At 68.6% G+C, this 56,078-nt stretch carries 52 protein-coding genes (2 of these 52 only partly in view); 19 read left to right on the top strand and 33 right to left on the bottom strand.

The window, feature by feature from the left end; genetic code table 11:
* The 12 genes from RCO38_RS10595 to RCO38_RS10540 all read right to left on the bottom strand — a co-directional run.
* On the bottom strand, positions 1–456 hold the 5' portion of the coding sequence (locus RCO38_RS10595) for an L-talarate/galactarate dehydratase (protein WP_308328281.1). The gene continues 681 nt to the left of window position 1, outside the view; 456 of the gene's 1,137 nt are visible here — the first part of the coding sequence; the start codon lies at positions 454–456; its stop codon lies off the left edge, out of view.
* A 19-nt stretch (positions 457–475) separates the two neighbouring features.
* Complete coding sequence (locus RCO38_RS10590; RefSeq protein WP_308328280.1) at positions 476–1,444, bottom strand: Bug family tripartite tricarboxylate transporter substrate binding protein; 969 nt, start codon at positions 1,442–1,444, stop codon at positions 476–478.
* 64 nt (positions 1,445–1,508) lie between these two features.
* On the bottom strand, positions 1,509–3,050 hold the full coding sequence (garD, locus tag RCO38_RS10585; RefSeq protein WP_308328279.1) for a galactarate dehydratase: 1,542 nt from the start codon (positions 3,048–3,050) through the stop codon (positions 1,509–1,511).
* Entirely contained in the window at positions 3,047–4,372 is a 1,326-nt protein-coding gene (gudD, locus tag RCO38_RS10580) for a glucarate dehydratase (protein ID WP_308328278.1), read from the bottom strand. Before gudD ends, garD begins: the two co-directional genes overlap by 4 nt.
* A 7-nt stretch (positions 4,373–4,379) precedes the next feature.
* Positions 4,380–5,339, bottom strand: coding sequence for a Bug family tripartite tricarboxylate transporter substrate binding protein (locus RCO38_RS10575; RefSeq protein ID WP_308328277.1), 960 nt, complete (start codon positions 5,337–5,339; stop codon positions 4,380–4,382).
* A gap of 48 nt (positions 5,340–5,387) precedes the next feature.
* Positions 5,388–6,305, bottom strand: coding sequence for a 5-dehydro-4-deoxyglucarate dehydratase (kdgD, locus tag RCO38_RS10570; protein WP_308328276.1), 918 nt, complete (start codon positions 6,303–6,305; stop codon positions 5,388–5,390).
* Between the two features lie 143 nt (positions 6,306–6,448).
* The gene (locus tag RCO38_RS10565) at positions 6,449–7,744 is read right to left on the bottom strand and encodes a glucarate dehydratase family protein (RefSeq protein WP_308328275.1); all 1,296 of its coding nucleotides are present in this window, start codon (positions 7,742–7,744) and stop codon (positions 6,449–6,451) included.
* A complete protein-coding gene (locus RCO38_RS10560) occupies positions 7,741–9,027 on the bottom strand; it encodes a TRAP transporter large permease (RefSeq protein WP_308328274.1) in 1,287 nt (428 codons plus the stop codon). Before RCO38_RS10560 ends, RCO38_RS10565 begins: the two co-directional genes overlap by 4 nt.
* Positions 9,027–9,569, bottom strand: a complete 543-nt coding sequence (locus RCO38_RS10555) for a TRAP transporter small permease (protein ID WP_308328273.1) — start codon at positions 9,567–9,569, stop codon at positions 9,027–9,029. Before RCO38_RS10555 ends, RCO38_RS10560 begins: the two co-directional genes overlap by 1 nt.
* A 140-nt stretch (positions 9,570–9,709) precedes the next feature.
* On the bottom strand, positions 9,710–10,684 hold the full coding sequence (locus tag RCO38_RS10550) for a TRAP transporter substrate-binding protein (protein WP_308328272.1): 975 nt from the start codon (positions 10,682–10,684) through the stop codon (positions 9,710–9,712).
* A gap of 61 nt (positions 10,685–10,745) precedes the next feature.
* Positions 10,746–11,651 carry an SMP-30/gluconolactonase/LRE family protein gene (locus RCO38_RS10545; protein ID WP_308328271.1) on the bottom strand — a complete coding sequence of 302 codons (906 nt, stop codon included), beginning with the start codon at positions 11,649–11,651 and terminating at the stop codon, positions 10,746–10,748.
* Between the two features lie 9 nt (positions 11,652–11,660).
* The gene (locus tag RCO38_RS10540) at positions 11,661–12,479 is read right to left on the bottom strand and encodes an NAD-dependent epimerase/dehydratase family protein (RefSeq protein WP_308328270.1); all 819 of its coding nucleotides are present in this window, start codon (positions 12,477–12,479) and stop codon (positions 11,661–11,663) included.
* A 144-nt stretch (positions 12,480–12,623) separates the two neighbouring features.
* Between RCO38_RS10540 and RCO38_RS10535 the strand changes: the two genes are divergently transcribed.
* Together RCO38_RS10535 and RCO38_RS10530 are read left to right on the top strand one after the other, a co-directional pair.
* Positions 12,624–13,391: a FadR/GntR family transcriptional regulator gene (locus tag RCO38_RS10535; RefSeq protein WP_308328269.1), complete on the top strand. Its 768-nt coding sequence runs from the start codon at positions 12,624–12,626 to the stop codon at positions 13,389–13,391.
* A 2-nt stretch (positions 13,392–13,393) separates the two neighbouring features.
* Positions 13,394–14,866 carry an aldehyde dehydrogenase (NADP(+)) gene (locus RCO38_RS10530; RefSeq protein WP_308328268.1) on the top strand — a complete coding sequence of 491 codons (1,473 nt, stop codon included), beginning with the start codon at positions 13,394–13,396 and terminating at the stop codon, positions 14,864–14,866.
* A gap of 33 nt (positions 14,867–14,899) precedes the next feature.
* Here the strand turns inward: RCO38_RS10530 and RCO38_RS10525 are convergent, their stop codons facing one another.
* The gene (locus RCO38_RS10525) at positions 14,900–15,112 is read right to left on the bottom strand and encodes a hypothetical protein (RefSeq protein ID WP_308328267.1); all 213 of its coding nucleotides are present in this window, start codon (positions 15,110–15,112) and stop codon (positions 14,900–14,902) included.
* Positions 15,113–15,490: 378 nt separating this feature from the next.
* Between RCO38_RS10525 and urtA the strand changes: the two genes are divergently transcribed.
* The 5 genes from urtA (at position 15,491) to urtE (ending at position 21,173) form a co-directional block, all read left to right on the top strand.
* Complete coding sequence (urtA, locus tag RCO38_RS10520) at positions 15,491–16,756, top strand: urea ABC transporter substrate-binding protein (RefSeq protein ID WP_308328266.1); 1,266 nt, start codon at positions 15,491–15,493, stop codon at positions 16,754–16,756.
* A gap of 12 nt (positions 16,757–16,768) precedes the next feature.
* A complete protein-coding gene (gene urtB / locus RCO38_RS10515) occupies positions 16,769–18,358 on the top strand; it encodes an urea ABC transporter permease subunit UrtB (protein ID WP_308328265.1) in 1,590 nt (529 codons plus the stop codon).
* 124 nt (positions 18,359–18,482) lie between these two features.
* Positions 18,483–19,592 (top strand): urea ABC transporter permease subunit UrtC, encoded by a 1,110-nt coding sequence (gene urtC, locus RCO38_RS10510; protein ID WP_308328264.1) that lies wholly within the window; start codon positions 18,483–18,485, stop codon positions 19,590–19,592.
* On the top strand, positions 19,589–20,464 hold the full coding sequence (gene urtD / locus RCO38_RS10505; protein ID WP_308328263.1) for an urea ABC transporter ATP-binding protein UrtD: 876 nt from the start codon (positions 19,589–19,591) through the stop codon (positions 20,462–20,464). The genes urtC and urtD overlap by 4 nt, the downstream gene beginning before the upstream one ends.
* 10 nt (positions 20,465–20,474) lie before the next feature.
* On the top strand, positions 20,475–21,173 hold the full coding sequence (gene urtE, locus RCO38_RS10500) for an urea ABC transporter ATP-binding subunit UrtE (protein ID WP_308328262.1): 699 nt from the start codon (positions 20,475–20,477) through the stop codon (positions 21,171–21,173).
* Here the strand turns inward: urtE and RCO38_RS10495 are convergent.
* The 12 genes from RCO38_RS10495 to RCO38_RS10440 all read right to left on the bottom strand — a co-directional run bounded on the left by RCO38_RS10495 (position 21,170) and on the right by RCO38_RS10440 (position 36,003).
* Positions 21,170–22,855, bottom strand: coding sequence for a response regulator (locus RCO38_RS10495; protein WP_308328261.1), 1,686 nt, complete (start codon positions 22,853–22,855; stop codon positions 21,170–21,172). The two genes, urtE and RCO38_RS10495, sit on opposite strands and share 4 nt — an antisense overlap.
* 128 nt (positions 22,856–22,983) lie before the next feature.
* Positions 22,984–23,814 carry an urease accessory protein UreD gene (locus tag RCO38_RS10490; protein WP_308328260.1) on the bottom strand — a complete coding sequence of 277 codons (831 nt, stop codon included), beginning with the start codon at positions 23,812–23,814 and terminating at the stop codon, positions 22,984–22,986.
* Positions 23,815–23,931: 117 nt separating this feature from the next.
* Complete coding sequence (locus RCO38_RS10485) at positions 23,932–24,405, bottom strand: nucleoside deaminase (RefSeq protein ID WP_308328259.1); 474 nt, start codon at positions 24,403–24,405, stop codon at positions 23,932–23,934.
* Positions 24,405–25,169: an ABC transporter permease gene (locus RCO38_RS10480; RefSeq protein WP_308328258.1), complete on the bottom strand. Its 765-nt coding sequence runs from the start codon at positions 25,167–25,169 to the stop codon at positions 24,405–24,407. The genes RCO38_RS10485 and RCO38_RS10480 overlap by 1 nt, the downstream gene beginning before the upstream one ends.
* 10 nt (positions 25,170–25,179) lie before the next feature.
* Complete coding sequence (locus RCO38_RS10475) at positions 25,180–26,016, bottom strand: ABC transporter ATP-binding protein (protein ID WP_308328257.1); 837 nt, start codon at positions 26,014–26,016, stop codon at positions 25,180–25,182.
* Positions 26,016–27,047, bottom strand: a complete 1,032-nt coding sequence (locus RCO38_RS10470) for an ABC transporter substrate-binding protein (RefSeq protein WP_308328256.1) — start codon at positions 27,045–27,047, stop codon at positions 26,016–26,018. Before RCO38_RS10470 ends, RCO38_RS10475 begins: the two co-directional genes overlap by 1 nt.
* Positions 27,048–27,273: 226 nt before the next feature.
* On the bottom strand, positions 27,274–28,761 hold the full coding sequence (locus tag RCO38_RS10465) for a nucleobase:cation symporter-2 family protein (protein WP_308328255.1): 1,488 nt from the start codon (positions 28,759–28,761) through the stop codon (positions 27,274–27,276).
* 168 nt (positions 28,762–28,929) lie between these two features.
* Positions 28,930–31,230, bottom strand: coding sequence for an NADP-dependent malic enzyme (locus RCO38_RS10460; RefSeq protein ID WP_308328254.1), 2,301 nt, complete (start codon positions 31,228–31,230; stop codon positions 28,930–28,932).
* Between the two features lie 88 nt (positions 31,231–31,318).
* Positions 31,319–32,572, bottom strand: coding sequence for a M20 family metallopeptidase (locus RCO38_RS10455; protein WP_308328252.1), 1,254 nt, complete (start codon positions 32,570–32,572; stop codon positions 31,319–31,321).
* An 8-nt stretch (positions 32,573–32,580) separates the two neighbouring features.
* Positions 32,581–34,356, bottom strand: a complete 1,776-nt coding sequence (uraD, locus tag RCO38_RS10450) for a 2-oxo-4-hydroxy-4-carboxy-5-ureidoimidazoline decarboxylase (RefSeq protein ID WP_308328251.1) — start codon at positions 34,354–34,356, stop codon at positions 32,581–32,583.
* Positions 34,357–34,372: 16 nt separating this feature from the next.
* Positions 34,373–35,326, bottom strand: a complete 954-nt coding sequence (gene puuE, locus RCO38_RS10445; RefSeq protein WP_308328250.1) for an allantoinase PuuE — start codon at positions 35,324–35,326, stop codon at positions 34,373–34,375.
* Between the two features lie 8 nt (positions 35,327–35,334).
* Positions 35,335–36,003 carry a GntR family transcriptional regulator gene (locus RCO38_RS10440; protein ID WP_308328249.1) on the bottom strand — a complete coding sequence of 223 codons (669 nt, stop codon included), beginning with the start codon at positions 36,001–36,003 and terminating at the stop codon, positions 35,335–35,337.
* Between the two features lie 71 nt (positions 36,004–36,074).
* Between RCO38_RS10440 and uraH the strand changes: the two genes are divergently transcribed.
* Complete coding sequence (gene uraH, locus RCO38_RS10435; RefSeq protein ID WP_308328248.1) at positions 36,075–36,428, top strand: hydroxyisourate hydrolase; 354 nt, start codon at positions 36,075–36,077, stop codon at positions 36,426–36,428.
* A 222-nt stretch (positions 36,429–36,650) separates the two neighbouring features.
* On the opposite strand, the gene RCO38_RS10430 is transcribed toward uraH, so the two are convergent.
* A complete protein-coding gene (locus tag RCO38_RS10430; protein ID WP_308328247.1) occupies positions 36,651–37,175 on the bottom strand; it encodes a hypothetical protein in 525 nt (174 codons plus the stop codon).
* A gap of 163 nt (positions 37,176–37,338) precedes the next feature.
* On the opposite strand from RCO38_RS10430, the gene xdhC reads away from it, so the two are divergent.
* The 5 genes from xdhC (at position 37,339) to fghA (ending at position 42,493) form a co-directional block, all read left to right on the top strand.
* Positions 37,339–38,160, top strand: coding sequence for a xanthine dehydrogenase accessory protein XdhC (gene xdhC / locus RCO38_RS10425; protein ID WP_308328246.1), 822 nt, complete (start codon positions 37,339–37,341; stop codon positions 38,158–38,160).
* A gap of 175 nt (positions 38,161–38,335) precedes the next feature.
* Entirely contained in the window at positions 38,336–39,535 is a 1,200-nt protein-coding gene (locus RCO38_RS10420) for a urate hydroxylase PuuD (RefSeq protein WP_308328245.1), read from the top strand.
* Between the two features lie 48 nt (positions 39,536–39,583).
* Entirely contained in the window at positions 39,584–40,690 is a 1,107-nt protein-coding gene (locus tag RCO38_RS10415; RefSeq protein ID WP_308328244.1) for an S-(hydroxymethyl)glutathione dehydrogenase/class III alcohol dehydrogenase, read from the top strand.
* Between the two features lie 7 nt (positions 40,691–40,697).
* Entirely contained in the window at positions 40,698–41,606 is a 909-nt protein-coding gene (locus RCO38_RS10410) for an alpha/beta fold hydrolase (protein ID WP_308328243.1), read from the top strand.
* Positions 41,607–41,629: 23 nt separating this feature from the next.
* Positions 41,630–42,493 carry an S-formylglutathione hydrolase gene (gene fghA / locus RCO38_RS10405; protein ID WP_308328242.1) on the top strand — a complete coding sequence of 288 codons (864 nt, stop codon included), beginning with the start codon at positions 41,630–41,632 and terminating at the stop codon, positions 42,491–42,493.
* Between the two features lie 15 nt (positions 42,494–42,508).
* Here the strand turns inward: fghA and RCO38_RS10400 are convergent, their stop codons facing one another.
* The 7 genes from RCO38_RS10400 to RCO38_RS10370 form a co-directional block, all read right to left on the bottom strand.
* Positions 42,509–43,291 (bottom strand): anti-sigma factor family protein, encoded by a 783-nt coding sequence (locus tag RCO38_RS10400; RefSeq protein WP_308328241.1) that lies wholly within the window; start codon positions 43,289–43,291, stop codon positions 42,509–42,511.
* On the bottom strand, positions 43,288–43,821 hold the full coding sequence (locus RCO38_RS10395; RefSeq protein ID WP_308328240.1) for an RNA polymerase sigma factor: 534 nt from the start codon (positions 43,819–43,821) through the stop codon (positions 43,288–43,290). The genes RCO38_RS10400 and RCO38_RS10395 overlap by 4 nt, the downstream gene beginning before the upstream one ends.
* 9 nt (positions 43,822–43,830) lie before the next feature.
* Positions 43,831–44,223: a COG4315 family predicted lipoprotein gene (locus RCO38_RS10390; protein ID WP_308328239.1), complete on the bottom strand. Its 393-nt coding sequence runs from the start codon at positions 44,221–44,223 to the stop codon at positions 43,831–43,833.
* 94 nt (positions 44,224–44,317) lie between these two features.
* Positions 44,318–46,006: an AMP-binding protein gene (locus tag RCO38_RS10385; protein WP_308328238.1), complete on the bottom strand. Its 1,689-nt coding sequence runs from the start codon at positions 46,004–46,006 to the stop codon at positions 44,318–44,320.
* Positions 46,007–46,122: 116 nt separating this feature from the next.
* Entirely contained in the window at positions 46,123–47,073 is a 951-nt protein-coding gene (locus RCO38_RS10380) for a homoserine kinase (RefSeq protein WP_308328237.1), read from the bottom strand.
* Entirely contained in the window at positions 47,070–48,353 is a 1,284-nt protein-coding gene (locus tag RCO38_RS10375; protein ID WP_308328236.1) for an aspartate aminotransferase family protein, read from the bottom strand. The genes RCO38_RS10380 and RCO38_RS10375 overlap by 4 nt, the downstream gene beginning before the upstream one ends.
* A gap of 31 nt (positions 48,354–48,384) precedes the next feature.
* Positions 48,385–49,905 (bottom strand): APC family permease, encoded by a 1,521-nt coding sequence (locus RCO38_RS10370; protein WP_308328235.1) that lies wholly within the window; start codon positions 49,903–49,905, stop codon positions 48,385–48,387.
* A gap of 159 nt (positions 49,906–50,064) precedes the next feature.
* Between RCO38_RS10370 and RCO38_RS10365 the strand changes: the two genes are divergently transcribed.
* From RCO38_RS10365 to RCO38_RS10340, 6 genes are all read left to right on the top strand, one after another.
* On the top strand, positions 50,065–51,060 hold the full coding sequence (locus tag RCO38_RS10365) for a helix-turn-helix domain-containing protein (RefSeq protein ID WP_308328234.1): 996 nt from the start codon (positions 50,065–50,067) through the stop codon (positions 51,058–51,060).
* Between the two features lie 119 nt (positions 51,061–51,179).
* Positions 51,180–52,640: an NAD-dependent succinate-semialdehyde dehydrogenase gene (locus RCO38_RS10360; RefSeq protein WP_308328233.1), complete on the top strand. Its 1,461-nt coding sequence runs from the start codon at positions 51,180–51,182 to the stop codon at positions 52,638–52,640.
* A gap of 14 nt (positions 52,641–52,654) precedes the next feature.
* Positions 52,655–54,019 carry an aminotransferase class III-fold pyridoxal phosphate-dependent enzyme gene (locus tag RCO38_RS10355; protein ID WP_308328232.1) on the top strand — a complete coding sequence of 455 codons (1,365 nt, stop codon included), beginning with the start codon at positions 52,655–52,657 and terminating at the stop codon, positions 54,017–54,019.
* Positions 54,016–55,302 (top strand): Tm-1-like ATP-binding domain-containing protein, encoded by a 1,287-nt coding sequence (locus tag RCO38_RS10350; protein WP_308328231.1) that lies wholly within the window; start codon positions 54,016–54,018, stop codon positions 55,300–55,302. The genes RCO38_RS10355 and RCO38_RS10350 overlap by 4 nt, the downstream gene beginning before the upstream one ends.
* Complete coding sequence (locus tag RCO38_RS10345) at positions 55,299–55,952, top strand: HAD-IA family hydrolase (protein WP_308328229.1); 654 nt, start codon at positions 55,299–55,301, stop codon at positions 55,950–55,952. Before RCO38_RS10350 ends, RCO38_RS10345 begins: the two co-directional genes overlap by 4 nt.
* Positions 55,953–55,981: 29 nt before the next feature.
* Positions 55,982–56,078: the beginning of an alpha/beta hydrolase gene (locus RCO38_RS10340; RefSeq protein WP_308328228.1), read on the top strand. Its footprint extends 599 nt past the window's final position; only the first 97 of its 696 coding nucleotides appear in the window; it begins with the start codon at positions 55,982–55,984; its stop codon lies beyond the right edge, outside the window.

Here is a 56,078-nt window from a genome sequence, read left to right as displayed (position 1 = left end):
CAGGAAACCGCCCGAGGTGTTGTAGCAGCGCACCGACTCGCGGTGCGCGCCCAGCAGCTTGGCCAGCGAGAGGTTCGCGCGGCGCGCCTTCACATCCCACAGCGCCACGTCGAAGGCGCCGATGGCCTGGGTGGACAGACCGCTGCGCCCCACCGACGCACCGGCCCAGCACAGCTTGTCCCACAGGCGCGCGATGTCGTTCGGGTCTTCGCCGATCAGGTTCGGTGCGATCTCCTGCGCGTGCGCGAACTGGCCGGGCCCGCCCGCGCGTTTGCTGTAGCTCAGACCCAGGCCTTCATGGCCTTGCTCGGTCTGCAGTTCCACGAACAGCATCGCGATCTCGGTCATGGGCTTCTGGCGCCCGGTCAGCACCTTGGCATCGCTGATCGGGTTGGCCAGGGGCAGATAACAGGAGGAGATGCGCATCCAGGCGATGCGGTCGGCGGTGGTGCTCATGCGGCGTCGGGCTCCTGTGTCACTGCGGCTTGATGCCGGCGGTCTTGATCACCTTGGTCCAGCGCTGCAGTTCGCTGGCGACAAAGTCCGTGTAGGGCTTGGAGCCCTGCGCCGGCACCACGAAGCCGTTGCTCTCCAGCTTCTGCCTGATGGCGGGCGAGGTCATGACCTCCTTGAACGCGGCTTCAAGCTTCGCCACGATGGGCGCGGGCGTGCCCCTGGCCACCGACATGCCCGACCAGGACAGCGCCTCGAAGCCCGGGTAGCCCGATTCGGCGACGGTGGGCACGTCGGGGTAGAGGCTGTTGCGCTGCAGGCTGGAGACCGCCAGCGGGCGCAGCTTGCCGGCCTTGACGTGGGGCAGGGCCACGTCCTGGTTGATGAACATCATCGGGATCTCGTTGCCCAGCAGCGCGGTCATCATCGGGCCGCCGCCGCGGTAGGGGATGCCGGTCATGAAGATGCCGGCGGTCTGCTTGAACAGCTCCATCGCCATGTGGCCCGAAGCCGCATGGGTGTAGCCGTAGTCGAGCTTGCCGGGGCTGGCCTTGGCCGCCTTCACCAGCTCGGCCAGGGTCTTGTAGGGCTGGTTGGCGTTGACCACCAGCACGTTGGGGCCGCTGTGCACGTGGCTGAGGTGGATGAAGTCCTTGACCGAGTCGTACTTGAGGTTGGGGTCCAGGCCGTGGGCCACGGCGTTCTGGCCCACACCGGTCTGGATGATGGTGTAGCCGTCGGCGGGCGCCTTGACGCCGCGCTCGGTGCCGATCACGCCGCCGGCGCCGCCCACGTTCTCGACCACCACCGGCTGGCCCAGCACCTTGGCCAGCGGCTCGGCCACCATGCGGCCCATCACATCGGAGGTGCCCCCGGGCGGGAAGGCCACGATGATCTTGATGGGTTTGTTCGGGTAGTCGCTCTGCGCAAAGGCGCCCAGGGGCAGGGCGGCCAGGGTGGATGCGGCCATCAGGTGTCGGCGCTGGATCATGGTGGTGTCTCCGTGGTGGATGGAAGGAAGTGGCCAGTCGTGGCGCTGGCTTGGGGGAACAGGTTCAGGTCACCGGGGCCGGATTGAATAGAACCAGGTCGTTGTGCAGGCCCCATTTCTCGGCCCAGGTTTTCTCGCCGCTGGCGACGGCCAGCAGGCGGTGGAACAGCTCCCAGCCGAGTTCGTCGATCGACGCTTCGCCGCTGGCGATGCGGCCGGCGTTGACGTCCATCAGGTCGTGCCAGCGGCGCGCCAGGTCGTTGCGTGTGGCCACCTTGATGACCGGGCATTCGGCCAGACCGTAGGGTGTGCCGCGGCCGGTGGTGAAGACGTGCAGGTTCATGCCGGCGGCCAGCTGCAGCGTGCCGCAGATGAAGTCGCTGGCGGGCGTGGCCGCGAAGATCAGGCCCTTCTGTGTCACCTTCTCGCCGGGGGCGATCACGCCGTGGATCGGGCCGTTGCCGCTCTTGACGATGGAGCCCATGGCCTTCTCGACGATGTTCGACAGGCCGCCCTTCTTGTTGCCGGGCGTGGTGTTGGCGCTGCGGTCGGCCTGGCCGCGCGCGAGGTAGGCGTCGTACCAGCCGAGTTCGCGCACGATGGCTTCGGCCACCTCGGGTGTCGCGGCGCGGCGCGTGAGCTGGTCCACCGCGTCGCGCACCTCGGTGTTCTCGCTGAACATCACCGTGGCACCCGCGCGCACCAGCAGGTCGGTCGCAAAGCCCACGGCCGGGTTGGCGGTGACACCGGAAAACGCGTCGCTGCCACCGCACTGCACGCCCACCACCAGTTCGCTCACCGGGCAGGTGGTGCGCTGGCGCGCGTTCAGGCGTTCGAGGTGGCCCTTGGCCTGTGTGAGGATGCTGTCGATCATCGACATGAAGCCGACGTGCTTCTCGTCCTGGAGGCAGACCACGTCCGGCCCCTGGCGCTCATCCGAAATCGGGATCGAGCCCGGCGGCAGCAATCGTTCAGGCTGCAACTTCTCGCAGCCCAGGCTGAGCACCATCACCTCGCCGCCGAAGTTGGGGTTGCTCGCGAGGTTGCGCACCGTGCGGATGGGGATGATGGCGTCGGGCGCGTCGATGGCCACGCCGCAGCCGTAGCTGTGCGTCAGGCCCACCACGCCGTCCACGTTGGGGTAGTGCGGCAGCAGCTCCTTCTTGATGCGCCCGACGGCGAATTCGAGCACACCGGCCACGCACTGCACCGTGGTCGTGACGGCCAGCAGGTTGCGCGTGCCCACGCTGCCGTCGGCGTTGCGGTAACCCTGGAAGCTGAAGCCCTCCAGCGGCGGCAGCTCGGCCGGTGGTTGCGGCGCGGGCAGGCCCTGCAGCGAACGCGCCGCGGGCATCACCAGCCGCTGTTCGTTGACCCAGCCGCCCGCGGGAATGTCCACTGCGGTGTGACCGATGACCACGTTGTAGCGGCGCACGGCGGTGCCGGCGGGCAGGTCGGCCAGCGCCACCTTGTGGCCCTGCGGCACGGCCTGCACCAGGGTCGGTCCACCGGGCAGGGCGGTGCCGGCGGGCAGACCGCCGTCGTTGACCACCACCGCCACGTTGTCGGTCGGGTGGATGCGGATGGTGCGCGGCACGGTGCTCATCGGACCAGGCAGGGGCGCTTGGGGTCGAAGGTCCAGCCCGGGATCAGGTACTGCATCGCGATGGCGTCGTCGCGTGCGCCCAGGCCGTGCTGCATGTAGAGCTGGTGGGCCTTCTCGACCTCGGCCATGTCGATCTCGATGCCGAGACCGGGCTTCTTCGGCACCTGCACGCAGCCGCCTTCGATCCTGAGCGGGTCTTTCGTCAGGCGCTGGCCGTCCTGCCAGATCCAGTGGGTGTCGATGGCCGTGACCTTGCCCGGCGCGGCCGCGCCCACGTGGGTGAACATGGCCAGCGAGATGTCGAAGTGGTTGTTGGAGTGTGAACCCCAGGTCAGGCCCCAGTCGCGGCAGGTCTGGGCCACGCGCACCGAACCGGCCATGGTCCAGAAGTGCGGGTCGGCCAGCGGGATGTCCACGCTCTGCAGCGCCAGCGAATGCGCCATCTGGCGCCAGTCGGTGGCGACCATGTTGGTGGCGGTGGGCAGGCCGGTGGCGCGGCGGAACTCGGCCATCACCTCGCGGCCGCTGAAGCCCTCTTCGGCACCGCAGGGGTCTTCGGCGTACGCGACCACGCCGCGCATCTTCTCGCCCAGGCGGATCGCGTCCTTCAGCAGCCAGCCACCGTTGGGGTCCAGCGTCACGCGCGCTTCGGGGAAACGTTCGTGCAGCGCGGTCACCGCGTCCACCTCGGCGTCACCGGCGAGCACGCCGCCCTTGAGCTTGAAGTCCTGGAAGCCGTAGCGCTTCTGCGCCGCTTCGGCCAGGCGCACCACGGCCTCGGGCGTCATCGCGGCCTCGTGGCGCAGGCGGCACCAGTCGTCGGCGTTGTCGGGTTCGCTCGCGTAGGGCAGGTCCGTTTTCAGACGGTCGCCGACGAAGAACAGGTAACCCAGCATCTGCACCGCGTCGCGTTGCTGACCTTCGCCCAGCAGGGCGGCGACCGGCACGCCCAGGTGCTGGCCCTGCAGATCGAGCAGGGCCGATTCCACCGCGGTGACGGCGTGGATGGTGGTGCGCAGGTCGAAGGTCTGCAGGCCGCGGCCGCCGCTGTCGCGGTCGGCGAACTTCACGCGCATGGCGTTCAGGATGGCCTGCAGGTTGCCGACGGTCTGGCCTTCGACCAGAGGCCGCGCGTCTTCCAGCGTCTGGCGGATCTTCTCGCCGCCCGGCACCTCGCCCAGGCCGGTGTGGCCCGCGTTGTCGGTGACGATGACGATGTTGCGGGTGAAGAAGGGCGCGTGCGCGCCCGACAGGTTGAGCAGCATGCCGTCCCGGCCGGCGACCGGGACCACACGCATCGACTGGACGATCGGTGCGGTCATGGTGTGCTCAATCTGCCTTGATGTTGCGGCTGGTGATCAGCTTCTGCCAGCGCGCGTATTCGCTGGCCTGGAAGGCCGCGAACTGCTCGGGCGTGTTCAGCACCACCTCGAAACCCAGCTCCAGCAGCTTGGGCTTGATGGCCGGGTCGTTGATCGAGGCCAGCACGGCCTCGTGCACGCGCTTCTTCACATCGGCGGGCAGGCCCTTGGGCGCAGCCACGGCCTGCCAGGACTGCACGTTGGCGTCCTTCACGCCGCCTTCTTCCAGCGTGGGCACCTCGGGCAGCAGCGGCGAGCGCTTGGCGCTGGTGATGGCCAGGGCGCGCAGCTTGCCGGCCTTGATCTGCGGCATGGCGGTGTTGATGTTCATGAACGACGACTCCACCTGGTTGCCCAGCAGGTCGCTCATCACCGGACCGCCGCCCTTGTAGGGCACGTGCACGCCGCTGGTGCCGGTCTGCTGCCAGAACAGCTCGGCGGTCAGGTGGTCGCTGGAACCGTTGCCCGACGAGGCGAAGGTCATCTTGCCGGGGTTGGCCTTCTGGAAGGCGATCACGTCGGCCAGCGACTTGTGGGCGGAGGCGGCGGGCACCACCAGCACGTTGGGCGCCTGCACGACCACAGTCACCGGGTCCAGGTCCTTGAGCGCGTCGTACTGCACCTTGATCAGGTGCGGCGCGATCACGAAGGGGCCGAGCGACGCCACCAGCAGCGTGTGGCCGTCGGCCGGTGCGCGGGCCACGAAGGTGGCACCGATGGTGCCCGTGGCACCGGCCTTGTTCTCGACGATCACGGTGGCGTTGCCGCCGAGCTTTTCACCCATCTTGCCGGAGAGCTGGCGGGCGATCATGTCGGTGGAGCCACCGGGCGGGAAGGGCACGACGAGGGTGATGGGCTTGTCGGGCCAGGCGAAGGCGGGCAGGCTGGTGGCCGCGGCCAGCAGCAGGGTGATGAGGGACTTGTTCATGGTCATGGGTGTTTCCAGATGCGTATGGATGGAAGCGCGGGGGGGGGGTTACTGCGGGCCCAGCGCGTCGATCAGCGTCTTGAGCTCGTCCATCTCGCCAGGTTTGAGATCCGACAGCGGCGCGCGCACCGGACCGGCGTCATGGCCCACGAGCCTGGCACCTGCCTTGATGATGCTCACGCCATAGCCTTCGACGCGGTTGCGGATCTTCAGATAGGGCATGAAGAACTGCTTGAGCAGGCGGTGCTGCGTGGCCATGTCGTCGCTGCGCACGGCTTCGTAGAACTGCATCGCGGTCTTCGGGATGAAGTTGAAGACGGCGGACGAGTACACCGGGGTGCCCAGCGCCTTGTAGGCGGCGGCGTAGACCTCGGCCGTGGGCAGGCCACCGAGGTAGGCGAAGCGGTCGCCCATGCGCATGTAGATGGACGACATCAGTTCGATGTTGCCCATGCCGTCCTTGAAACCGATCAGGTTGGGGCAGCGCTCGGCCAGGATGGCCAGCGACTCGGGCGTGAACTTGGTGCGGTCGCGGTTGTAGACGATGACGCCGAACTGCACGCTCCTGCAGACCTGCTCGACGTGGGCGATCAGGCCCTCCTGTCCGGCTTCGGTCAGGTAGTGCGGCAGCAGCAGGATGCCGTGGGCGCCCAGGCGCTCGGCTTCCTGCGAGTGGGCGATGGCGGTGCGGGTCGGGCCGCCGGCGCCGGCAATGATGGGCACCTTGCCGCGGCAGGTGTCGACCGCGGTCTTGATGATCTGGCCGTATTCCTCGCCGTAGAGCGAGAAGTACTCACCCGTGCCGCCCGCGGCGAACAGCGCGCTCGCTCCGTAGGGGGCCAGCCAGTCCAGGCGCTCGGCGTAGCCCTTGGCGTTGAAGTCGCCATTGGCGTCGAAGTCCGTCACGGGAAAGGACAGCAGGCCCGAGGACATGACTTGCTTGAGGTCTTGGGGGGTGTATTGCATGGTGGTTCAGCCTGGGTGGGTGGATGAAGGGGTCTTTGTGATCTTCTTGTAGGATGTCAGACAACTGATGAGATTGTGTGAAAAGGCAGGAGGGGGTGTCAAGGGCTTCCATGCACGTATGTGGAAACCCCTTACCCCCCGGGTCAGAACCTCGGCTGGTGGCCGGTGAACGACGGGTCGTACTTGCGCATCTGCCCCAGGTCGTCCCGGTGGCGGATGGCCGTGTCCAGGTAGTTCTGGTGCAGACGGGCCAGGGCTTCGCGGTCGATCTGCACACCCAGGCCGGGCGTGGTGGTCACGCGCAGGCCGCCGTCTTCAAACCGCAGGCGCCCGCCCTGCACCACCTCGTCGTCCTGCCAGGGGTAGTGGGTGTCGCAGGCGTAGGACAGCAGCGGCACCGACGCGGCCAGGTGCGTCATGGCCATCAGGCTGATGCCCAGGTGCGAATTCGAGTGCATGGACAGGCCCAGGCCGAAGGTCTCGCACATCAGCGCCAGTCGCTGCGTGGCGCGCAGGCCGCCCCAGTAGTGGTGGTCGCTGAGCACGATCTTCACCGGGCAGCCCATCTCGGCGTTGCGGCGGAATTCCTTCAGGTCGGTGACCACCATGTTGGTGGCCAGCGGCACATCGCAGGCGGCGGCCACGGCGGCCATGCCGTCCAGTCCCGGGGCCGGGTCTTCGTAGTACTCCAGCACGCCGCGCAGCTGCTCAACCACCTTCAGGCTGGTGGCCACGCTCCAGTTGGCGTTGGGGTCGATGCGCAGCGGCGCGCCGGGGAAGGCCTGGGCGAGCGCCAGCAGGGTGGCCACTTCCTGCTCCGGCGGCAGCGCGCCGGCCTTGAGCTTGATGCTCTTGAAGCCGTACTGGTCGATCATGCGGCGCGCCTGCGCCACCATCTGACCGGGTGTGAGGCCTTCGCCAAACGGATCGGGCGTGTAGGGCTTGTCAATGTGCTCGGCGTACTTGAAGAACAGGTAGGCGCTGAACGGCACGGCGGGGCGCGCCGCGCCGCCCAGCAGGTCCACCACCGGCGCGTTCGCCAGCTGGCCCTGCAGGTCCATCATCGCCACCTCGAAGGCGCTGGTCACCTTGGCCACGGTCTTTGAGACGTGGGTGCCCGGTGCCAGGGACACCTGCTGGCCCAGGAACTCCGAGGCGGCGGTCTGCCGGGGCGCCACCAGCGCGGCCACGCGGGTGTCCATCTCGTTGAGCGCCCAGGGCGAAAGACCAGTGAGCGCGGGCGCGGCCTTGGCCAGCGCCTCCAGCATGGGCCCGTCGCCGTAGCTTTCGTTGATGCCGACCAGGCCCGAGTCGGTCTCGATCTCGATGATCGAGCGCAGCGCCCAGGGTTCGTGGATGCCGGCCGCGTTCAGCAGCGGCGGGTCGCGGAACGCGATGGGCGTCACGCGCACATGGCGGATGGCGTGCGAGGTCATCACTTCACGTCCAGCACGGCGGGCAGCCACAGCGACAGCGCGGGGATGTAGGTGACCGCGACCAGCACCAGCAGCAGGGCGCCGAAGAAGGGCAGCAGGGCCTTGACCACCTGTTCCATCGGCAGCTTGGCCACGGCCGCGCCGACGAAGAGCACCCCACCGACCGGCGGGGTCAGCAGGCCGATGCCCAGGTTGACCATCATGATCATCCCGAAGTGCACCGGGTCCACGCCGATGCTCTGGATCACCGGCATCAGGATCGGCGTGAGGATCAGGATCAGCGGTGCCATGTCCATCAGCGTGCCCAGCACCAGCAGCAGACCGTTGATCAGCGCCAGGATCACGTAGCGGTTGTCGGACAGGGCCGTCAGTGCCGCGGTGATCTTCATCGGGATCTGCATCAGGGTCATGATGTAGCCGAAGCTCGCTGCGAAGGCGATCAGGATCATCACGATCGACAGCGTCTTGACCGTGCGGTGGACCAGCTTGGGCAGCTCGTTCCACTTGTAGTCGCGGTAGACGAACATCGTGACGAAGAACGCCCACAGCACCGCGATGGAGGCCGACTCGGTGGCGGTGAACACGCCGCTGAGAATGCCGCCGAGGATGATGACCATGGTGGCCAGGCCCCAGAGCGCGTCGGCGCAGATCCTCAGCGCCTGCTTCATCGGGATCACTTCGCCCTTGGGGTAGTTGCGCTTGCGCGCCATGGCCAGGCACATGACCGAGAGCGTGAGCCCCAGCAGCAGGCCCGGCAGCACACCGGCGATGAACAGCGCCGCGATGGACACGGTGCCACCCGCGGCCAGCGAGTAGATGACCGCGTTGTGGCTGGGCGGGATGAGGATGGCCTGCACCGAACCGCTGACGGTCACGGCGGTGGCGAAGTCGCGCGGGTAGCCCTTCTTCTCCATCTCGGGAATCAGCACGGTGCCGACCGAGGCCGTGTCGGCCATGGACGAACCGGAGATGGCGCCGAAAAAGGTGGAGGCCAGGATGTTCACCAGCGACAGGCCGCCGCGGATGAAGCCCACCAGCACGTTGGCAAAGGCCACCAGGCGCCGCGCCATGCCGCCTTCGGCCATGATGGCGCCGGCCAGCACGAAGAAGGGAATGGCGAGCAGCGAGAACTTGTTGACGCCGTTGGCGATCGCGATCATCACCGCGTCCAGCGGGATCTCGATCCACCAGGCGCCGATGAGCGCCGCGATGCCCATGGCGTAGGCCACGGGGGTGCCGATCAGGATCAGCACGAAGAAACTGCCGAGCAGGACCCAGGCTTCCATCACGCGGCTCCCTGGGCGGGTTCGTGGTCAAACGTGACGATGGCGCGCTGGCGCTGGTCGCCCAGGACGATGTGTTCCAGCACGAACAGCGCGGTGACGGCGCCGCCGAGAGGTACCGGCAGGTAGGTGAAGCCCACGGGCATCCAGGGCAGCTCGGGGATCGACTGGCCCCAGGTGCCGACGCACAGCTGGATGCCGTACCAGAACATGAACAGCGACACGCCCAGCATCAGCAGGTGCACCACGCCGCGCAGCGGGCGCTGCACCGAGGCCGGCAGGCGCTGCGTCAGCATCTCCACGGCGATGTGGCCACCCGCGCGGTAGCTGCAGGCCGCGCCCAGAAAGGTGAACACCACCATCAGCAGGATGGAGATGGGCTCGGGCCATTGCGAGCCCGTGCCCAGCACGTAGCGCGAGAAGATGCCCCACGGGATGAAGACCGACATCAGGAAGATGCAGGCCCCGGCGACCCAGATGCAGGCGAGGTAGACCAGGTCCATGAAGCGCGAGACAGGGTGTCCGCTGGAAGGTTGATGACTCATGAGAGCCTCGAAGAGAGGGAGAGTGGGAGAAAGAGAAGCAACGGTGGAGCGGCCATCCAGCACACACCGAGGAACCGGCTCCGCCGGGCCTCAGGTGTGGTCCCCCTGGGGGGAAGCCGCGAAGCGGCGCAGGGGGGGACTTAGTTCACAGCCGAGATGCGCTTCATCAGCTCGGCATGCTTGGCGCCGTACTTCTGGCGCACCGGCTCGGTGGCGTCGTAGAAGGGCTTGTTGTCGATGTTGATGAACTCGACGCCGGCGGCCTTGAGCTTGGCGGTGTACTCCTCCACGCTCTTGTCCCAGAGCTGGCGCTGCTCCAGCTGCGCCTCGCGCGCCAGCTTCTTCACCAGCGCCTGGTCGGCCGGGCTGAGCTTGTCCCAGGCCACCTTGGACATCACCAGGATCTCGGGAATGATCAGGTGGTTGGTCTGGCTGTAGTACTTGGCCGGGGTGTTGTAGTGGTTGGCGGTGAAGTAGCTCGGCGGGTTGTTCTCGGCGCCGTCGATCACGCCGGTCTGCAGCGAGGTGAACACCTCGCCGTAGGCCATGGCGATGCCGTTGCCGCCCATGGCGTTCATGGTGTCCACGAAGAGCGGGTTGCCCATCATGCGCACCTTCTGGCCCTTGAGGTCCTCGGGCTTGCGCACCGGCTTCTTGGTGTAGAGGCTGCGCGCGCCGCCGTCCATCCAGCCCAGGCCCACCAGACGCGCCGGGCTGGCCGTCACCTTGGCCAGCAGTTCGTCGCCCACCGGGCCGTCGATCACGGCGCGCATGTGCTTGATGTCGCGGAACACGAAGGGCATGTTGAACACGTCCACCTCGGGCACCACCGGGCCGATCACGCCCAGCGAGATGCGGGCCATCTGGATGGCGCCCAGCTGCACCTGCTCCACGGCTTCCTTTTCCTGGCCCAGCACGGCGCCGGGGAACATCTGCACCTTGATGCGGCCTTGTGTCGCGGCCTCCAGTTTCTTGCCCATGTTCTCGACGGCGACCACGGTGGGGTAGCCGGCGGGGTGGGTGTCGTGCGACTTCAGCACGGTCTGGGCCTGCGCGCCCAGAGGCAGCAGGGCGGCCAGCACCAGGCTGGTGAGGAATCGGCGTTGCAGTTTCATCAGTGTCTCCGTTGGGGTGGTTGGGTTGAGGTGAAGAAAACCGTGCCGGCGCGTCAGGGCGTCAGAGGACGCAGCGCGGCTCGTCCAGGCCCCTCACGCCCGGACGCAGTGCAAAGACGCCACCGGCCAGCGGCTGATCGGACAGATCGCCGCCGGGCCGGATGGACGTGACGAACAGGGTGTCGAGCCCGGCGCCGCCGAAGGCGCACATGGCGGGCTTCTTCACCGGCACGGGCAGCGAGCGGTCGAGCTTGCCGTCGGGCGTGAAGCGGTGCACCAGGCCGGCGTCGTTGCCGCAGATCCAGTAGCAGCCGTCGGCGTCCACCGCGGCGCCGTCGGGGCGGCCGGGCAGGGGCCTGAAGTCGATGAACACGCGGCGGTCGTGCGGCGTGCCGGTGTCCGTGTCGTAGTCGAAGGCCCAGACGGTCTGGCGGTTCGGGTGCGAGTCCGACAGGTACATCGTGCGGCCGTCGGGGCTGAAGGCCATGCCGTTGGGCGTGATGTAGCCGGCTTCCAGACCCCGCAGCCCGCCGGGCGCTACGAGCGCGTACAGGCTGCCCGACGGAGCCGCCAGCGACATGTCGGCCACCATGGTGCCGGCGCGCAGGCGGCCCTGGCGGTCGCAGCGGCCGTCGTTGAAGCGCATGCCGGTCTGCGGATGGTTCACGCGGGCGACCCACTCGCAGTCCACCGTGCCGTCGGTCTGCGGCGTCAGGCGCGCGATGCCGGTCTCCATGGCCGCGATCCACTGGCCATGGGGCAGGGCGTCGCTGCCCGCGGCCAGTGCGATGCAACCGGTCTGCTCGGGCGTGGCCCAGTGCAGCGCGCGGCCGCTGGAGACGCTCCAGCACCACAGCCGCTGGCCGGGAATGTCCACCCACCACAGGCACTGGCGCGCGCCGTCCCAGACGGGGCTCTCGCCCACGCCGTTGCGCGCGTCCAGCAGCAGTTCGGCCTGATCGCTCATGGCGCGCACTCAGGCCTTCTTGAAGGGGTCCGCCTTGACGAAGCCGCCGCCCTGGTAGAGGGCGGCCGGGTCGTTCAGGTCGGGCGCAGGGGTGCGCGCGAACACGGCGTCGCGGAACACGTCCGAGCTGTCCTGCGGCACGTAGCCGATGTGGCGCGCGCGGCTGTTGTCCCACCAGGTGACCGCGTTGTCCGACATGCCGAACACGATGCTGTGGCCCAGCACCGGGGTGGACAGGCAGGCGCTGATGAGGCGGTGCAGGTCGTCGAAGCTCAGCCAGGTGGCGAGCATGCGGCGGTCCTTGGGCTCGGGGAACGAGGAGCCGATGCGCACGCAGGCGGTCTCGATGCCGTAGCGGTCGAAGTAGAAGCGCGAGAAGTCCTCGCCGAAGGCCTTGCTCACGCCGTAGTAGCTGTCGGGCCGGGCCGGGTGGTCGGCGGTGATGGTTTCGCTCTGCCTGTAGAAGCCGGTGACATGGTTGGAGCTGGCGAACACCACGCGCTTGACGCCGTGTTTCCGGGCCGCTTCGTACAGGTGGTAGACGCCCAGGATGTTGGCCTGCAGGATGGCCTCGAACGGCGCCTCCACCGAGATGCCGCCCAGGTGCACGATGGCGTCGCAGCCGGCCACGGCCGCGTCCACCGCCGCCGCATCGGCCAGGTCGGCCAGGGCGATCTCTTCGCCCGGCTGCGCCTCGCCCAGGCCTATCTTGTCAGACAACCTGAGCACGTCGCAGTTCGCTCGGAGCCGGGTGCGCAGGGCAGTGCCCAGGCCGCCGGCGGCGCCGGTGAGCAGGATCCGTTGGTGGGTTTTCCTAGGGTTTACCATGGTGTTTCACGCGTTTTCCGGTTCGGTTGCACAGAACGCCGGGCCTTTGCTACAGTTCAACCGTGCTCCAAATGTCAGTTGTGTGTTGTCAGACAAGTGAGCGCCATTGTGAAAATCCCCACGCAGGCTGTCAAGGAAAAAGCCATGGACCCCGTGAAAACCCTAGGAGAGGAGAGCCCCGTCGGGGCGGTGGCCGCTGCGCGTGCGCGCCGGCCGCGCGGCCTGGTGTCGGAAATCGTGGCCACGCTGGAGGCGGACATCCGGGAGGGCCGGCTGGTCCCGGGCCTCAAGCTGCCGAGCGAATCGGAGCTGGTCGGGCGTTTCGACGTCAGCCGCACCGTGGTGCGCGAGGCCATCTCTCGGCTGCAGGCCTCCGGCCTGGTCGAGACGCGCCATGGCATCGGCACCTTCGTGCAGGTGCCCCGCGCCGCCGAACCCACGTTTCGCATCGCCCCCGAGGACTTCGCGACGGTGGCCGATGTCGTCGAACTGCTGGAGTTGCGCATCAGCCTCGAAAGCGAGGCCGCGGCGCTGGCCGCGACGCGGCGCAACGAGGCGAGCCTGTCGGCCATGGCGGCCGCGCTGGCCTCGTTCAACGTGGCCATCCACGCCGACTCCGACGCCGTGCCCTCGGATTTCCAGTTCCACGTGGAGGTGGCGCGGGCCACCGGCAACCGCCACTTTGCGGAGCTGATGATCTACCTCGGCACCATGATCATTCCGCGCACCCGCCTCAACACGGCGGCCCGGGCGCCCGAGGGGCGACTGGCCTACCTGGAGCGGGTGCACCGCGAACACGAAGACATCCTGGACGCCATCCGGCGCCAGGAACCCGAGGCTGCGCGCGCCGCCATGCGCACCCACCTCTCCAACAGCCGCGAGCGTCTGCGCCGCGCCCAACCCGAAACCTGAGCATGAGCACCCTGCAATCCATCAACGCCCGCACCGGCGAAGCCCACGGCAAAGCCCTGACCGCGTCCACCGAACAGGACATCCACCGCGCCGCCACCGAGGCCCACGCCGCGTTCGGCGACTGGGCCCGCAGCAGTGGCGAGCAGCGTGCGGCCCTGCTGCGCGCGCTGGCCGACGGCCTGGAGGCGGAGCGCGAGACGCTGGTCGCCTGGGCCGACCTGGAGACCGCGCTGGGCCCGGTGCGCCTGAACGGCGAGCTCGACCGCACCACCTTCCAGCTGCGCCGCTTCGCCGACATCGCGCAGCGCGGCGTGCCGTTCGAATCGCTGGACGACCCGGCCGTGGCCGGTGGCCCGCCCGCCGGGCACCCGGCCATGGTGCGCCAGCGCATGCCGCTGGGACCGGTGGCCATGTTCGCGGCCAGCAATTTCCCGTTCGCCTTCTCGGTGCTGGGTGGCGACACCGCCTCGGCGCTGGCCGCCGGTTGCCCGGTGGTGGTGAAGGCCCACCCCGGCCACCCGGGCCTGTCGCAGAAGGTGTTCGCCATCATCCAGCGCGTGCTGAAGTCGCAGGGCCTGCCGGCCGGGCTGATCGGCCTGGTGCAGGGCGCCGGCGTCGAGGTCGGTGTCGGCCTCATCCGCCACCCGCTGATCGCGGCCGGCGCCTTCACCGGCTCCACCCGCGGCGGTGCCGCGCTGCAGGCCGAGGCCAACGCCCGCCCGCGCCCCATCCCGTTCTACGGCGAACTCGGCTCCATCAACCCGCTGGTCGCACTGCCCGCCGCGCTGGCCGCCCAAGGCGCCGAGCTGGCGGCCACGCTGGCCGGCTCCATCACCCTGGGCTGCGGCCAGTTCTGCACCAACCCCGGCCTGCTGGTGCTGGTGGACGGGCCCGAGACCGAGGCATTCATCCCGCAGCTGGTGCAGGCGCTGGCCAAGCAGCAGCCACATCCCATGCTGACCGCGGGCATGCGCAAGGCCTTCGACGCCGGCATCAAGGGTTTCATGGACGCGGGCGCACTGTCGCTGCTGCAGGGCCAGGGTGTGGCGCCCGCGCCCGGCCCGCAGCTGCTGCAGGTGAGCGCGCAGCGCTTCATCGAGCGCCACGAGTTGCGCGAGGAGGTGTTCGGCCCCAGCAGCCTGATCGTGCGCTGCGCCAGCCTGGCCGAGGTGAACGCCGTGCTCGCCGCCGTCGGCGGCAGTCTGACGGTGACCGTCTGGGGAGCCGACGAAGACACGGCGGACAACCGCGCCATCGTGCGCAGCGCCACGCAGATCGCCGGCCGCGTGCTGTTCGCGGGGGTGCCCACCGGCGTGGCCGTGACGGCGGCGCAGCAGCACGGCGGCCCCTGGCCGTCGAGCACCGCACCCATGACCACCTCGGTCGGCGACGCGGCGCTGGAGCGCTTCCTGCGTCCGGTGTGCCTGCAGGACGCACCCGCCTGGCTGCTGGCGCGCGGCGGCGTGCCCTGCTGACTCCGCCCACCCCGCGGCTGAGCCCCGCGGGATTCAGTGCAGCGAGTGCACCGCCTCCACCACGGGGTAGGCGTACTCCCGTCCCATGAGGGCGCGGGCGCCCAGATAGGCGTTCTTCAAACGCTCGGTCAGCTCGTCCATGTGCACTTCACCTTGGGCGTCGCACGGCACGGCGACGCCGCGGCCGGGGTGGAACAGCGATGCGAAGAGCAGCCGGTGTTCGCAGGGGCTTGATGGGGAGGGCATGTCGGTCTCCTGTACTGGGCGGCCACCCTGGGTCCGGGGTCCGCGCCCATGGCGCCAGCCCCGTTTGCCTTCCGTCGCCCGGTCAAGGCACCGGTGAATTCTGGGCGTCTGCGCGCCCAGCCAAGCCATGGAAAGCGCCACCGAATGCCGGCTTTTCCTTCGTTCTTGCGCAGCCTGCCGCTCCTACGACAAGGAACCACGGGTCGGCCCGGTCCCCGGAACCCAGTGGTGTACGTCCTTCGTACGCCACCCGGCGTACAGACGCTTCACAGGGGCTTCCCTAGCATCCGTCCGACCCCATCGCTGAGCCTGCCACAGGCGATGCGGTGGTGAAAGTCGAACCCCCCAACGGATGTTTTAGAACCCTGGAGAAGCGCCATGATGCAACGTCGATTCACCCTGAAAGCCCTGACGGTCGCGACCGCCCTGGGCGCCTTCGGCCTCACCGCCCACGCCGCCGACACCATCAAGGTCGGCGTGCTGCACAGCCTCTCGGGCACGATGGCCATCTCGGAAACCGTCCTCAAGGACGTGGCCCTGATGACCATCGACGAGATCAATGCCAAGGGCGGCGTGCTGGGCAAGAAGCTCGAGCCCGTGGTGGTCGACCCGGCCTCCAACTGGCCGCTGTTCGCCGAAAAGGCCAAGCAGCTGATCGACCAGGACAAGGTGGCCGCCGTGTTCGGCTGCTGGACCTCGGTGAGCCGCAAGTCGGTGCTGCCGGTGTTCGAAGAGAAGAACAGCCTGCTGTTCTATCCGGTGCAGTACGAGGGTGAAGAGCTGTCCAAGAACGTGTTCTACACCGGCGCCGCGCCCAACCAGCAGGCGATTCCAGCGGTGGAATACCTGATGAGCAAGGACGGCGGCAGCGCCAAGCGCTGGGTGCTGCTGGGCACCGACTACGTCTACCCGCGCACCACCAACAAGATCCTGCGCGCCTTCCTGAAGTCCAAGGGTGTCGCCGACGCCGACATCATGGAGGAGTACACCCCCTTCGGCCACTCGGACTACCAGACCATCATTGCCAACATCAAGAAGTTCGCTTCCGCCGGCAAGAAGACGGCCGTGGTCTCCACCATCAACGGCGACTCCAACGTGCCGTTCTACAAGGAGCTGGGCAACGCCGGCCTGTCGGCCAAGGACGTGCCGGTGGTGGCCTTCTCGGTGGGTGAGGAAGAGCTGCGCGGCGTCGACACCAAGCCGCTGGTGGGCCACCTGGCCGCCTGGAACTACTTCATGAGCGTGAAGAACCCGGCCAACGCCGAGTTCACCAAGAAGTGGGCCGCCTACGCCAAGGCCAAGAACATCGCCGGCCACAAGGACAAGCCGCTGACCAACGACCCGATGGAAGCCACCTACATCGGCATCAACATGTGGGCCCAGGCCGTCGAGAAGGCCAAGTCCACGGACACCGACAAGGTCATCGCCGCCATGGCCGGCCAGACCTTCAAGGCACCCGGCGGTTTCACCTCCACCATGGACAAGGAAAACCACCACCTGCACAAGCCGGTGTTCATCGGTGAAGTGAAGGCCGACGGCCAGTTCAACGTGGTGTGGAAGACCCCGGGTCCGGTCGTGGCCGATCCGTGGAGCGACTACATCGCCGAGAACAAGGGCAAGAAGAACGTCCCTGAGAAGAAGTAAGCGGGGGTCCTGATGCGCTGGCTGCGTTCCCTTCTTGTGTTGTTGTGCCTGATCGGCGCAGCCAGTGCACATGCCCTCACCCCGGCCGACGCCCTGGCGCTGGCCGCGGGCGACAGCGACGACCGCATCGCCGCCATCAACCGGCTGGCGGCCGCACCCGACGAGCGCACGCTCGCGCTGCTGCAGGCGCTGGGCAACGGCGCCGTCAAGGTGCAGGGCGAGCAGGTGCTGCTGATCGCCGACGACGGCAGTGCGACCGATGCCGTGACCGGTGCGGCGGTCACCCCGGCCGACGACGCCGAGGACTCCATGGTCAACAACCGGCTGCGCAGCGCACTGGAAGCCGCGCTGTCGGTGCGCGACCTGTTCGGCAGCGACGTGCAGGCCCAGCAGGCCGCCGCCGCCATGCTGCAGAAAAGTGCTTTCGACGAACCCGATGCCGCGCAGCTGCCCCTGGTGGACAAGGCGCTGGCCAATACCGCGCTCGACGCCGAGGCCCGCGCCTCACTTGAGCGGGCGCGCGCCGCCATGCAGCTGGCCAGCGACGACGAGGCGCAGCGCCTGGCCGCCGCGCAGGCACTGGGCGGCATGGGCGACCCCGCACTCAAGCCCTTGCTCGCGGCCCGGCTGGAAGCGGAGGACAGCGCGTCGGTGAAGGCCGCGCTGAGCGCCGCAATCTCCGCGCTCGACCGCTCGCTGGCGATCAGCAGCGGCCTCTCGCAGGCCTTCACCGGCATCAGCCTGGGCAGCATCCTGCTGCTGGCCGCGCTGGGCCTGGCGATCACCTATGGCCTGATGGGCGTGATCAACATGGCGCACGGCGAGCTGATCATGATCGGCGCCTACGCCACCTGGCTGGTGCAGGCCTTCTTCAAGAGCGCGCTGCCCGACTTCTTCGACTGGTACCTGCTGGCCGCCATGCCGGTGGCCTTCATCGCCTCAGCCCTGGTGGGCGCGGCCATGGAACGCAGCGTGATCCGTTTCCTCTACGGTCGGCCGCTGGAAACCCTGCTGGCCACCTGGGGCATCAGCCTGGTGCTGATGCAGGGCGTGCGCAGCCTGTTCGGTGCGCAGAACGTGGGCGTGGAAAACCCGAGCTGGATGAGCGGCAGCGTCACGCTGCTGGGCAACCTCACCCTGCCCTGGAACCGCATCATCATCGTCGCCTTCGCGGCCGCCGTGCTGATCGGCGTGACCCTGCTGATCTCGAAAACGCGCCTGGGCCTGTTCGTGCGTGGCGTGACTCAGAACCGCCCGATTGCCAGCTGCATGGGCGTGAACACCGCGCGCATCGACACCTATGCCTTCGCGCTGGGCTCGGGCATCGCCGGGCTGGCCGGCTGTGCGCTGAGCCAGATCGGCAACGTCGGCCCTGACCTGGGACAGAGCTACATCGTCGACAGCTTCATGGTGGTGGTGCTGGGCGGCGTCGGCCAGCTCGCCGGCACGGTCTACGCCGCGCTGGGTCTGGGCCTGCTGAACAAGTTCCTCGAAGGCTGGGCCGGCGCCGTGCTGGCCAAGATCGCGGTGCTGGTCTTCATCATCGTCTTCATCCAGAAACGTCCGCAGGGCATCTTTGCATTCAAGGGTCGCGAAACATGACCACCCCCGTCGCTTGCCCACTGCGTGTGGCCGCTCCGCCCCTCAAGGGGCAGCGCCAGCGGCCCGGCAGAGCCGGTTCCGCGGCACTCTCGACCTGGACCCTCGCTCGCATGGATGTGTTCCTATGACCACTGCTTCTGTTTCCCTTCCTGCGCCCGGTCCGCTGCTCACGCGCGGTGCCTTCAGCGGTGTGATGGTCGCGCTGCTGGTGGTCTGTGCCCTGGCGCCCGTGCTGAACCTGATGGTGCCGGCGGACAGCGTGTTCCACCTGTCGGACTACATGGTCGGCCTGCTGGGCAAGATCATGTGCTACGCCATCTGCGCGCTGGCCATGGACCTGATCTGGGGCTACACCGGCATCCTGAGCCTGGGCCACGGCCTGTTCTTCGCGCTCGGCGGCTACGTCATGGGCATGTACCTGATGCGCCAGATCGGCCGCGACGGCAACTACCAGAGCGACCTGCCGGACTTCATGGTCTTCCTGGACTGGAAGGAACTGCCCTGGCACTGGGCATTGAGCGACAGCTTCATCGCCACGCTGCTGCTGATCGTGCTGGTGCCGGGCCTGGTGGCCTTCGTGTTCGGCTATTTCGCCTTCCGCTCGCGCATCAAGGGCGTGTACTTCTCCATCATCACGCAGGCCCTGACCTTCGCCGCGCTGCTGCTGTTCTTCCGCAACGAAACAGGCATGGGCGGCAACAACGGTTTCACCGACTTCAAGCGCATCCTGGGCCTGCCCATCGCCACGCAGGGCATGCGCATGACGCTGTTCGTCGTCACCGGCCTCACACTGCTGGGGTTCTATGTGTTCGCGCGCTGGCTGGTGGCGAGCAAGTTCGGCCGCGTGCTGCAGGCCATCCGCGACGCCGAGAGCCGGGTCATGTTCTGCGGCTACAACCCGCTGCCCTACAAGCTCACCATCTGGACCATCTCGGCCGTGATGTGCGGCATCGCCGGTGCGCTGTACGTGCCGCAGGTGGGCATCATCAACCCGGGTGAAATGAGCACGGCGGCCAGCATCGAGATCGCGGTCTGGACCGCCGTCGGCGGCCGCGCCACCCTGGTCGGTCCCATCGTCGGTGCCTTCATCGTCAACGGCGCCAAGAGCTGGCTGACCGTGGCCTTCCCCGAGTTCTGGCTCTACTTCCTCGGTGTGCTGTTCATCGCCGTGACGCTGTGGATGCCGCAGGGCGTGGTGGGGCTGGTAAAGAAACTGCGGGGAGCCAAGGCATGACGCCGGATCTGATGGAAGCGGGCGCGCAGCGCTACGAAAAAGCCAAGACCCTGGTCGAGACCGGCAAGACCGAATCGGGCGGCCGCAGCGCCGGCTACGGCCGCGTTGCAAGAGCGGGCGAGGTCGACACCACGCACGGCCGCATCCTCTACCTCGAAGACGTGCACGTCTCCTTCGACGGCTTCAAGGCCATCAATGGCCTGAACCTGGACATCGCGCCCGGCGAGCTGCGCTGCATCATCGGCCCCAACGGGGCCGGCAAGACCACGATGATGGACATCATCACCGGCAAGACCCGGCCCGACAGCGGCACGGTGTTCTTCGGCAGCACCATCGACCTGCTGCGCTACCGCGAGCCCGAGATCGCCGCGCTGGGCATCGGCCGCAAGTTCCAGAAGCCCACGGTGTTCGAGCAGCTCTCGGTGTTCGAGAACCTGGAGCTGGCACTGGCCACCGACAAGCGCGTGGGCCACAGCATGGTGTTCTCGCTCACAGGAGAAGAAAAGGACCGGCTGGCCGAGGTGCTGAGCACCATCCACCTGGCCGACAGCGCCCGCCGCCCCGCCGGTCTGCTCAGCCACGGGCAGAAGCAGTGGCTGGAGATCGGCATGCTGCTGATGCAGGACCCCAAGCTGCTGCTGCTGGACGAGCCGGTGGCCGGCATGACCGACGAGGAGACGGCGCGCACCGCCGAGCTGTTCCTCTCGCTCAAGGGCAAGCACTCGCTGATGGTGGTGGAGCACGACATGAGCTTCATCCGCGCGATCTCGGAGAAGGTCACCGTGCTGTGCGACGGTTCTGTGCTGGCCGAAGGCACGCTCGACGAAGTGCAGGCCGACGAGCGGGTCATCGAGGTGTACCTGGGCCGATGAAGGAAACACGATGAGCCTCCTGGAAGTCAAGGACGTCAACCAGTACTACGGCGGCAGCCACATCCTGCGCAACGTCGGCCTCACGGCCGAGCTGGGCCAGGTGACGGTGGTGCTGGGCCGCAACGGCGTGGGCAAGACCACGCTGCTCAAGTCGCTCATGGGGTTGGTGCCCATCAAGAACGGCAGCATCACCTTCGACGGAAAAGCCATCGACAAGGCCACGCCCTACGAGCGGGCCCGGGCCGGCATCGGTTTCGTGCCGCAGGGCCGCGAGATCTTCGCCCGCCTCACGGTGCAGGAGAACCTGCAGATGGGCCTGGCCTACAAGCCCGGCGGCACGCCGATTCCGGCCGAGCTGTTCGAGCTGTTTCCGGTGCTTAAACAGATGCTGGGCCGGCGCGGCGGCGACCTTTCGGGCGGGCAGCAGCAGCAGCTGGCGATCGCCCGCGCGCTGGCGGCGGGGCCCAAGCTGCTGGTCCTGGACGAGCCCACCGAAGGCATCCAGCCCAACATCATCAAGGACATCGGCAAGGTGATCCGCATGCTGGCCGACCGCGGCAACATGGCCATCGTGCTGGTGGAGCAGTACTACGACTTCGCCGAGGAACTGGCCGACCGGTACGTGGTGATGGAGCGCGGCGAGGTGATCGCCAGCGGGCCGGGCAGCGAGATGCAGGACAAAAACATCCGCCAGCTGGTGGCAATCTAGGCCCCCACGGTGTTCACGTTCGCCAAGAGGCCCTCGCTCTTCGGTGGCGGTCTGTAGCCCGAGGGCAGGGACATGCCGCCCGCGGCCCGTCCGGTGTGGGCCTGTTCGCCCAGGCCGGCGTGGATGTCGGTGGTGCGGTAGCGCTCGCGCATGGCCTGCGCCTTCTGCTGCAGTTCGGCGTGGTCGGGAATGCGCGCCTGGTAGCGCTGCAGCACCAGGTGGGCCGACTCGATGATCTTGGCGTTGAGCGTCTGCTCGCCGTCCTGCAGCAGCTTGACCACCGCGGCCTGCGGATCGCCCTGCAGGCTCAGCGACATGGCCTCCTCGGTCTGTTTGAGGATGTGGGCGTGGCCGCTGCGGACCCGGTTGATGAAGTCCTGCCGGCCGGTCGCCGCGCAGGCCAGCAGCTCGGTCAGCGCGCGGCTGGTGCAGAAGCGCAGCGCCATGGTGTCCACCGCGGCGTCCACCTCGTAGAGCTGGATCGAACGCATCGCCAGGCGCGTCATCAGGCCCAGCAGGTTGCAGGCCGCCTCCACGTCGAAGGTCGGCAGGTGGATGGTCTTGGCCATGCGACGAACGTCGTCCAGTGCCTGCGCGGTCTGGTAGTCCTGGATCGCGATCAGCGCCTCGATCACTTCCAGCAGCCGCTGCGGGCGCGGATTGTCTTCCTGGCGGTCGCGGATGCGCTCCATCTGTTCGCGGCAGCGCTGCAGGCCCTTGTGTTCGTTGTTGTCCAGGCGCGCAAAGGCGAGCAGCACCAGGGCCTGGGGGTCGTAGAGCTTGGAGTCCAGGCCGATGCGGGTGGCCCGGTCGAGCATCTCGACACCCTCTTCGCGTTCACCGGCGTACCAGGCCATCATGCCGTGCTTGAGCAGCCGGTTGACCGACGAGGGCGTGAGCATGGTGGAGCGCTTGAAGGTGGCGAGCGCCGCCTGGAAGTTGCCCAGCTCGAACTGGGCGCGACCCATGATGTCGTAGGCGTCGGTGTAGCCGGGGTCGGTCTCGATCAGGCTTTCCAGCGTGGTGACGGCGCGCTGCTGGAAGCCGCCCTCGACCTGCGCACGGGCCACGCCCAGCTTGGCCCAGGGCAGCGTTTTGGCCGCGATCACGGCCTCGTAGAGCAGCTCGGCCTCGTGCAGGTGACCGCCGCGCAGCATGAGCTCGGCGCCGATGCGCGCTGCATAAAGGTAGTAGGGCTTGCGCGCCTCGAAGTGCGCCTTGCACATCTGCGCGGCCTCGTCGAAGCGTTCCTCATCGATGGCGGTGAAGATGTGCCTGAGCACGGCCTTGCGGTCGCGGGCCTGCACGATGCGCTCGACCAGCCCGGCCGCCGTGTGGGGCTTGAGAAGGTAGGCGTCGAGGGCCGACTCCGCCGCCTCGGCCACCTTGCTGTATGAGGATTCGGAGGTGACCATCACGAACACCGTGTAGAACGGCAGCAGCTGGTTGCGGCGCAGGTCGTCCAGCAGCTCCTGCCCGGTGGAGGCCTCGCGATCGAAGTACTGCTCGCAGATCACGACGTCGAAGGGCCACATTTCCAGCTTGGTGCGGGCATCCGCCAGCCGGGGGCACTGCACGATGGTGCCCACGCCGGCGTCCCGCAGCTGCCCCACGATGATGGAGCGGGACAGCGGGTTGCCGTCGATGACGAGCGCCTTGGCGTCGTGGAGCGGGGTGGACATGTTGGGCGGTGCGGGCGGCGCGGACGGAATGGCGATGGTCGTGGTGGAGCCTGCTCCGATTCTGTGCAGGGGCGCGCGCCGTTGATCGGCCGAACAGCGCGGCAAAACCGGGGCAGTTCGAGGAGGGCTCAGACCCGCCAGATGCGGGGCGGGTTGCCCGGCAGGCCCCAGGCCGCCGGGCGCAGGGCCGCCCAGACGCCCTGCAGGCAGGCCATCAGCGCCTCGACCAGCGGCGCCACGGCGCGCACCGCCAGCACCCGGTCGTTGGGGAAGGTGGCGCCGGCCACCACGTCCGCCGGCGCCTGCCCGAGGGCTTCGCGCACACGCTCCAGCAGGTGCTCGCGCCGCTCGCGCGCCAGCGGGCCGCCGGCGGCGAACACCAGGGTGCCCAGGCAGCGGTGGCCGCCCAGCCCGAGGGGCGAGTCCAGCAGGCGCCGGTCGTCGGCGGCGATGCGCGCCTGCTCCAGCCAGCAGCCGGGAATCTCCAGCCGCTGGAGGAACTCGCCGCGCTCGTAGGGCTGTGCCGCACCGGGCAGGCCCAGCGCGGTGACGTCCCACGCGATCAGCTCGGCGCCCTCGGCCAGGCTCGCGCTCCAGCGGTTCTCGGCGCGGCAGCCGGGGAAGGCGATGGTCTCCAGCGGCAGCCACTCCAGCCGGGCGCCGGCGTCCAGCTCCAGCCGCACCTGCTGCGTGGCGAAGGCCTCGTCGGTGGCGTAGAAACGGGTGGCGCCCGGGGTGCTGAGCAGGCCGTGGGCGCCAGCCGCCACCCGCACGCCGATGTCCAGCACATCACCCCCCACCAGGCCTCCCGGCGGATGCACGATCACGTTGTGGCAGACCGCGTCGCCTTCAGGGTAGAGGCTCTTGAAGATGCGCAGCGGGCCGTCGTGCGAGTGCTGCAGGACGGTGCGGTCACCTTGCCGTTGGTAGTCGAGGGAGAGACGGGCGTGCCAGGGCATACGAATCAGGATAGCCCCCCGCGCCGCTTCGCGTCACCCCCCAGGGGGCCATGCCAGTGGCCCGGCGAAGCCGGTTCCACGGCATTCTGGAACGGGATGTGTCGCACCTGAGCCGCTCTATCGTTTCCAGAAGTCGCGGTGCGGCGCCACCATCTCGGCCTCCAGCGCCGGGACGGGGCCGATCACTTCGATGGCCTTCTGACCGCGTGCGATCACATCGCGGCAGGGCAGGGCCAGGGTGGGGTTCTCGGCGTGGTTGCCCGTGAGCGCCAGCAGCGCCTCTTCGCTCGCGCCGTAGACGATGCGGCCGATGTTCGCCCAGTAGGCGGTGCCCGTGCACATGGCGCAGGGCTCGAAGGTGGTCACCAGGGTGCAGCCCCAGAGGAAGCCGGCCGGGTAGTTGAGCGAGGCCGTGCGCGCCAGCGTGGCCTCGGCGTGCTGCACGGTGTCGATGTTGCCCTGCTCGGCCAGCACCGTCTCGCCGTCGGGCGCGACCAGCAGCGCGCCGAAGGGGTGGCGGCCCATCTGCATGGCGCGCAGCGCCACGTCGTTGGCGCGGCGCAGATGGCGCGCGATCTGGTCGCCGGTCATCAGCCCTGGCTTCCGCGGTGCGCCCAGCCGGTGGTGTGCTTCTCGATGAAGCTGAACAGTTCGTACATCACCATGGCCATGATGCCCACGACCAGCAGGCCGCTGAACGCCAGGCCCATCTGCATCGAGCTGCCGGCCGAGATCAGCAGGTAGCCGATGCCTTCGTTGGCGGCGGTCATCTCGGACACCGTGGTGCCCACGAAGGCCAGCGTGATGGCCACCTTGAGCGAGCCATAGAAATACGGCATGGAGCGCGGCAGGCCCACCTTCATCAGCACGTCCCAGCGCCGGGCGCCGAGCACGCGCAGCACGTCTTCCAGCTCGGGCTCCAACGTGGCCAGGCCGGTGGCGATGTTGACCATGATGGGGAAGAAGCTGATCAGGAAGGCCGTGAGGATGGCCGGGCCGGCCCCGATGCCGAACCACACCACCAGGATCGGCACGAAGGCCGCCTTGGGCAGGGCGTTGAAGGCGGTCATCAGCGGATAGACCGCGGCGTAGGCCAGGCGCGAACTGCCGATCAGGAAGCCCAGCAGCACACCCACCACGATGGCGATGCCAAAGCCCGCCATGGTCACCCAGAAGGTGCGCCAGGCGTGACCGAGGATGGTGGTCTTGTGCTCCAGCGTCTGTTCCCAGATGCGCGAGGGGCTGGGGAAGATGAACTCCGAGACCTTGAAGCCGCTGCAGATCACTTCCCAGATCACGATGATCGCGATCAGCAGCAGCAGCGGCGACCAGCGCTCCATCTGTTTCTTGTTCATGCGATGGCTTTCACTGGTTGATCGTGGCGCCTGCTTTTCGCATGGCTCCAATGTGGCCGCGCAGCTCGTGCACGATGTCGGTGAACTCGGGTGTGTAGGTCACTTCGAGGTCGCGCGTGCGCGGAATCGGGATCTCGCGCTGCACCACGAAACGGCCGGGGCTCTTGCTCATGCAGTACACCGTGTCGGCCAGGAAGACGCTCTCGCGCAGGTCGTGCGTGACCAGGATGACGTTGAACTGCTGCGCCTCCCACAGGTCGCGCAGCGTGCACCAGAGTTCCTCGCGGGTGAACGCATCGAGGGCGCCGAAGGGTTCGTCCAGCAGCAGCATCTTGGGCTCGTGGATCAGCGCGCGGCAGATGCTGGCGCGCTGCTGCATGCCGCCCGAGAGCTCCCACGGGAACTTCTTCTCCATGCCGCCCAGGCCCACGCTGGCCAGCAGCTTCTTCGCGCGCTCCTCGTACTCCCTGCGCCGGTCCTTGAACTGGCTGCGGTACGGCTCCACGATTTCCAGCGGCAGCAGCACATTGTCCAGCGTGGTGCGCCAGGGCAGCAGGCTGGGCGCCTGGAAGGCCATGCCCGAGATCTTCAGCGGGCCGGTGACCGGCTGGCCGTCGATCGTGATCTTGCCCATGCTGGGCATCTTTAGCCCGGTCGTGAGCTTCATGAAGGTCGACTTGCCGCAGCCCGAAGGGCCGACGATGGCGATGAACTCGCCCTGGCGGACCTTGAGGTTGATGTCCTCGACGGCGAAGACGTTCTTCGCCAGCAGGTCGTCGTTGTAGGCCAGCCAGACCCCGTCGAAGTCGACGAAGGCCGGGTCGGCCGCAGAGGGCGCGCCGGCCATCACTTCTTGGCCGGGGGCAGCACGTTGAGTTCGGCCGCCGGGGGCAGCATGGAACCGTTCCACACCTGGGCCACATCGACGCGGTTCTTGGTGCCGTAGGCGTCGGAGACCTGCGAGGCCATCAGCGCCATGCGACCGGGCACGATCTGGCCGAAGCCTTCCCTGCGCGCGTCGGGGCTGGCCACCACGGAGTCCACCGCCAGCTGCAGGCGGCGCGTTTCAAGCGCGACGTTGATGATGCCGTCGCGTGCCTTCACGGTTTCGATGGTGGCGGCCGGGTTGGCCATGACTTCCTTGGCGCCCTTGGCGAACGCGCTGAGGAAGGCCTTGACCGCGGCCGGGTTCTCCTTGATGAGCTTGGGGCTGGCGATGACCACGTTGCCGTAGAGCTTCACGCCATGCTCGGCGTAGGGCAGGATGACCACGTCCTCCGCCTTCACGCCACGTGCCTCCAGGTTGAGCAGCGAGGTGAAGGAGAAGCCGGTGATGGCGTCGATGTCGCCGCGCACCAGCATGGTTTCGCGCAGCGGCGGGTCCATCGAGGTCCAGGCCACGTTGCCGATGTTGTTGGCCTTCTGGAAGATCGGAAAGCCTTTGCGGCCGGCGTCGAACACCGGTGCGCCGAGCTTCTTGCCGTTGAGGTCGGCCGGCTTGGTGATGCCGCTCTTCTTGAGCGCCAGCACCGCGGCGGGCGTGTTGTTGTAGACCATCATCACGGCCACCGGCTTGTTCGGTGCGTCCGGGTTGTTGGCGTGGAACTCCATCAGGGCGGCCATGTCGGCGAAGCCCATGTCGTAGGTGCCCGAGGCCACGCGGGTGACGGTGCCGCCCGAGCCGTTGCCGGCGTCGATGGTGACGTTCAGGCCGGCGGCCTTGTAGTAGCCCTTGGCCTCCGATTGCAGGAACAGTGCGGCCGGGCCTTCGAAGCGCCAGTCCAGCTGGAACTTGATGGCGGTCTGTGCATGGGCGCTGCCGAAGGCGGCAGCGGCGGCCAGGGCCGCGGTGAACTTGAGAAGGTGGCGTTTGTCCATGGTGGAAGGCTCCGTCGGGGTGGCGCGCGGGGATGCGGAAAGGGCTGAGAGCGGGTCAGCAATTTCAATGCCAGGCGCGGCGACAGCCTGCACATTGAACACAGAACGTGTATACAGATTTTTGGGGCTCCGGCCGGACACGTCATCCTGACTAACCCTGTAATGGTGCGGCGCGCACAAAAAAGGGGCCCCGCGTGGGGCCCCGGCAGAGCCTTGGGGGCCTTGCTCAGTGGGCTTCGGCCTGTTTGGCCGCGCGGATGGCGGCGGCTTCATCGGCCTTGCCACCGTTGAAGAACAGGTTCAGCAGCACGGCGCTGACCGAGGCCAGCAGGATGCCCGATTCGATCAGCGGGTGGATCGCGTGCGACATCCACTGCGAGTACTTCGGCGCGATCAGCGGGATCATGCCGACGCCGATGGAGATCGCCACGATCAGGGCGTTGTTGCGCTGGGTCTTGAAGTCCACGCCACCCAGGATGCGGATGCCGGTGGCCGCCACCATGCCGAACATCACCAGGCCGGCGCCGCCCAGCACCACGGTGGGCAGCGACTCCACCAGCGCCGCCATCTTGGGCAGCAGGCCCAGCACCAGCAGGATGACGCCGGCGGCCACGCAGACGAAGCGGCTCTTGACGCCGGTGACCGCGACCAGCCCCACGTTCTGCGAGAAGCTGGTGTAGGGGAATGTGTTGAAGATGCCGCCGAACAGGGTGCCCAGGCCGTCGGTGCGCAGGCCGCGGGCCAGCGCCGGCTGGTCGATCCTGCGGTCGGTCATCTCGCCCAGCGCCAGGAACATGCCGGTGGACTCGATCATCACCACGATCATCACCAGCGTCATGGTCAGCACCATGACCGGGTCAAAGATGGGGGTGCCGAAGTGGAAGGGCAGCACCACGTCCACCCACTTGGCCTGGCCGACCTTGTCGAAGTGCATCATGCCCATCATCGTGGCCATGATCCCGCCCACCACGATGCCGACCAGCACCGAGATGTTGGCCAGGAAACCTTTGGCGAACCGGGACACCAGGAGGATGGTGACCAGCACCGCGGCGGACACGGCCACACCCGGCAAGGCGGCGTAGCGCGGGTTGGGCTCGGTGGGGGCCAGCGTCAGGCCCTGCGGCACGGCCGGGTAGCCAGGCGTGCCGGCCGCGGCGGCGCTGCGCAGCGTGCTCAGCCACTCGCTGTGCTCCGGCGGCACCACCAGCGGCGCGGTGGGCCCGACCGGGTTGCCGAAGATCCAGTTGATGCCCACGCGCATCAGGTTGATGCCGATGACGGCGATGATGGTGCCGGTGACCACGGGCGGGAAGAAGCGCAGCAGGCGGCTGACCATCGGCGCGATCACGATGGAGATCACCCCGGCCCCGATGATGGCGCCGAACAGCATGCGCGCACCGTCGGTGCCCGGCGTGGTGTTGGCGATGGCCACCATGGGGCCGACGGCGGCGAAGGTCACGCCCATCATCACCGGCAACCGGATGCCGAACCACTGCGTGACGCCCAGGGCCTGGATCAGCGTGGCGATGCCGCAGCAGAACAGGTCGGCCGAGATCAGCATGGCCACCTCCTGCGGACTGAGCTTGAGGGCCCGGCCGACGATCAGCGGCACCGCGACCGCGCCCGCGTACATCACCAGCACATGTTGCAGGCCCAGCGCGGTGAGCTTGCTGCCGGGCAGTCGTTCGTCTACGGGGTGCACTGTTGTTGACATGTGGTCTCCTTGCTGCATGCAAAACTGTATACACATTATGTGTACCGCAAGAAGAGAGGCGCATCGGGGAAACCCTCGTGGGCCTCGCTCGCCGACGGGCGGTGTCCGGGGCCGCGGGCACAAAAAAAGGGACGCCGCAGCGTCCCTTTGGGTGGAGCGGGGAGCCGCTCAGCCGCGCGGGTTCGCCGCTGCGGCCAGGGCCGTCATGTTGAGCACGCGGCGCACGGTGGCCGCCGGCGTCAGGATGTAGGCCGGGCGGGCCACGCCGGTCAGCACCGGGCCCACGGTCACACCGCCGCTGGCGGTGGTCTTGAGCACGTTGTAGAGGATGTTCGCGGCGTCCACGTTGGGGCAGACCAGCAGGTTGGCCGAGCCGCTGAGCGTGGAGTCGCCCAGGTAGGCCTGGCGGATCTCGGGCTGCAGCGCGGCGTCGCCGTGCAGCTCACCGTCGCACTCGATCTCGGGGTGCTGGGCTACGAACAGGTCGCGCGCGGCGCGCATCTTCTTTGCGGACGCGCGCTTGCTGGAACCGAAGCTGGAATGCGAGAGGAAGGCCACTTTGGGCGGCAGGCCGAAGCGCTGCACCTGCTGGGCCGCCATCCAGGCGATCTCGGCCAGCTGCTCGGCCGTGGGGTCCTCGTTCACATAGGTGTCGGCGATGAACAGCGGTCCGTTGGCGGTCATCAGCGCATTGACGGCGGCGTAGTTGTTCACGCCGGGCGCCTTGCCGAGGATGCTGTCGATGCGCTCCAGGTGGGTGGCGTAGGTGCCGACCAGGCCGCAGATCAGCGCGTCCGCATCGCCCAGCGAGAGCATCAGCGAACCGATGATGGTGTTGGAGCGGCGCACCGCGGCCTTGGCGACCTCGGGCGTGGCGCCGTTGCGCTTCATCAGGCCGTGGTAGTGCTCCCAGTACTGGCGGAAGCGCGGGTCGTCCTCGGGGTTGACGTTTTCCACGTCCACGCCCAGGCGGATGCGCAGGCCGGCCTTCTCGATGCGGGCGTTGATGACCGCCGGCCGGCCGATCAGGATCGGCGTGGCCAGGCCATCGTCGATCGCCATCTGCGCGGCGCGCAGCGCACGCTCGTCCTCGCCGTCGGCGTAGGCCACGCGCTTCTTGTTGCCGGGCAGGGCCTTGGCGGCGTTGAAGATGGGGCGCATCAGGATGCCGGTCTGCGTCACGAAGCGCGAGAGCGACTGGCGGTAGGCGTCCATGTCGGTGATCGGGCGCGTGGCCACGCCGGAGTCGGCGGCGGCCTGCGCCACGGCCGGCGCGATCTTGAGGATCAGGCGCGTGTCGAAGGCCTTGGGGATGAGGTAGTCGGGGCCGAACACCAGTTCCTGCCCCGCGTAGGCGGCGGCCACCTCGTCGCTGGTCTCGGCCTTGGTCAGGTCGGCGATCTGGTGCACGCAGGCCATCTTCATCTCCTCCGTGATCTTGGTCGCGCCGCAGTCCAGCGCGCCACGGAAGATGTAGGGGAAGCACAGCACGTTGTTGACCTGGTTCGGGTAGTCCGAGCGGCCGGTGGCGATGATGCAGTCCGGCCGTGCGGCCTTGGCCACCTCGGGGCGGATCTCGGGCTCCGGATTGGCCAGCGCCAGGATGATGGGCTGGCGCGCCATGCTCCTGACCATGTCGGCGTCCACCACGCCCGCGGCCGAGCAGCCCAGGAACACGTCGGCGCCGTTCATGGCATCGGCCAGGGTGCGCGCGGCCGTGCTGCGGCAGTAGCGCTGCTTGGACTCGTCGAGCTTGCCGGCCAGCGCATCCGCGCGCTCGGTGTGGATCACGCCCTTGGAGTCGCAGACCAGGATGTTCTCGATGTTCACGCCCAGGTTGACCATCAGGTCCAGGCAGGCGATGGCCGCCGCACCCGCGCCGCTGACGGCGACCTTGACCGAACCGATGTCTTTCTTGACCAGCTCCAGGCCGTTGATCAGGGCGGCGCTGGAGATGATGGCGGTGCCGTGCTGGTCGTCGTGGAAGACCGGAATCTTCATGCGGTCGCGCAGCTTGCGCTCGATGTAGAAGCACTCGGGCGCCTTGATGTCTTCCAGGTTCACGCCACCCAGCGTGGGTTCGAGCGCCGCGATGATCTCCACCAGCTTGTCCGGATCCCGCTCGGCCAGCTCGATGTCGAACACGTCGATGCCGGCGAACTTCTTGAACAGGCAGCCCTTGCCCTCCATCACCGGCTTGCCGGCCAGCGGGCCGATGTCGCCCAGGCCCAGCACGGCCGTGCCGTTGGTGATCACACCCACCAGGTTGCCGCGGCTGGTGTACTCGGCCGCCAGGTTCGGGTCGGCCTGGATCGCCAGGCAGGGAAAGGCCACGCCGGGCGAATAGGCGAGCGACAGGTCGCGCTGGTTGGACAGCGGCTTGGTCGGAACGACGGCGATCTTGCCCTTGTTGGGTGAGCGGTGGTATTCGAGCGCGGCGTCGCGCAGGGCTTGTTCGGCGGGGGTCATGAGGTCTCCAAAGTGCGAACCGCCCGGCGGGGCGGGCGGTGATTGTGTCACGGGGAGGGGCGCGCGTTTATGCGGACTTCACAGGGATCTATGCCGCTGCCAGCAGGTCCAGCAGGGTGCGCGCGACCACCTTGGTCGCGCGGCGCAGATCCTCCAGGACCAGGTTCTCGTCGGCCCGTTTGGCATTGGACTCGCGCACCGTGCGCGGGCCGGCGCCGTAGATCACGCCGGGGATGCCGTGCTCGCCGTAGATGCGCACGTCGGTGTACAGCGGCGTGCCCACGGCGGGGATGGGCTCGCCGAACAGCTCGCTGCCGTGTTTCTGCAGGGCTTCGACCAGGGGCTTGTTGCCAGGCAGGGGCTTGAGCGCGCGCGCCAGCAGGATGCGCTTGACGTCCACGCTGATGGCGCGCCCGCCCCGCGGCGGCTGGTAGCGGGCGGCGGCCTCGGCGATGGTGCGGCGCAGGGCGGCCTCCACCTCGGCCGGGTCTTCCTCGGGGATCATGCGGCGGTCGAGCTTGAGCACCACCTTGCCGGGGATCACGTTGGTGTTGGTGCCGCCCTGGATCAGGCCGACGTTGAGGTAGGGGTGGGTGATGCCTTCGACGCCCGAGCGCAGCTTCAGGTACTCGGCGTTCAGTGCGTACAGCGCATTGAGGATGTGCACCGCGCCCTGCAGCGCGTCGGTGCCGCTGTCGGGGATGGCAGCGTGCGCCATGTCGCCGAGCACGGTGACCTCCAGCTGCAGGCAGCCGTTGTGCGCGATCACCACCTGGTAGCTGAAGCCGGCGGCGATCATGAGGTCGGGTTTGGTCAGGCCATTCTTGAGCAGCCACTCGGGACCCACCTCGCCCCCGAACTCCTCGTCGTAGGTCACGTGCAGTTCCACGCCGCCCTTGAGCGGCAGACCCAGCGATTCCAGGGCGCGGATGGCAAAGGTGAAATTGGCGATGTCGCACTTGCTCACCGCGGCGGCGCGGCCGTAGATCCTGCCGTCCGCGATCTCGCCGCCATACGGGTCGTGGGTCCAGCCCTCGCCGGGCGGCACCACGTCGCCATGGGCGTTGAGCGCCACGGTTCGGCCGCCGTCGCCAAAGCGGCGGCGCACGATCAGGTTGGTGATGGTTTCCAGCCCCGCGGCTTTGACCTCGGCGTCCGGCACGGCGTGCTTCTCGGCGGGCAGGCCCATGCCGGCCAGCAGCTCGGCGGTGCGCTCGGCGTGCGGCGCGTTGTTGCCGGGCGGCGTGTCGGTGGGCACGCGGATGAGTTCCTGCAGGAACCGCACTTCCTCGTCGAAGTGGGCGTCGATCCAGGCGTCGAGTTGCTGGTGGGCGGTGGTCATGGGGGCTTTCAGAGGGCTTCGGTGGTCAGTTGTTGCAGCACGTGGTCGAAGGCCTTGACGGCCAGGTCCATGTCGTCGGCGGTGCTGGATTCGAGCGGGTTGTGGCTGATGCCGCTGTTCTCGCCACGCACGAACAGCATGGCCTGCGGCATCACCTCGTGCAGCTTCATGGCGTCGTGGCCGGCGCCGCTGGGCATGCGGTAGATCGGCACCCCCAGGGCGGTGGCGGCGGCTTCCCAGCGCGCCTGCCATTCGGGGGCGCTGGGCGCGGCGGCGGCGCGCATGGTCTCTTCCAGCGTGTGGCGCAGGCCGCGGCGTTCGCAGATTTCCGCGAGCTTGGACAGCACGTCCTGCGCCAGCGCGTCGCGTTGTGCATTGGTCGGCGCGCGCATGTCCAGGCTGAACCTGCAGGCGCCTGGCACCACGTTGATGGAGCCGTTGGGCACCTGCAGCATGCCCACGGTGGCCACCGAATCGCCATCCTGCGCGGCGCGCTGTTCGGCATACAGGATCAGCTCCGCCACCGCCGCGGCGGCGTCGCGGCGGCGATCCATGGGCGTGGTGCCGGCGTGGCTGGCCATGCCGATGACCTCGCCGAGGTAGCGCACGCTGCCGTTGATGCTGGTCACGATGCCCAGCGGCAGGTTCAGTTCGTTGAGCACCGGCCCCTGTTCGATGTGCACCTCGATGAAGCCCAGGTACTGCGCCGGGTCGCGCTGCAGCCTGGGGATGTCGTCCAGGCACAGGCCGGCGTGCTGCATGGCCTCGCGCATGGTGACGCCATCGGCATCTTTCTGGTCCAGCCAGGCCGGGTCGAAGTGGCCGGTCAGCGCGCCGGAGCCCAGGAACGTCGCCTTGTAGCGCTGGCCTTCTTCTTCCGCGAAGCCCACGACCTCGATGCCAAACGGCAGGCGTTTCCCGGCCGCGTGCAGCTTCTGCACGCAGGCCATGGGCACGAAGATGCCCAGGCGCCCGTCGTACTTGCCGCCGTTGCGCACGGTGTCGTAGTGGCTACCGGAGATCAGGTACTTCGCGCCCGGTGTGGCGGCGTGGTAGCGCCCCACCACATTGCCCACGGCGTCGATCTCGATCTCGTCGAAGCCGCAGTCCTTCATCCAGTGGCTGATGCGCTGGGCGCAGGCGCGGTGCGCGTCGGTGAGGTAGGTGACGGTGAGCTGGCCTTTCTCCGCGTAGCCCGGGTCGCTGTGCTGCGCCAGCTTCTCCTGCCAGTCCCACACCAGTTGCCCGTCCACCGGTTCGAAGCCGAACTTGTCGTTCAGGCGGATCTCGGCGATGCGGTGGATGTTGCGCAGGCACTCCTGGCGCTCGAAGTCCGGGTGGCCGTGCACGCGGCGCTCGAAGGCCTCGATGATCTGCGCCTTGGTGAGCCCGGTGCCCCGCGGGCCGCGCACCGCCAGGATGAAGGGGAAGCCGAAGCGCGCGTTGTAGTCGGCGTTGAGCTGCTGGATGTGTGCAAACTCTTCGGGCGTGCAGTTCGTCAGGCCCGCCTTGGTCTGTTCGTGGGTCGATTCGGCGGTCAGCGTCCTGCTCACCATGGCCTTGCCGGCCAGTTCCGGGTGGGCGCGGATCAGCGCCAGCTGCGGCTCGATGCCGGCTTCGTCGAGCACGCGGGTCATCGCATGCTTGAGCTGGGCCAGCGAGGCGAAGGGCCTGCGCAACAGGGCACGCTCGGCGATCCAGGGCGAATGCTCGTACAGGCCGTCGAGCATCTGCAGCGCCTCGGGCAGGGGCGCCGCGTTGAGTTGGTCCAGGGTCAGGGGCATGTCGGGTTCTCCCGGCTCAGCCGGCGGTGTGCAAGGGGTGCATGGCCTTCCAGTGCCGCGCGATGTCCAGCCGGCGCGCCACCCAGACCTTGTCGTGCGACTGGATGTGGTCCAGGAAACGCTGCAGCGCGGTGATGCGGCCGGGGCGGCCGAGCAGGCGGCAGTGCATGCCGATGCTCATCATCTTGGGCCGGTCCAGGCCATCCGGGTCGCCTTCGGCGTACAGGGCATCGAAGGTGTCCTTCATGTACTGGAAGAACGGGTCGGCGTGCGAGTAGCCCTGGGGCAGCGCGAAGCGCATGTCGTTGCAGTCCAGCGTGTAAGGCACGATGAGCTGGTGCGCGTCGCTGCCGTCGGTCTTGCACACCTTCATCCAGAACGGCAGGTCTTCGCCGTAGTAGTCGCTGTCGTATTCGAAGCCGCCGTAGTCGGCCACCAGGCGGCGCGTGTGGGGGCTGTCGCGACCGGTGTACCAGCCCAGCGGCCGCTCGCCGGTCAGGCCTTCGATGATCTGCATCGCCTCGGCCATGTGGGCGCGTTCGGTGGCCTCGTCGATGTTCTGGTAGTGGATCCACTTCAGGCCGTGGCAGGCGATGTCGTACCCGAGTTCCTGGAACGCCGCGGTCAGTTCGGGGTGCTTCTGCAGCGCGGTGGACACGCCGAACACGGTCAGAGGCAGCTGGCGTTTCTCGAACTCGCGCAGGATGCGCCAGACGCCGGCGCGCGAGCCGTACTCGTAGATGCCTTCCATGCTGATGTGGCGGGCCTCGAAGGCGGCCGGGTTGAACATTTCCGAGAGGAACTGTTCGCTGGCCTTGTCGCCGTGCAGCACGCTGTTCTCGCCGCCCTCTTCGTAATTGAGGACGAACTGCACGGCGATGCGGGCGCCGCCGGGCCAGCGGGCGTGGGGCACGTCGCGGCCGTAGCCGACCAGGTCGCGCGGGTAGGGGGCGGTGCTGTCGTAGATCATGCGGGCGTTCAGGAAGAAAGGGCGACGGACAGGTCGTTGGTCGGCAGCTTGCGGTCGAAGGTCAGGCCCTCTTCCACGTGCAGCAGGTGCTCGTTCATCAGGCGCACCGCCAGATCCTCGTCCCGGGCGGCGAGTGCCTTGACGATGTCGGCGTGCTCCTCGTTGGAGTGCTCGGCGGCGGCGGTGCTCTGGTACATCAGGGTGATCAGGGCGCAGCGCGAGATCAGGTCGCGCAGCAGTTCGGCCAGCACCTCGTTGCCCATGAGTTCGGCCATGCGCACATGGAAGTCGCCCAGCAGTTCGGTGCGGCCGGGCACGTCCTGGTTGCTGACGGCCTGTTTCTCCTGGGCCACGTGCTCGCGCAGCGCCTTGAGTTTGGCGGGGGTGACCTGGCGAACAAACGCCCGTGTCATCTCGACCTCCAGCATGCGGCGCACCGCGAACACCTGTTTGGCCTCGTCGACCGACGGGGCCGCCACAAAGGCGCCGCGCGCCGGCTCCAGGCGGATGAGGCGGTTCTGGGAGAGCTGGAACAGGGCCTGGCGCACCAGGGTGCGCGAGACGCCGAAGTGGTCGGCCAGTTTCTGCTCGGCGAGCTTGGTACCCGGGTGCAGGCGGTGCTCGACGATGGCCCGGGTCAGCGATTCGACGATCTGGCTGGTGCTGGAGGTTTCCATGGATTCATCATATCCAGAAAAACAAAAAGTGTATACACTTTTGGTCGACCGAACTTCAAGAGGACTTCACCATGGGCCTGAGCACCCACGTTCTGGACACGATGCACGGCTGCCCCGCGGCGGGCATGGCCGTCGAGCTCTACACCACCGAGGGCGAGCAGGCCACGCTGGTCAGGCGCTTCACGCTGAACCACGACGGCCGCAACCCCGACGGCCCGCTGTACGACAACGCCAGCCTGAAGGTGGGCACCTACCGGCTGGTGTTCGATGTGAAGGGCTACTTCGCAGCCCGGGGCGTGCCGCTGCCCGAGCCGAATTTCCTGAACCGCGTGGCGCTGGATTTCGGCGTGGCCCACACCGATCAGCACTACCACGTGCCGCTCCTGGTGAGTCCGTGGAGCTATTCCACGTACCGGGGCAGCTAGAAACGATCCCCCCTCGCCGCCTTCGGCGTCACCCCCCAGGGGGCGATGCGAGTGGCCCGGCAAAGCCGGTTCCACCGCATCCTCGAGAAAGTCAGCGCGCCCCGATGACGTTGTCGGAGTGTGTGCTCCCCATCCAGTGGCACCGTGGAACGGGCTGTGCCCGGCCACAGGGGCCGTCCCCCCGCGCAGCAGGGGGGAAGCGCCGTCAGGCGCGCAGGGGGGCTACTTGTTCCTTTGCCCTTCGGTCAGCGTGTCCAGCTGGAACTGGCCGCTCTTGTCCCAGAGCCAGGTGTCGACGTAGTAGACACGGCCCATGAGCACAGGCGCCGGGTAGGGGGCGGCTTCCTGGATGGCGCGCTCGATCTCGGCCTTGGCACCGGGGTGGCTGGGGGGGCGCATCCAGTGCATCGTCACGATCTGGCCGCGGTGGTCCAGCTCCAGCTGCATCGTGCCCACGCCCTGCAGCAGCGGCGGCATCTTGCCTTTGAAGATGCGGTGAGCGTTCTTGTCATAGAGGTGGCGGGCGCCGTCGCGGCGGTAATCGCGCGGCGTGACCGCGTGCGACACGTAGGTGGGCGGGGATTCGACGGCCACCGGCGCCTCCGGCGGCGGGGCTGCCGTGGTCTCCAGCACCGGCTCGGCCGGCGGGGGCGTGGGCACCGGCGCGGCGCAGGCGGCGAGCAGGGCGGCCACGGCCAGGGCGGCCAGTCGGTGGACGGCAAGGAAACGGGTGCTTGGAGCGTGCATGGATGTCTCTCGGTGTCTTCGTGACTGTCGAAGTCGCCGCCAGGCAGGGCGCCATAGGGCTGGGGAGATGCAGTTTATGGTTCTTTGCCCACTTGCCCAAGCAAGACCCCGGTGGATACTGCCAGGCGGTCGCCGCATTGGCGTATTTGGACGGATTTTTGGCATGCACGCCACACAGCACCCCGATCTGGACCTTCTGTTTCAACGCCTGGCGCGGGCACCGGCGGTGCTGGTGTCCGTCTCGCGCACCCAGGGCTCGGTGCCGCGGGAGGCGGGCACCTGGATGGCCGTGTGGCCGGAGGGTCAGGTGGGCACCATCGGCGGCGGCCATCTGGAATGGGACGCGCTGAAGCAGGCCCGGGACGCGCTGGCGGCCGGCGCGTCGGCGCCCTGGACGCACCGGGTGGCGCTGGGCCCCAGCCTCGGGCAGTGCTGCGGCGGCGTGGTGGAGCTGTGCTTCGAGCCGGTCACGCAGGCCGGGGCGGCCGTCCTGCAGCAGCGGCTGGCGCCGGTGCTCACGCCGGTGGCGCTGTTTGGCGGCGGGCACGTCGGCCAGGCCATCGTGCGGGCGCTGGCACCGCTGCCGTTTGCGGTGCACTGGATCGACAGCCGCGACGGCGTGTTCCCTGAACCCCTGCCATCGACCGTGTGCGCCGAACACTCAGAGCCGGTGCGAGATGCGGTGCGCGACCTGCCGCCCGGCGCGCGGGTGCTGATCATGAGCTTCTCGCACGCCGAAGATCTGGACATCGTGGCGGCCTGCCTGCAGCGACGCCGGGCATCGGGCGACCTGCCGTTTGTGGGTCTGATCGGCAGCCAGACCAAGTGGGCCACCTTCCGGCGCCGGCTGTTCGAGCGAGGCTTCACCGAAGAGGAGCTCGGCGGCATCACCTGCCCCATCGGACTGCCTGGCATCGTCGGCAAGGAGCCGGCGGTGATCGCGGCCTCGGTGGTGGCTCAGTTGTTGCTTGTCCGGTCAGGGTAAGTACGGAACCAACTGTCTCCAAAAAGTGTATACACTTTATCCATCCGGTCGCAGCGGAGCGGGTGCCTGGGCCACAGCCCGGGTCACTCAATTACGCGGCCCTCAGCCGACTCAGAGCGCCCGCGGTGGTGAGTCGCAAACCCCGACGGACTGACCGTCCTTGTGTTGAGGTGCCATGGAAACCTATCTGCTCGACTGGGCCAACCTGCTGCTGCGCTGGCTGCACGTGATCGTCGCCATCGCCTGGATCGGCTCTTCCTTTTATTTCGTCTTCCTCGACAGCAGCCTCACGCCGCCCGAGGACGAGCGGCTGAAGAAGGACGGTGTCGGCGGTGAACTCTGGGCGCTGCACGGCGGCGGCTTCTACCACCCGGTCAAGTTCAAGGCCGCGCCGCCGAAACTGCCCGACCACCTGCACTGGTTCTACTGGGAGAGCTACTCCACCTGGCTCTCGGGCTTTGCGCTGTTCCTGGTGTCCTACCTCTGGAGCCCCAGCGTCTACCTGATCGACCCGCGGGTCATGGAATGGTCGCCCGCCGGGGCCATTGCCGCCGCGCTGGCCTTCCTGGTGGTGTTCTGGTTCGCCTACGACGCCATTTGCCGCACCCTGGGCCAGACGAAAAACGGCGACGCCAAGGTGGGCGCGCTGGTGCTGCTGCTGGTGTGCGTGGCGGCCTACGCGGCCACCCACATGTTCGCCGGCCGTGCCGCCTTCCTGCTGATGGGCGCCATGCTGGCCACGGCCATGAGCGCCAACGTGTTCTTCTGGATCATTCCCGGCCAGCGCACCATGGTGGCCGACATGAAGGCCGGCCGCCCGGTGGATCCGATCCACGGCATCCGCGGCAAGCAGCGCAGCGTGCACAACACCTACTTCACGCTGCCGGTGCTGTTCGCCATGCTGAGCAACCACTACAGCTTCACCTACGCGCACCCGCAGAACTGGCTCATCCTCATCGGCATCATGTTCGCGGGCGCGGCCATCCGCCAGTTCTTCGTCATGCGCCATGGGTACAAGCTGGGCCGCAACCCGCACCCCTGGAAGTACGCGGCCGTGGGCGTGGTGGTGCTGCTGGGTCTCATCGTCTGGCTGCGGCCCGCGACCGTGGCGCCCGCGGCGGCGGCGCCCGCCACCGTGGGGTATGCGCAGCTGCAGCCCGTGGTGGCGCAGCGCTGTGTGATGTGCCATGGCGAGGCCTTGCAGAGCAAGGGCGTGCGCCTGGACTCGGCGGACGGGCTGAAGAAGAACGCCCAGATGGTCTACCAGCAGGTGGTGGTGCAGAAGCTCATGCCGATGAACAACGCCACCGGCCTCACCGAGGACGAACGGGCATTGTTCGCCCAGTGGTTCAAGGCCGGAGCGCCTGTGAACTGAAGCAGCCTGCGCTACCCTCAGGGTTTTCCAACCAACGGGAGAACCTCAATGAAAACACGCGCCGCGGTGGCCTGGAAGGCCGGTGAACCCCTCACCATCGAAACCGTCGACCTGCAGGGGCCCAAGTTCGGCGAGGTGCTGGTCGAGATCAAGGCGACCGGCATCTGCCACACCGACTACTACACGCTCTCCGGTGCCGACCCCGAGGGCCTGTTCCCCGCCATCCTGGGACATGAGGGCGCGGGCATCGTGGTCGACGTGGGCCCCGGCGTGACCACGCTCAAGAAGGGCGACCACGTCATCCCGCTCTACACGCCCGAATGCCGCCAGTGCAAGTTCTGCCTGAGCCGCAAGACCAACCTGTGCCAGCTCATCCGCGGCACGCAGGGCAAGGGCCTGATGCCCGACGCCACCAGCCGCTTCTCCATCGACGGCCAGCCCATCCTGCATTACATGGGCACCAGCACCTTCAGCAACCACACCGTGGTGCCCGAGATCGCGCTGGCCAAGATCCGCGAGGACGCACCATTCGACAAGGTCTGCTACATCGGCTGCGGCGTCACCACCGGCATCGGCGCGGTGATCTTCACCGCCAAGGTGGAGGCGGGCGCCAACGTGGTGGTGTTCGGCCTGGGCGGCATCGGCCTGAACGTGATCCAGGGCGCCAAGATGGTCGGCGCGGACAAGATCATCGGCGTCGACCTCAACCCCGAGCGCGAGGCCATGGCCCGGAAGTTCGGCATGACGCACTTCCTCAACCCCAAGGACCACGAGAACATCGTCGATGCCATCGTGCAGCTGACCGATGGCGGTGCCGACTACAGCTTCGAGTGCATCGGCAACACGAAGGTCATGCGCCAGGCGCTGGAGTGCACGCACAAGGGCTGGGGCCGCAGCATCATCATCGGCGTGGCCGAGGCCGGTGCCGAAATCAGCACGCGCCCGTTCCAGCTGGTCACCGGCCGCAAGTGGGAAGGCTCGGCCTTCGGCGGCGCGCGCGGCCGCACCGACGTGCCCAAGATCGTGGACTGGTACATGGACGGCAAGATCGACATCGACAGCCTGATCACCCACAAGCTCAAGCTCGAAGACATCAACGAAGGCTTCGCGCTGATGAAGCGCGGCGAGTCCATCCGGTCGGTGGTCGAGTTCTGAAGCCGCCATGGCGCTGCCGCTGCTGAACGCCGACACCCGCGTGCGCGCGGGTGTGCTCGACGTGGCCTGCCACCTGGCCGGCCCGGTCGACGGCCCGCCGGTGCTGCTGATGCACGGTTTCCCGTACGACATCCATTCGTATGTCGACGTGGCGCCGATGCTGGCCGCGGCCGGTTGCCGCGTGGTCGTGCCCTACCTGCGCGGGTACGGGGGCACGCGTTTCCTCGATGCGGCCACGCCGCGCTCGGGCGAGCAGGCGGTGCTGGGCGCCGACCTGCTGGCGCTGCTCGATGCGCTCTCCATCGAGCGCGCCGTGCTCGCGGGCTACGACTGGGGCGGCCGTGCGGCCTGCGTCGTGGCCGCGCTGTGGCCAGAGCGATGCGCCGGCCTGGTCACGGTCAACAGCTACAACCTGCAGCACATCGCCCGCGCCATGGTGCCGGACACGCCCGAGAACGAGCAGCGCCTGTGGTACCAGTACCTGTTCCACAGCGAGCGCGGCCGTGCGGCGCTGATACAGAACCGGCGAGCACTGTGCCGCCGGCTCTGGCAACTCTGGTCGCCCACCTGGGCGTTTGACGACGCCACGTTTGAACGCAGCGCCGCCGCCTTCGACCACCCGGACTTCGTGGACGTGGTCATCCACTCCTACCGCCACCGCTTCGGCCTGGTGCCGGGCGACCCGGCCGTGGCGGATGTCGAACGCCGCATCGCCGCCCAGCCGCCCATCACCGTGCCCACCATCAGCTTCGACGGCGTGGCCGACGGCGTGCGCCCCTGGGAGCCCGCCGCCGCCCAGGCCCACCGTTTCACCGGCCCACGCCAGCACCGCGTGCTGCCCGGCATCGGCCACAACCTGCCGCAGGAGGCGCCGCGCGCCTTTGCCGATGCGGTGCTCGAACTGGTCCGCCGCTGACCCTTTTCACCCCATATCTCACCATGGCCCTCGAACGACTCGAACTGCTCAGCGAACACGGCTGCTTCGGCGGCGTGCAGCGCTTCTACAAACACTTCTCGGTCAACCAGATCGGCCTGCCGATGCGCTTCGCGCTGTTCCTGCCGCCGCAGGCGGTGGCCGGGGACAAGGTGCCGCTGCTCACGTATCTGGCCGGCCTGACCTGCACCGAAGAGACGGCCACCATGAAGGCCGGCGCCCAGCGCCTGGCCGCCCAGCTGGGCCTGGCCCTGCTGTTCCCCGACACCAGCCCGCGCAACAGCGGCATCGACGGCGAAGACCACCACTGGGACTTCGGTGTCGGCGCGGGCTTCTACCTCGACGCCACCGAACACCCCTGGGCCGGCCACTGGCAGATGGAGAGCTACCTGCTGCAAGACCTGATTCCCGGCGTGGTGGCCGAGTTCGGACTCGACGGCGACCGTCTGGGCATCACCGGCCACTCCATGGGCGGGCACGGCGCGCTCACCCTGGCGCTGCGCCACCCCGGCGTGTTCCGCAGCCTCTCGGCCTTTGCGCCGATCTGCGCGCCGACGAAGTGCCCATGGGGCCGCAAGGCCTTCCTGGGCTATCTCGGGCAGGACGAAGCCACCTGGGCGGCGCACGACGCCAGCCTGCTCATGGCCGCACAGACCACGGCACCGTTCCTTGGCGGCATCCTGGTCGACCAGGGCCTGGCCGACAAATTCCTGGCCGAGCAGCTCCACCCCGAGGCCTTCGAGGCGGCCTGCGCACAGGTGGGGCAGCCGCTCACGCTGCGGCGCCATGCCGGCTACGACCACGGCTATTACTTCATCAGCAGCTTCATCGACGACCACCTGCGCCACCACGCGCAGGCGCTGGCCTGAGCGCCGGGCCCCGGCTCAGCGCGGCAGCTGGCGGTAGACCGCATCGGCCAGCACCGCCAGCCGCTCGCGCGGCAGCTGGCCGCTGAGCGCGTAGCCCATGGTCCGGTCGACCCAGTAGAAGGTCTCGGTCTCGCCCGTGCGGGTGAACTGGAACGCGGTGTCGCGCCCCGCCTGTTCACCCAGGGCGGACACATGCAGGGTGACCCGCTCGCCGGTGGCCGACTCGTACATGAACAGGGCGCGGGCCTCGCTGTTCCGACCAGGCAGCAGCCGCCCGCCGATCAGTGAAAAACCCTGGTCCCGCAACACCGGTGCCGTCAGCGGCGTGCCCAGTCGCTTGGACAGCCACTGGATCAGGTGCGCCTGCTGGTCCACGCCGACCTCCACCGGATGGCGTTTCTCGGGCGTGTAGACGGCGTGGGCCACGCGCGCTTCCTGCACAAAGCCCGGAGGCGTGGCAGCCAGACGGGCGGCTGGATCGCCGGCACTGCGTCCCCACCACCCACCGGCAAAACCGAGAGCCAGCAGCACGCTGGCCGCCAGAGCCTGCGGCCAGACGGCGCGGCGCGCTGGGCGGGTGGCCCGCGCCAGCGCGAGCGGCACCGGCTCGTCGAGCACGCTGCGCTGCAGGCCTTGCAGCGCGGTCCGCTGGGCCTGCCAGTCCTGCACCCGGCGCGCTTCGTCGGGGTGCTGCTGCAGCCAGGCCGACACCGCCTCGCGGCGGTCGTGCGGCAACTGCCCGTCGACCCAGGCGTGCAGCTCGGCCTCGGTCACAGGAGAGGTGGCATCGGTGTTCATGGCGCGCGGGTTCCGGAGACGACTTTCAGGCGGGGGGCGGTGGTCGCGGTGGGCTCTCCGCTGGTGAGCTGGCGCAGCCGCTCGCGCCCGCGCGACAGGCGGGACATCACGGTGCCGACCGGCACGCCCATGAGCTGCGCGGTTTCGGCATAGGACATTTCTTCCACACAGACCAGCAGCACGGTTTCGCGCAGCAGCGGATGGAGCTGCGCCAGCGCCAGTTCCAGGTCCATGCGCTCGGGCGTGTGCGCGAAGGGGTCGTGGCGTGGTTCGTTGAGTTCGTCGAGTTCGACCGCCTCGCGCTCGTGCACCTGGTCGCGGACCTGGTTGAGGTGCAGGTTGTGCATCATCGACAGCAGCCAGGCGCGCAGGCCGGTGCCGTCGGCGCGGGGCTTCCAGAGCGACCACTTGTGGCAGGCGCGCTCCAGCGTGTCCTGCACCAGATCGTCGGCGCGTGTCGGGTCCCCCGTCAGCAGGCGCGCGTAGCGCCGCAGACGGGGGATGTGGGGCAGCGTGTCCTGCGGTCCCAAGGTCGGTGCTCAGGGCGCCGCGACGCGCCAGACGCCGTTGAAGCCGTCGCCGGTCTTGTCACCCGGCTTGCTGTCCTTGGCCCAGTAGTACAGCGGCTTGCCCTTGTAGGCCAGCTGCTTGCCGCCGTCGTCCCGCGTCACGACGCTGTAGTCGCCCGACGGGCTGGCGCTGCCGGCCATCAGCGGCGGCCAGTTGGTGGCGCAGGGACCGTTGCAGACGCTCTTGCCGCTGCCGGCGGTGTCGCGGTCGAAGGTGTAGAGCGTCATGCCGTTCGGGCCGGCGAGCAGGCCGTCGCGGGCCATGACGCCGCCGGGTGCGGCCGGGGTGCCGGCACAGCCGATCAGGCTGGCGGCGCCGAGCACCAGCAGGGCGGCGGTGCGGAGGGAAGCGAATCGGGACATGGTGAACTCCTGGAAAGGGAATGAAAAAAAACCGGTTGGCAGACGGTAAACACCGCGCCGGACCGGTTTATTCCCCGCCCGCCCCGATTTTTTCTCAGCTCTGCCAGAGCACGGGCTTGCCCGATTCCTCCCAGGCCTCGTAGTGTTTCGCGTAGAGGTCTTCGATGCGGTTGCGCTTGACTTTGAAGGTGGGTGTGATCACGTCGTTGTCCACGGTCCAGGCGGTGGTGGTCACCACCAGGCACTGCAGCCGTTCGTGCGGGTCCAGGGTGGCGTTGATGGCCTTGAGGTGGGCTGCCAGCGAAGCCTCCAGCGCGCCGCGGCCTTCGGCGCTGGCCGACTGGGCCACCGCGTCGGCGTTGAGCATGGCGATGCCCAGCGGCTGGCCGAGGTTGGCGCCGGTGACCACGCAGGCCTCGATGGCCTCATGCATCACCAGTTTGTCCTCGATCGGCGCCGGCGCGACGTACTTGCCCTTGCCCGTTTTGAACAGGTCCTTCACCCGGCCGGTGATGCGCAGCATGCCCTGCGCGTCGAGTTGCCCCTTGTCCCCGGTCTTGAGCCAGCCGTCGGCGGTGAACACCTCGGCGGACTTCTCGGGCTCCTTGTAGTAGCCCATCATCAGCGCCTGGCTCTTCATCTGGACCTCGCCGGTCTCGGGGTCGATGCGCTGCTGCACGTCGGGGTAGGTCGGGCCGACGGTGCCGCGCTGGTTCTTGCCGGCCTCGGTGATGTGCGAGAGCGCGAGGTTCTCGGTCATGCCGTAGCCTTCGTTGATGGCGATGCCCAGCTGGCCGTACCACTCCAGCAGCGCCAGCGGCATGGGCGCCGCACCACCCGCGGCGAAGCGGCACTGGTCCAGGCCCAGGGCCTTGCGGATCTTCTTGCGCACCAGGCCGCCGATGAGCGGGATGCCCAGCAGCCGGTTCAGCTTGGCCGGCGGCATCTTGTGGTGGATGCCCTGCTGGAACTTGACCCACAGGCGCGGCACCGAGAAGAACACCGTGGGGCGGGCGCGCTGCAGGTCGGCGGTGAAGGTGTCCAGCGACTCGGCGAAGTAGACGTGCATGGCCGTGCGCAGCCAGCCGTGTTCGACCAGCATACGCTCGACCACGTGGGCCAGCGGCAGGTAGGACAGCATGCGGTCGTCCTGGGTCAGCGGGATGCGCTGGAGGCCGCGGTCCAGCGCCCAGGCGAAGTTGCCGAAGCTGTGCATCACGCCCTTGGGCAGGCCGGTGGTGCCCGAGGTGTAGATGAGGGTGGCCAGCTCGTCCTCGCCGCGAACGGGCGATTCCTTCATGGGCGCGGTGCGCGCCACGATGGCGTCCCAGCCCTCGTAGGCCTGCTTGGCGTCGTCGGGCGAGAGCGGGTAGCTCATGCAGGGCAGGCCGGCCGGCACGCCGGGCTTCATGTGGTCCCAGCCGTCGAGCTTGCCGACGAACAGGGCCTTGGACTCGCTGTGGTTCAGGATCTGGGCGATGGTCTCGGGCGCCAGCGTCGGGTACAGCGGCACCGAGACATAGCCGGCCATCCAGATCGCCAGGTCGCTCATCATCCACCAGGCGCAGTTCTTGGACAGGATGGCCACCTTGCTGCCGGGCGCCCAGCCCTGCGCCTTCAGGTGCGCGGCCATGCGCCGGCTGTGGTCGGCCACCTGGGCCCAGGTGAAATCCTGCACCGCGCCGGCGCCCATGGGCTGGGTGAGGGCCACCCGCGACGGGGTGGTCTTCTCCCAGTGGTACAGGCGTTGCAGGGCGAGGTGTTCGGCGGCAATCTTGGTCATGCGGGTCTCCAGGTGAATGCCGGAATCTACCGGGCCGGGCCAGGGGCCGGGCAGCGGGCTTTCCCGCGTGTTTTCTAGAGCTTGCGCTCCAGTTTTGGAGTGGGCCCTGACCTGGATCAAGGGGCGGGCGGCCCCGACAGCCAGCGCTCGCAGACCTCGCGGGCCGTGGCCATGTAGCGCTGGCTGCGCGCCTGCGCGCCGTCTTCGGCCAGGCGGGGCACGACCCAGCCGACGTAGGTCAGGGCGCGCAGGGCCAGGAAGAGGTCGAGCGTGGCCGTGTCCAGCGGGCGCACGGCCTGGTAGCCGCGCAGCAGGGCGCGCTGGATCACCGGATAGCCGGGCGCGCCGGTGAACTTGAGCAGGGTGGTGGCCAGATCGAAGACGCGGTAGCCCCAGCCGCCATCGTCGAAATCCAGCAGGCCGATGCGCTCGCCGTGCAGCAGCACGTTCTCGCGCACCAGGTCGGCGTGGATGAGGCCGAAGTCGAGACGGTCCTGCAGGCGCTGCAGCTCGTGCCGCGCCGCGGACCGGACCTGCACGAACAGGCGCCGGTCGTCGGCGGACAGGGCCGGGTGTTCCCAGAAGCGGCCCCAGACCGGCGCTTCGCCCAGCAGGCCTTCGGCGTCCCAGCGCACCCGCGTGAAGTCCGCCGGCGGGATCCACGCGTCCGAGGCGGCGTGCAGCCGGGCCATCTGCTGGCCCAGCGCGTGGAACAGGGGGGCGGGGTCGGGCGCCGGGTCTTCCTGCAGCGCCGCGCCCAGGGTCTGGCCGGGCAGCCAGGTGAGCAGGTCCACCTGGTGGCCGTCCACTTCTTCGAGCAGCCGGCCTGCCAGCGAGGGCACGGGCCGGGGGACCAGCAGGCCGGCCTGGGCCAGCGCCGCCATCCACTGCAGTTCGGAAGCGAGTTCGGCCCGGCTGCGGTAGCCGGGCCGCTTGATGCGCAGGGCATAGTGGCCGGCTGATGCGACGGTGACCCGGTGGACCTGGTTCTCCCGGCCTGCCACGAACCGCAGGCGTGCGTGGGCGAGGCCCCAGGCGGCGGCCGCCCGCTGGGCAAGGTCCGTCATGGCTGTGTCGCCAGCTCGGCCAGCACCTCGTCCAGCGTCTGCATGAGCAGGCCCAGGTGCTCTTCGGAGAAGGTCATCGGCGGGCGGATCTTGAGGGTGTTCTTGTGCCGGCCCAGCCTGGACAGCAGCACACCGCGCTCGCGCATGGCCTCCACCACCTGTTCGGCCACCTCGGTCGCCGGCGCCAGCGTGGCATGGTCCTTCACGAACTCCACGCCAAACACCATGCCGCTCTGGCGCACATCGCCGATCACAGGGTGCTTCGACGCCAGCCCGCGCAGCGCTTGCGCGGCCAGGGCGCCGATCTTCGCGGCGTTCGCCTGCAGCTGGCGCTGCCCGATTTCTTCCAGCACCGCCATTGCGGCGGCGCAGGCCACGGGGTTGCCGCCGAAGGTGTTGAAGTAGCGGTAGGAGTTGCGGAAGCGCGCCATCACCTCCGGCCGGGTCACCAGGCCCGCCACCGGGTAGCCATTGCCCATGGGTTTGCCCATGGTCACCATGTCGGGCGTCACGCCCTGCTTCTGGTGCGCCCAGAAATGGCTGCCGCTGCGCGCAAAACCCGACTGCACCTCGTCGCAGATCAGCAAGCCGCCGGCCTGGCGGACCACCTGCTCGGCGGGGCGCAACCAGCCCGGGGCCTGGGTGGGGAAACCCTCGTTGAGGAACAGCGGGCACACGATCAGCGCCGCAAAGCCGACGCCCGAGCGCTCCAGCGCGTCGATCTGCTCCTGCACCTTGGCCGCAAAGCGCAGCCCCTGGGGGTCGGGAATGCGCAGGCTGTCGGGCGCTTCGACATGGCGCACGTACTGGCCCAGCCCGTAGCCGTATGTCGGCGCATTGCTGGTCGACAGTTGGCTCACCAGGCTGGTGTTGCCGTGGTAGGTGGCGTCGGTGGCGATGATCCCGCGCTTGCCGGTCATGGCCTCGGCCATGCGCAGCGCGATGTCGTTGGCCTCGGAGCCGGTGCAGGTGAGCAGGGCGTTGCAGAGTCCGCCGCCAAAGGTGGCGGTCAGCTGCTCCGCATAGTCCGGCAGGTTCTCGTGCAGGTAGCGGCTGTGCACGTTGAGCTGGCGGCTCTGCGCGCAGATCGCTTCGACCACCCGCGGGTTGCAGTGGCCGACGTGGGGCACGTTGTTGTAGCAGTCCAGGTAGCGGCGGCCGTCCGCGTCCCAGAGCCACACATCCTCACCCCGGACGATGTGGACCGGCCGGCGGTAGAAGGTGGAGACGTTGGGGCCGAGCAGCGCCCGCCGCTTCTCCACCAGTTCGTTGTCGTTCATGTCAGAGGTCCGTGCAGGCGTGGTCGCGGCGTCAGGAGATCACGTCCTGGATCAGTTCCTTGTTCTCCTTGTGGCGGGCGATGGCGAAGAAGTAGCCCACCACCAGCACGCCGAAGGGCAGCAGCGCCATGAACCAGCCCAGGCCGTTCATGGCCCAGGAGGTCGTGGTCGGGTCCAGGCCCTCGGCCACGGCACCGGTCAGCAGGCCGAAGCGCGCCATCAGCAGGTACAGGCCCACCGACAGGCCGGCGATCGCCAGCGCCGGCGCGATCAGCGACTGGAAGAGGTTCGAGTCGCCGGGCACGCGGCGGAACCAGGCGATCACCGCGACGCACACCAGGATCTCGATCAGCAGGATGGCCACTACCGCCAGACCGGAGAACCAGAAGAACATGTTGAGGATGGGGTCCAGGCCGGCCCGCGCAAAGGTCGCGATCACGGCCAGCGTGATCACCGACACGGTGACGGAACCCGCCGACGGGGCGCCGCGGCCGTTGACCCTGGCCAGGGCGGCCGGCAGGGTGCCGCCGCGACCCAGTGCAAACAGGTAGCGCGCGGCCGAGTTCTGGAACGCCAGCATGGCGGCGAACAGGCTGGAGAGCACCAGGCTCTTCATCATGGCCGCCAGCCAGTCGCCCACGTACTGGCTCGCCAGCGTGAACAGCACGTTGGCCGGATTGACGAGGGGTGCGCCATCGACGGACGAGAGTTCGACCACGCGGTCCATCACCTTGCCCGAACCCAGGCCGGTCACCACGGCGAAGGTGGTGCTGGCGAACAGCACGGTGATGAACAGCACGGCCACGTAGGTGGCCAGCGGCACCGTGCGCTTGGGGTCGATCGACTCTTCGCCGTAGATGGCGGTGGCCTCGAAGCCGACGAAGGAGGCGAATGCGAACGCCAGCGCGATGCCCGCCGACCCCGCCAGACCGCCGGCCAGGATGTTGGACGGGCTGAAGGAGGCGGCGAAGTTCCAGCCTTCGGGGCCGCCCTGCATCAGGATGGCCACCGTGGTGATCACCAGCACCAGCAGCTCCAGCCCTAGCAGCAGGCCCAGCACATGCGCACCCACGTCGACGCTGCGCAGCGACAGCCAGGTCACCGCGACCCAGGCGATGAGCGACCAGCCCCACCAGGGCAAGCCGCCCACCTGCTCGGCCATCAGCCCGCCGAAGAAGCCGAAGATGGACAGGTGGATGGCGAGGTAGGCCAGCAGCGAGACGAAAGCCGACCCCACGCCCAGGTGCAGGCCCATGCCGCGACCGATGTAGGCGAAGAACGCACCGGAGTTGGTGACCTGGTGGCTCATGGCGGCGTAGCCCACGCTGAACAGCAGCAGGGTGAGGCCGGCCAGCAGGTAGGCGCCGGGCGCCGCGGCGCCGTTGCCCAGCAGGATGGCGGCGGGCAGCGCGCCGGTCATGCCCACCAGCGGCGAGGCGGCGGCGACCACGAAAAAGACGATGCCGATCACCCCCAGGCGGCCGGATCGCAGGGACTGTTCGGCGCCCGGGGCGGGCCCGGACGATGAAAGTGAAGTGGAAGCGGTGTTCATGGCTGTTCCTCGTCGTTGTGTCGGTGTATCCGTGCCTCCGGCCTTGGGGGCCAGGGTGGACGGGATGCTAGGGACGGGCCGCCGAACGGGTTATCAAAACTGCGCACGATGTGGTCCGGGTTTGTCCCAATCACCCCCGCTGCTGCTACGCTGCGCGCCATGAGCGACCCCGCCGCCGAGGCCCCCGAAGACGCACCCGCGCCCGCCTGGGCCCAGTCCCTGCTGACCTTCGACATGGATGCCCACGCCATGGCGCAGGGCGACTGGTCGCTGCATTACGAGCAGCTCTCCAGCGGGCGCTTTCGTGGCGAACTGTCCCTGGTGCAGCTGGTCGGCGTGCGCCTGACCGAAGAGAAGACCAGCCTGGCGCTGCGCCAGCGCGGCCGGCTGGGCGAGCAGGTCTACGGGTTCGCGATGTCGGTGGCGCCCACCGGGGACGTGTACTTCGACGGCCGCAAGGTCCACCCCGACGCCATCCTCTGCGGCAGCGGACGCGAGATCGACTTCGTCACGCCGGCGCAGCACCACCTGATCGCGCTGACGGTGGAGCGCAGCCTGCTCAATCCGCTGTGGGAGCACATGTACCAGAAGCCGCTGGCCAGCTGGCTGGAGCGGCAGATGGAGCTGCTGCCCACGCCCGAGAGCAGCGCCGCCTTGCGCGGCAAGCACCTGCAGGCGCTGAAGGAGGCGCTGGCGCTGGCGCAGCATTTCAATGAGCCCTCGGCGCTGAACCAGCTGCGCGACGACATCCTGATCGAGTGGATCGAGGCGCTGCCGCCGAGCGTGGACACCTCCGACCTGGACTCGCTGGCGCGGCGCAAGCGCATGGTGGACAAGGCCTGCGAACTGATGATGGCCAACCCCGACGAGCCGCCCTCGATCCTGGATGTATGCAGCCGCGTGGGGGCGAGCCGGCGCAAGCTGAACTACTGCTTCCAGGATGTGCTGGGCACGTCGCCCACGCAGTACCTGCGGGCCTTGCGACTCAACGGGGTGCGGCGCGGGCTGCGCGAAGCGGCAGCGGGCTCGACGGTGCAGGACGTGGCGGCGCGCTGGGGCTTCTGGCACCTGGGGCAGTTTTCGCTCGACTACAAGAAGCACTTTTTCGAGCTGCCGTCGGAGACGCTGGCGCGGGCCCGGAAGTCGAAGGGCTGATTTCCTTGGGTGCACCTCGCCTGCCGCAGCAGAGTGGCGTGTGTTCAGGGTAAACCCGTAACCCCACTTTGCGCATTTCCGATCACGTGGTGAAGGGGTAGGCCGGCACAGTGCCCGGCATGAGTTCTTCCTACCCAACCCTCTCCCTGCACGTGGCCGGCCAGTGGCTGTCCCAGGCCTCGGGCGGCGAACGCGCCGTTGTCAATCCCGCCGATGCAAGCGTGCTCGCCACGCTGCCGCTCGCCGGCCCGGCCGAGCTGGCCGCCGCCGCCGAGTCGGCCCGCCGCGGCTTCGAACAATGGCGCCGCGTGCGCCCGCACGAGCGCTACGTCGTCCTGCGCCGCGCGGCCGAACTGCTGCGCCAGCGCGCGGGTGAGATCGCCACCGTGCTCACGCTCGAACAGGGCAAGACCCTCACCGAGGCGAAGCGCGAGGTGCTGCTCTCGGCCGACATCATCGATTTCCAGGCCGAGGAGGGCAAACGCCTTTACGGCCGCGCCGTCGCGCCGCGTGTCGACGGCATCCTCTCGCACACCGTGCAGCGCGTGCCGGTGGGCCCGGTGGCCGCGTTCACGCCCTGGAACTTCCCGGTCAACCTGCCGAGCCGCAAGCTGGGCAGCGCGCTGGCGGCGGGTTGCAGCGTGGTGCTCAAGCCGGCCGAAGAAACGCCGGGCAGCGCGATGCTGCTGGTGCGGTGTTTCCTGGATGCGGGTGTGCCCGCCGACGCGATCAACCTGGTGTGGGGCGACCCGGCGCAGGTCTCGTCCTTCCTGATCGAGCGGCCCGAAATCGCCAAGGTCTCGGTCACCGGCTCGGTGGCCGTGGGCAAGCTGCTGGGCGAGCAGGCCGCGCGCCACGTCAAGCGCTTCACCGGCGAGCTGGGCGGCCACGCGCCGGTGATCGTGGCCGAGGACATGGCGGAAGGCGCTGGCCTGGACTTCGTGCTCAAGCAGTCGGTGGCCGCCAAGTACCGCAACGCCGGCCAGGTCTGCGCCTCGCCGATCCGCTTCTACGTGCCGCGCGCGCAGCTCGGTGTATTCGGCGAGCGTTTTGCCGCCGCCGCGCAGCAGCTGCAGCTCGGGTCGGGCCTGGAGGCTGCCACGCAGATGGGCCCGCTGACCCACGCGCGCCGCATCGAGGACATGGAACGCTTCGTGGACGACGCCGTGGGCCAGGGCGCGCGCCTGCTCACCGGCGGCCAGCGGGTGGCGCGGCCCGGCTTCTTCTTCGAACCGACGGTGTTCGCCGACGCACCCGCCAGCAGCCGCGTGATGCAGCAGGAGCCCTTCGGTCCCATCGCCGTGGTCCAGCCCTACGACACGCTGGACGCCGCCATCGAGCAGGCCAACGCGCTGCCCTATGCGCTCGGCGCCTACGCCTTCACGCGCGACCTGCACACCGCCCACCGCCTGGGTGAAGGCATCGAGGCGGGCATGGTCGGCATCAACCACTTCGGTGTCTCGCAGCCCGAGCTGCCCTTCGGCGGCCACAAGGAAAGCGGCCTCGGCCAGGAGCAGGGCGCCGAAGGCATCACCCATTACACCGAGGTCAAGACCGTGACCATCGGCCAACCGTTCTGAACCCGGGAGCAACCATGAGCACCACCGAACAACTCAAACAGGACAACGCCGAATACCAGTGGCACCCCATGGCCCATCCGGCGGCCATGAAGAAGGCCAAGCCCGACATCGTCGCGCGCGGCGAAGGCTGCTGGATCTGGGACGTGGACGGCCACAGGATGCTCGACGGCGTGGGCGGCCTCTGGGCCAGCAACCTCGGCCACAGCGCCACCGCGGTGCGCGACGCCATCGTGGCGCAGCTCGACGAGCTGCCCTTCTACAACACCTTCCGCGGCACCTCGCACCCGCGCGCCATCGAACTCTCGGCCCGCCTGGTGAAGATGATGGAGCCCGACGGCGTGGCCAGCGTCATGTTCTCCAGCGGCGGCTCGGACGCGGTGGAGACCGCGCTCAAGCTGGCGCGCCAGTACCACAAGCTGCGCGGCGAGAAGGACCGCTTCAAGTTCATCAGCCTGCGCCAGGGCTACCACGGCGTGCACTTCGGCGGCATGAGCGTCAACGGCAACACCAACTTCCGCCGCGCCTACGAGCCGCTGCTGCCGGGCTGCTTCCACATCGACACGCCCTGGCTCTACCGCAACCCCTACACCAGCGACCCGCTGGAGCTGGGCGAGATCTGCGCCGAGCTGCTGGAGCGCGAGATCGTGTTCCAGGGCCCGGACACCGTGGCGGCCTTCATTGCAGAGCCGGTGCAAGGTGCGGGCGGCGTGATCGTGCCGCCGGCCAACTACTGGCCGCTGGTGCGCCGGATCTGCGACAAATACGGCGTGCTGCTGATCGCCGACGAGGTGGTCACCGGCTTCGGCCGCACCGGGCATCTGTTCGGCACCCGCCTGTGGGGCGTGAACGCCGACCTGTGGTGCCTGGCCAAGGGCATCAGCTCGGGTTATGTGCCGCTGGGCGCGACGGCGATCTCGGCCAAGGTCGCCCAGGTGTTCAACGACGACAAGAGCGGCCAGGCGGCCGTGGGCCACGGCTACACCTACAGCGCCCACCCGGTGGCCGCCGCCGCCGCGCTGGCCACGCTGGACCAGATCGCGGCGCTGGACGTGCCGGGCCACGCCGGTCGCGTGGGCGCGGTGATGCAGGAGCGCCTGCGCAAGCTCGAACAGAGCTGCAGCTTCGTCGGCAACGTGCGCGGCGTCGGTCTGATGCTGGGCATCGAGATGGTGGACGACAAGGCCCTGCGCACCCCCATGCCGCGCAGCAGCGACATCCCGGCCCGCGTGGCCAAGGAGGCCTACCGGCGCGGCCTGATGGTGCGCATCTCCGGTCCCAACCTCATCCTCTCGCCGCCGCTGGTGATTTCGCTGGACGAAGTGAACCACCTCTGCGACGTGCTGGAAGCGTCGTTCGCCGCCGTGGAGGCCAGCCTGTGAGCCCCACCCACGCCGGCCGCCCGCCGGTCATCCTGCTGATCGGCACGGTCGACACCAAGAGCGACGAGATCGCCTACCTGCGCGAATCGGTCGAACACCTGGGCGGCACCGCGCTGGTGATGGACGTGGGCGTGCTGGGCCAGGGCGGCTTCACTCCCGACGTTCTCAACACCGAGGTGGCGGCCGCTGCGGGCGTGACGCTGCAGCAGGTGATGGAGACCGGCGACGAGAACACCTCGATGAAGCTGATGGCCACCGGCGCCGCGCTGATCGCGACCCGGTGGTACGTCGAAGGCCGTTTCGACGGCATGCTGGCCCTGGGCGGCACGATGGGCACCGACCTGGCGCTGGACGTGGCGAACGCGCTGCCCATGGGCTGCCCGAAGGTGGTGCTGTCCACCATCGCGTACTCGCCGCTGATCCCACCCGACCGCATCCCGCCGGACCTGATCATGCGGCTCTGGGCCGGCGGCCTGTATGGGTTGAACCGCCTGTGCAAGGCGGCGCTGGGCCAGGCGGCCGGTGCGGTGTTGGGTGCCTGCCAGGCGCGCGCGGCCGAGCCCGATCCGCGCCCCGTGATCGGCATGACCTCGCTGGGCAGCAGCGCGCTGTCCTACATGAAGAAGCTCAAGCCGGCGCTGGAGGCGCGTGGCTACGAACTGGCGGTGTTCCACACCACCGGCATGGGCGGGCGGGCGTTCGAAGACCTGGCGCGGCGCGGCTACTTCGCCGCGGTGATGGACTTCAGCCTGCAGGAACTGGTGAACGATCTGGCGGGCAGCTGCGTGAGCGCGGGCAGCGAGCGCCTGCTGGGCGCGGGCCGCGCGGGCGTGCCGCAGATCGTGGCGCCCGGCGCGACCGACATGGTCGACTTCCCGGCCTGGACGCGCTGCCCGGAGCAGTTCATCGGCCGCTCGGTGCACGAGCACAACCGCCTGATCGCCTCGGTCTGCATCGACCCCGAGATGCGCCGCCATGTGGCGCGCGCCCTCGCCGACCGGCTGGAGCAGGCCACCGGGCCCACCTGCCTGCTGCTGCCCACGGGCGGCGTCGAGCAGTGGGACCGGCCGGGCGAGCCGCTGCACGACCCCGAGGGCCTGAAGGCCTTCACCGACGAGATGGTCCATGTGGTGTCGCCCGACACGGTGTTCCAGCCGGTGGATGCACACATCAACGACGAAGCGTTCGCCCAGGCCGCGCTGCGCGTGTTCGATGGCTGGGTGGCCGCTGGCCTGGTGCCTGCCGGTGTGGTCGATGCAGTCGAAGAAAGGAAAGCCGCATGACAGCCAAGGCCCTGGTGCTCGACTTCGGCGGCGTCGTCAGCCGCATGCTGTTCGAGACGCACGATCTGTCGGAACAGGCCCTGGGCCTGAAGCCCGGCACCCTGACGTGGAGGGGCCCGTTCGACCCGGCCACCGACCCGCTCTGGCAGGCCATGCAGGCCGACCAGCTCAGCGAGCGCGACTACTGGATGACCCGCACGCGCGAGGTCGGCCGGCTGCTGGGCGAAGACTGGGACCGCATGGAAACCTTCGTGCAGCGCGCGCGCGGCGCCGACGTCGAGGCGGTGATCCGGCCCGAGGCGGTGTCCATCATTCACGCGGCGAAAGCGGCCGGCAAAAAACTCGCCATCCTCTCCAACGAGCTGGACCTGTTCTACGGCGCCGACTTCCGCCGCCGCCTGCCGCTGCTGCAGCTGTTCGACGTGGTCGTGGACGCGACCTACACCGGCATCCTCAAGCCCGACCCGCGCGCCTACGCGGCCGTGACCGCAGCGCTGGGCCTGCCGGCCGGGGAATGTGTGTTCGTGGACGACCAGAAGCGCAACGCCGACGGCGGGGTGAAGGCCGGCATGCAGGTGGTGCACTTCGACGTGCTTCAGCCGGCGGCGTCGTTCGGGATGGCCCGGCGCCTGCTGGGGCTGGAGGCCTGAGCGGCGCCGGCCGGCGCTATGCTGGCCGCATGACCACCTCCATCGAACTCATCGAATTCACCACCGGCGGCGACCCGGACGCCCGGCCGGTGGCCAGCATCGTGGTGCTGCACGGCCTGGGCGCCG

This window comes from Hydrogenophaga pseudoflava, from assembly GCF_031020795.1.
GTDB lineage: Bacteria > Pseudomonadota > Gammaproteobacteria > Burkholderiales > Burkholderiaceae_C > Hydrogenophaga > Hydrogenophaga pseudoflava_A.
This window is presented reverse-complemented; position numbering and strand designations above follow the sequence as displayed.

Excerpts from the sequence above, each read along its gene's own strand:
- RCO38_RS10550 (WP_308328272.1), bottom strand. The coding sequence starts at position 10,684 with ATGAAACTGCAACGCCGATTCCTCACCAGCCTGGTGCTGGCCGCCCTG.
- RCO38_RS10555 (WP_308328273.1), bottom strand. The coding sequence starts at position 9,569 with ATGAGTCATCAACCTTCCAGCGGACACCCTGTCTCGCGCTTCATGGAC.
- RCO38_RS10480 (WP_308328258.1), bottom strand. The coding sequence starts at position 25,169 with ATGAACAAGAAACAGATGGAGCGCTGGTCGCCGCTGCTGCTGCTGATC.
- kdgD (WP_308328276.1), bottom strand. The coding sequence starts at position 6,305 with ATGCAATACACCCCCCAAGACCTCAAGCAAGTCATGTCCTCGGGCCTG.
- RCO38_RS10540 (WP_308328270.1), bottom strand. The coding sequence starts at position 12,479 with ATGGTAAACCCTAGGAAAACCCACCAACGGATCCTGCTCACCGGCGCC.
- RCO38_RS10495 (WP_308328261.1), bottom strand. The coding sequence starts at position 22,855 with ATGTCCACCCCGCTCCACGACGCCAAGGCGCTCGTCATCGACGGCAAC.
- RCO38_RS10345 (WP_308328229.1), top strand. The coding sequence starts at position 55,299 with ATGACAGCCAAGGCCCTGGTGCTCGACTTCGGCGGCGTCGTCAGCCGC.
- xdhC (WP_308328246.1), top strand. The coding sequence starts at position 37,339 with ATGCACGCCACACAGCACCCCGATCTGGACCTTCTGTTTCAACGCCTG.
- RCO38_RS10415 (WP_308328244.1), top strand. The coding sequence starts at position 39,584 with ATGAAAACACGCGCCGCGGTGGCCTGGAAGGCCGGTGAACCCCTCACC.
- urtD (WP_308328263.1), top strand. The coding sequence starts at position 19,589 with ATGACGCCGGATCTGATGGAAGCGGGCGCGCAGCGCTACGAAAAAGCC.
- RCO38_RS10390 (WP_308328239.1), bottom strand. The coding sequence starts at position 44,223 with ATGTCCCGATTCGCTTCCCTCCGCACCGCCGCCCTGCTGGTGCTCGGC.
- uraD (WP_308328251.1), bottom strand. The coding sequence starts at position 34,356 with ATGCCCCTGACCCTGGACCAACTCAACGCGGCGCCCCTGCCCGAGGCG.
- RCO38_RS10375 (WP_308328236.1), bottom strand. The coding sequence starts at position 48,353 with ATGAACGACAACGAACTGGTGGAGAAGCGGCGGGCGCTGCTCGGCCCC.
- RCO38_RS10400 (WP_308328241.1), bottom strand. The coding sequence starts at position 43,291 with ATGAACACCGATGCCACCTCTCCTGTGACCGAGGCCGAGCTGCACGCC.
- RCO38_RS10410 (WP_308328243.1), top strand. The coding sequence starts at position 40,698 with ATGGCGCTGCCGCTGCTGAACGCCGACACCCGCGTGCGCGCGGGTGTG.
- fghA (WP_308328242.1), top strand. The coding sequence starts at position 41,630 with ATGGCCCTCGAACGACTCGAACTGCTCAGCGAACACGGCTGCTTCGGC.
- garD (WP_308328279.1), bottom strand. The coding sequence starts at position 3,050 with ATGAGCACCGTGCCGCGCACCATCCGCATCCACCCGACCGACAACGTG.
- RCO38_RS10535 (WP_308328269.1), top strand. The coding sequence starts at position 12,624 with ATGGACCCCGTGAAAACCCTAGGAGAGGAGAGCCCCGTCGGGGCGGTG.
- gudD (WP_308328278.1), bottom strand. The coding sequence starts at position 4,372 with ATGACCGCACCGATCGTCCAGTCGATGCGTGTGGTCCCGGTCGCCGGC.
- RCO38_RS10475 (WP_308328257.1), bottom strand. The coding sequence starts at position 26,016 with ATGGCCGGCGCGCCCTCTGCGGCCGACCCGGCCTTCGTCGACTTCGAC.
- RCO38_RS10490 (WP_308328260.1), bottom strand. The coding sequence starts at position 23,814 with ATGCCCTGGCACGCCCGTCTCTCCCTCGACTACCAACGGCAAGGTGAC.
- urtC (WP_308328264.1), top strand. The coding sequence starts at position 18,483 with ATGACCACTGCTTCTGTTTCCCTTCCTGCGCCCGGTCCGCTGCTCACG.
- RCO38_RS10465 (WP_308328255.1), bottom strand. The coding sequence starts at position 28,761 with ATGTCAACAACAGTGCACCCCGTAGACGAACGACTGCCCGGCAGCAAG.
- RCO38_RS10440 (WP_308328249.1), bottom strand. The coding sequence starts at position 36,003 with ATGGAAACCTCCAGCACCAGCCAGATCGTCGAATCGCTGACCCGGGCC.
- puuE (WP_308328250.1), bottom strand. The coding sequence starts at position 35,326 with ATGATCTACGACAGCACCGCCCCCTACCCGCGCGACCTGGTCGGCTAC.
- RCO38_RS10385 (WP_308328238.1), bottom strand. The coding sequence starts at position 46,006 with ATGACCAAGATTGCCGCCGAACACCTCGCCCTGCAACGCCTGTACCAC.
- RCO38_RS10365 (WP_308328234.1), top strand. The coding sequence starts at position 50,065 with ATGAGCGACCCCGCCGCCGAGGCCCCCGAAGACGCACCCGCGCCCGCC.
- RCO38_RS10485 (WP_308328259.1), bottom strand. The coding sequence starts at position 24,405 with ATGACCGGCGACCAGATCGCGCGCCATCTGCGCCGCGCCAACGACGTG.
- RCO38_RS10575 (WP_308328277.1), bottom strand. The coding sequence starts at position 5,339 with ATGAACAAGTCCCTCATCACCCTGCTGCTGGCCGCGGCCACCAGCCTG.
- RCO38_RS10470 (WP_308328256.1), bottom strand. The coding sequence starts at position 27,047 with ATGGACAAACGCCACCTTCTCAAGTTCACCGCGGCCCTGGCCGCCGCT.
- urtB (WP_308328265.1), top strand. The coding sequence starts at position 16,769 with ATGCGCTGGCTGCGTTCCCTTCTTGTGTTGTTGTGCCTGATCGGCGCA.
- RCO38_RS10525 (WP_308328267.1), bottom strand. The coding sequence starts at position 15,112 with ATGCCCTCCCCATCAAGCCCCTGCGAACACCGGCTGCTCTTCGCATCG.
- RCO38_RS10430 (WP_308328247.1), bottom strand. The coding sequence starts at position 37,175 with ATGCACGCTCCAAGCACCCGTTTCCTTGCCGTCCACCGACTGGCCGCC.
- RCO38_RS10460 (WP_308328254.1), bottom strand. The coding sequence starts at position 31,230 with ATGACCCCCGCCGAACAAGCCCTGCGCGACGCCGCGCTCGAATACCAC.
- RCO38_RS10360 (WP_308328233.1), top strand. The coding sequence starts at position 51,180 with ATGAGTTCTTCCTACCCAACCCTCTCCCTGCACGTGGCCGGCCAGTGG.
- uraH (WP_308328248.1), top strand. The coding sequence starts at position 36,075 with ATGGGCCTGAGCACCCACGTTCTGGACACGATGCACGGCTGCCCCGCG.
- urtA (WP_308328266.1), top strand. The coding sequence starts at position 15,491 with ATGATGCAACGTCGATTCACCCTGAAAGCCCTGACGGTCGCGACCGCC.
- RCO38_RS10455 (WP_308328252.1), bottom strand. The coding sequence starts at position 32,572 with ATGACCACCGCCCACCAGCAACTCGACGCCTGGATCGACGCCCACTTC.
- RCO38_RS10545 (WP_308328271.1), bottom strand. The coding sequence starts at position 11,651 with ATGAGCGATCAGGCCGAACTGCTGCTGGACGCGCGCAACGGCGTGGGC.
- RCO38_RS10370 (WP_308328235.1), bottom strand. The coding sequence starts at position 49,905 with ATGAACACCGCTTCCACTTCACTTTCATCGTCCGGGCCCGCCCCGGGC.
- urtE (WP_308328262.1), top strand. The coding sequence starts at position 20,475 with ATGAGCCTCCTGGAAGTCAAGGACGTCAACCAGTACTACGGCGGCAGC.
- RCO38_RS10560 (WP_308328274.1), bottom strand. The coding sequence starts at position 9,027 with ATGGAAGCCTGGGTCCTGCTCGGCAGTTTCTTCGTGCTGATCCTGATC.
- RCO38_RS10380 (WP_308328237.1), bottom strand. The coding sequence starts at position 47,073 with ATGACGGACCTTGCCCAGCGGGCGGCCGCCGCCTGGGGCCTCGCCCAC.
- RCO38_RS10355 (WP_308328232.1), top strand. The coding sequence starts at position 52,655 with ATGAGCACCACCGAACAACTCAAACAGGACAACGCCGAATACCAGTGG.
- RCO38_RS10420 (WP_308328245.1), top strand. The coding sequence starts at position 38,336 with ATGGAAACCTATCTGCTCGACTGGGCCAACCTGCTGCTGCGCTGGCTG.
- RCO38_RS10590 (WP_308328280.1), bottom strand. The coding sequence starts at position 1,444 with ATGATCCAGCGCCGACACCTGATGGCCGCATCCACCCTGGCCGCCCTG.
- RCO38_RS10530 (WP_308328268.1), top strand. The coding sequence starts at position 13,394 with ATGAGCACCCTGCAATCCATCAACGCCCGCACCGGCGAAGCCCACGGC.